Consider the following 55,860-nt stretch of genomic DNA (forward strand, 5'->3'; position numbering starts at 1 on the left):
GGGAACGGGAACGGGAACGGGTTCGGTAACGGTAACGGGAACGGCCGCGGGGACGGCCGTGGAGGCGACGGCTTCGGAAACGGGAACGGAAACGGATTCGGAAACGGGAACGGGAACGGGAACGGGTTCGGCAACGGGAACGGAAACGGCCGTGGTGACGGCGGCTTCGGGAACGGGAACGGCGGCTTCGGTAACGGGAACGGGAACGGCGGCTTCGGGAACGGGAACGGGAACGGGAACGGGAACGGCGGCTTCGGGAACGGGAATGGGAACGGGAACGGCCATGGGAACGACTTCGGCCCGCGCAACATCGTCGCAACACCCGGTGTCATCGCCGCCGGGGGCCGTCTCACCGTCACCGTGAACGGCTGCCGGGGCGGCACCATGACCTCCCGGGCCTTCGGCACCGCCCCGCTGACGTCGTTCCGCGACGACACCGCGCGCGGTGTCGCCACCGTCGACCGCGACGCCCGTCCCGGCCGGTACGACATCACCGTCCGCTGCGACGGCCGCACCCTGACCCGCCCGGCGGCCTTCACCGTGATCGGCGGTGTGCAGGGCGGTATCGGCGGCAGCCGGACCAGCGGCGCGACACCCACCGACATGGCCATCGGCGGCAGCCTGGTGGCCACGGCACTGATCGGCGGCGGTGCCTTCTGGCTGCGCCGCCGACACGAGAAGCGCGTCTGAGCCCCCCGGTCCGCCGAGCCACGGGTCCGTCCCGGCGGCCGGCCGCGGCGCACATCGTCAGGCCCTCGCCCCGGTCCCTCGCGGGAGCGGGGGCGAAGGCCTGACGCGCTATCCGGTGATGTTCGGGAAGAGGTTGAGGAACGGTTCCGCGGTGACCGCGATGCCCCGGCTGTAGGGAGCGTCGAGGTCCCAGATGAGGAACAGCATGAACGCGATGGTGGCCGAGAACAGTCCGGCCAGGACCAGCTCGCGCCCGGTCCGGCGGATCTGGAGCGCGAACACCATGCCGATCGTGATCAGGCCGCCGGTGATCAGCCCCCACCACACGACCGAGGGCATGGTGGCCCCGGTGGAGTCGGCACGCGCGTTGCGCGCCTGGTCGGCCGCGGCGAGCTGGTCCAGCAGCGGCTGGTAGGTCTGGGCCTCGAAGTCGTTTCCCGGCCGGTAGTCGGTGACGTCCGCGCGGATCTTGTGCAGCAGGGCGGTGCCGCGGTCCGTCACCTGTTCGTCGTCGGCCATCGCCGTCCACTCGGTGTGCACGACGTAGCCGACGTAGGCGTCGATGTCACGGCGGATGCCGTCACGGACGTCCGGCGGGTAGACCCGGACCCGCTCCGAGATCTCGTGCAGTGCCTGGGCCTCGGACTGCACGTAGTCCTGGGCGGCGCTGCGGGCCTCCCACACGCCCGCGATGGCCAGGCCCAGGACGATGGCGTAGATGACGCCGATCCACATCGTCATGTACTCGATGACGTCGGGGGTCTCGCTGGGGTCCTCGTCCTCGGCCGCGGTCCGGTGCCGTACCAGCGTGATGACGACCACCACGGCGCAGGCCCCCAGCATCGCGAGGACGAGAACAAGCCAATCCGACAACTGGTGCCTCCACAGGGTGAGCGGGGCCGGCGCGTCAGCGCGGGCGCAGTGCCGCCACGGCGACGATCGCGGGGACGGTGATGAGCAGGACGTACGTGACGGGCGTGGTGTGGCCGTGCGCGTGGTGGCTGACGTGGTGCGGGTGGTACGCCGGGTAGCGCACGGGCGTCACCGGGGGCCGTGGCGTGGGCGTGGGCACCGGCTCGGGTGCGGGTTTTGGCCTGGGTGGCGGTGGCGGGGCGGGTGTCGGTGCGGGCGGGGGAGCTTGAGCGGGGCGGGCGGGCGGTCGTGGCCTGGGCGGTGCCGGCGTCGGCGTGGGGGCGGGCGTCGGGCGCGGACGGGGCGTCGGCTTCGGCGGGGGTGGGGGCGTCGGCGTCGGCTCGGGCGGTGGAGGCGGAGGCGGAGGCGGAGGCGGAGGTGGCGGCGGAGGTGGCGGCGGAGGCGGTGGGGGCGTCGGCGGGGGAGTGGGCGGGCACGGTGGCGGAGGCTCGGTACAGGGCGGGTCCGGCCAGTGGTGGCCGCCGGCGTGGGCGACCGCCACCGCGCCGTCCGGTCCGGTCGAGGCGGACGCGCAGGCGTCGGCCGACGCGCTGCCGACCGGGCAGCCCACCAGGGTCCAGGTCAGCGTCAAGAGAGCCAACACCCTTGTGGTGGGTGCGCATCGGGTCGCTTGGAGTCCATGCACGACGAAGATCATGGGGTGTGTGAAGCCGTCGTGCGCCGTTGTGCGCCCACAATGCTCCGAAGGGGGGACATGGTGTGATCACTGGTTTGACGGCGGGAAGAGTTCCGCCGGTGTGATGCGCACATCCGTACGACCTTCGTGGGCCGGTCGCGTCGCGGGGCCCGGAAAGAATTTCCGGCTGCCGTTGAACGCTGCGGCCCCCGGGCCGCGTACCCATGGCCGTGCGGCGGCGCGGCAGGCGCTGCGATATCAAGGCGATATTGGGGAGTTACGGATGAAGACCTCCTGGCGGACCGCCTCACTGGTGGCCACGGCAGCCTCGGTGCTGGCGCTGACGACGGCGTGCGGTCAGGACAACAGCGCCGCTCCGGCGGCGCAGGCCCAGAACGTCGGGGCCACGGCCGCGGCCGGTGACTATGGCAGCCCGGGCGCCGGGACCGCGACCGCCGCGGGCAACGGGTACGGCGCCGACGGCAGCCAGAGTTCCAGCTCCCCGACCGCGGCGACGCCCGCGGGCAAGCTGACCGTGGCCAGCAACCCCGACCTGGGCAGCGTGCTGACCGACGGCTCCGGTCTCACCCTCTACCGGTTCGACAAGGACACCGCCAACCCGCCCAGCTCGAACTGCGCAGGGGACTGCGCCACCACCTGGCCGCCGGTCCCCGCCGCCGACGCCAGTGCCGGCGCCGGCATCGACAAGGCGCTGCTCGGCGAGGTCACCCGCGCCGACGGCACCAAGCAGCTCACCGTCGGCGGCTGGCCCGCCTACCGCTATGCCAAGGACGTCAACTCCGGTGACGTCAACGGCCAGGGCGTGGGCGGCAAGTGGTTCGCGCTGGCCCCCACGGGCAAGAAGGCCAAGGTGTCGAACCTGCCGGGCCTGTCCGTCCGCAAGGACCCCAAGCTCGGTGACGTCGTCGTGGACAAGAACGGCATGACGGTCTACCGCTTCCTGAAGGACCAGGCCTGGCCGAAGTCCGTCTCCAACTGCACGGGCGCCTGCCTGGAGAAGTGGCCGGCCGTCGGTCCGGTGAACGCCGACGACACGCAGGGTGTGAAGAAGAAGGGCCTGATGCCCTTCACCCGCCCCGACGGCGTCCGTCAGATGTCGGTCAACTGCTGGCCGATCTACACCTTTTCCGGGGACAAGGCCCCGGGCGACACCAACGGTCAGGGCGTCGGCGGCACCTGGTACGCCGTCTCGCCCGACGGCAAGCCGGTCGGCGCGCCGGGCAAGTAGATCACCTCCCCAGGGTCGATCGTCCCGCCCGGCCCGGCGCTACGACCGAAGGTCCGCCCCCTCCGCACCGCACGGAGGGGGCGGACCGTTGTGCGTCGCGGCACCGGTGACGGCACCGGCAACGGTCGTGGCAACGGCCGTGCCGACGGCTGCCGTACGGCCGTCACACAGCGGAGCCGTTCGGGCACTTGCCGCAGGCCGTGACCGGGAACGGATGGTCAATTTCCGTTTCAGGTCGCTCCTTTGGCGGGCGATCAGTAGCCTCAGCTCGAACACCGGATCGCCTACACCTGTCCACGCCTTGGAGACATACATGGAGCGTCCCGCCTGGGCCCCACGGAGCATCGACATCTCGGTGCCGAGCGTCTCACGGATCTACGACTACTACCTGGGCGGTTCGCACAACTTCGAGGTCGACCGGGAAGCGGCCCGCGCGGCCATGGAGTTCCTGCCGGGTCTGCCGAAGATCATGCAGGCCAACCGGGCGTTCATGCGCCGGGCCGTGCGGTTCGCTGCCGGGGAGGGCATCACCCAGTTCCTCGACATCGGCTCCGGTATCCCGACGTTCGGCAGCGTCCACGAGGTGGCCGGGGCCGCCGCACCGGGCGCCCGCGTGGTCTACGTCGACCACGACCCGGTCGCCGTCGCCCACAGCGAGGCGGTCCTGGCGGGCCACGACGACGCCGGCGTGGTCGCCGCCGACCTGCGCAAGCCGCAGGAGATCCTCTCGGCTCCCCGGCTGGAGCGGCTGATCGACCTGAATCGGCCAGTGGCCCTCCTCCTCGTTGCCATACTGCACTTCGTGGAAGACGCGGACGACCCGTACGGTGCGGTGGCCGAGTTGCGCGACGCACTCGCGCCCGGCAGCCTGCTGATCCTCACGCACGCCTCGTACGAGGGAATCCCCGTGCCCGCCGGCCGGGCCGAGGGTGCCGTGGACGTGTACAAGGACATCCGCAACCCGCTGATCATGCGCTCGCGCGAGGAGATCGCGCGGTTCTTCGAGGGGTACGACATGGTGGAACCCGGACTGGTGCCGATGCCGCAGTGGCGCCCGGACTCGGCTCCCGAGCACGAGGATCCGTACGCCTTCTCCGGATTCGCCGGCGTGGGGCGTACGGCGTGACCGCGGAACCGGACGGGCCGGAGGACAGACTGCGCCGGCTGACGACGATCTGGAGCCGGGCGGTCTTCCCCGTCACCTCCACCTCGCTGACCCGCCCCGAGTTCGAGGAGCTACTCCTGCCGCTGGCCCGCCGGTTGAGCGGACTGCTGCGGGCCCGCGGCTTCGACGCGGACGCGGCGAAGGCCGTCGGCGCGGCCCTGGTCGGGGCGCACTGCACCGACCCCGAGACGCTCACCCGCACCCTGGACTGCCTCGACGCCTACCTGGTCCTGTACTGCGGCGAGGACGGCCCCCAGGACGAACTGCGCGTCCGTTCCTCGCGGTTGCAGCACGCGATGGCCGCCGGCTACGCCCAGGCGCTGCGGGAACGAACCCTCGCCGAGCAGGAGGCCATCGCCCAGGCCGCGTTGCAGGCCCAGGGTGTGGTGGCACAGGCGCTGCACGCCAGTGAGGCCCGCTTCCGCGCGGTCTTCGAGGGCGCCGCCATAGGGATCGGCATCGCCGCTCTCGACGGCACCGTCCTCCAGGTCAACGAGGCGCTGCTGCGCATGTTCGGGGCCTCCCCGCAGTCCCTGCGCGGCCGGCGCGTCCAGGACTGGGTGCACCCCGAGGACGCCCCGCAGACCTGGCGGCTCTACGACGAACTCGTGCGCGGCGAGCGCGAGCACTACCACATGGAGAAGGCGTTCAACCGCCCTGACGGCACGGTGTTGTGGACCAACCTGACGGTCTCCCTGCTGCGCGACGCCGACGGCAACCCGCAATACCAGCTCGCCCTGATGGAGGACACCACCGAGCGCCGGCTGCTCAACCTCCGGCTGCGCTACGAGGCCACCCACGACGCCCTCACCGGCCTGCCCAACCGCACCCTGTTCTTCGAGCGGCTGGAGAAGGCCCTGAACGCGGGCGAGGACCAGCGCTTCGGGCTGTGCTACCTCGACCTGGACGGCTTCAAGACCATCAACGACAGCCTCGGCCACGCGGCCGGCGACCGGCTGCTGGTGGAGGTCGCCGACCGGTTGCAGTCCTGCGCCACCGCGCCCGGCGAGATGGTCGCCCGGCTCGGAGGCGACGAGTTCGTGGCCCTGACCACGGGGCCCGGCACCGAACACGAGGTCGACGAACTCGCCGAGCGCATCATGAACGCGCTGGTCACCCCGGTCAGCATCGACGGCCGCGACCTGCTGGTCCGCGGCAGCCTCGGCATCGTCGAGGGCCCGGCGGGCGAACGCACCGCGGCGGAGGTCCTGCGCAGCGCCGACATCACCATGTACCGGGCCAAGTCGGCGGGCGGCAACCGCTCGGAACTCGCCGACCCCGAGGCCGACGCCCGCGCCATCACCCGGCACGGTCTGACCACGGCCCTGCCGACCGCCCTGGAACGCGGCGAGTTCTTCATCGAGTACCAGCCCCTGGTCCACCTCGGTGACGGCAGCGTGCGCGGCGCCGAGGCGCTGGTGCGCTGGCTGCATCCGCAGCACGGCGTCCTCGGCCCCGACCGGTTCATCCCGCTCGCCGAGCACACGGGTCTGATCGTGCCGCTGGGCCGCTGGGTGCTGGAGGAGTCGATCCGCCAGGCCCGCGCCTGGCGTGAGCGCCACGCCGGACAGGCCGTCGGCCCGCTGCGCATCAACGTCAACCTCTCGCCCTGCCAGCTCACCCATCCCGGGCTGGTCCAGGACACGGTCGACATCCTTGAACGCGCGGGCGTCACCCCGGACGCGCTGTGCCTGGAGGTCACCGAGTCCGCCCTGATCGGCGCCGACGACGACCTGCTCAAACCGCTGCGCCGGCTCGCCGAGATGGGTGTCGACATCGCCCTGGACGACTTCGGCACCGGCTACTCCAACCTGGCCAACCTGCGCCGCCTGCCGGTGAGTGTCCTCAAGCTGGACCGCTCCTTCACCCAGGGCATGCAGCAGTTCCCCGCCGACCCCGTCGACCTGAAGATCGTCGAGGGCATCGTCTCCCTCGCCCACAGCCTCGACCTCGCGGTCACGGTCGAGGGTGTGGAGACCGGCGCGCAGGCCGAGCAGCTGCGGATCCTGGGCTGCGACACGGCCCAGGGCTGGTACTACGCCCGCCCGGGCCCGCCCGAGCGCCTGCACGAACTAGCCCTGGTGGACGCGACGGGCTGACCGCCCCGGACTGCGCGGGGGCGCCGGGCCGGCGCCCCCGGCGACCGACCGGCCTGGCCCGCCGCGCACGGCTGACGCGCCGCCGGGCTGACGCGCCGCTCACGCCCGGCGCGCGTCCCACCGGGCTGACCGCCCCGGGGTGTGCGGCGGCGCCGGTCGGCGCGCCCACGGCGACGGCGGCCGACCGGCCCGGCACGCCGCTCACGGGGCTGACACGCCGCTCACGGCTGGCGTCGGCGAGTCCTCGGTCCTTGGTCCTGGCCGCCCCGCCCGGCCGGGCGGACGCATCTCCCACCGGTCTGGCGCGCCGGTGACCGGGCCGACCGTCCAGGGGTGTGGGGGAGCGGGGCGGCACGCCACGGCGGCCGTCCGGCCCGGCATGCCGCTGACCGGCCCGACCCGGCCGGGCCGGCGCGCGGCCGGGTTGACGAGCCGCTCATCTCTGGCGCACCCGGCCGGTCTGGCGCGCCCGTGACCGGGCCGACCGTCCAGAGGTGTGCGGGGGCGCCGGGCGGCGCGCCACGGCGACTGGACGGCCCGGCACGCCGCCTCACCCGGCCCCGCACGCCGCTGACCGGGCTGACAGCCGCTCACGCCTGGCGGGCCCGGCCGGGCGGACGCGCCGCTCATCGGGCGGACCAACTCTCACCGGACCAACTCTCACCGGGCCGGCGCGCCTCCACCGGGCCGGCGCGCCTCCCGCCCGGCGGACCCTCCCGGCCGGGCCGGCGTGCCCGGCTCCCGCGCGCCCCGCCCGGGTCAGCGTTCGAGCAGCATGCGCTGGAGTTCCCGCGCGGCCCTGGGTGGGGCCACGTCGCTGCGGTGGGCCAGGGCGATGGTCCGGTGCAGCCCCGGCCGGGCCAGCGGGGTCACCCGCAGGCCCCGCCCCGCCCGGGTGGCGACCATCCGCGGCACCACGGCGATCCCCAGCCCCGCGCGCACGAAGCCCAGGACCGCGTCCATCTCGCCCCCCTCCACGGCGAAGTCCGGCTCGAACCCGGCGGAGCGGCACGCGGCGACGGTCAGCTCCCGCAGGTCGTACCCGTGCCGGAACATGACCAGCCGCTCTCCCGCCAGCTCGGCGACCTCCAGGACCCGCCCGCCCCGGCCGGGCACCGGTGCCTCCGGGGAGGACACCACCACCAGGTCCTCCCGCAGCAGTTCCACGGTGGTCAGCGCGGGCGCGGGCGTCGGCAGCGGCAGGACCACGAGCGCCAGGTCGAGCGCGCCCCGCGCCAGCTCCCGCACCAGGTCGTGCGAGCCGCCCTCCTCGATCAGCAGGCGGATGCCCGGATACCGGTCGTGGAACGCGCGCAGCACGTCCGGCAGCAGGCCCGTGCACAGACTCGGTGTCGCCCCGAGCCGCACCCGCCCGCGCCGCAGCTGCGCCAGCTCCTGCACCTCCTGCCGGGCGGTATCCGCGTCGGCCAGGATGCGCCGGGCCAACGGCAGCAGCGCCGCGCCGGCGTCGGTGAGCGTGATGTTGCCCCGGGCGCGCAGGAACAGATCCGCGCCCAGCTCCCGCTCCAGCGCCTTGATCTGCTGGGACAGCGAGGGCTGGGCCACGTGGACCAGCTCGGCGGCCCGGGTGAAGTGCCGGGTCTCGGCGACGGCCACGAAGTACTGGAGCTGCTGGAACTGCATCCCACCAGCATAGCCACTACCTATCGAAACGAGCCGGACCATGTCTTGGACCGATCGGCTGCTCCGGGCCTAGCGTGCTGTTCCATGGCTCTGGCAACGCGGACGGACCGACGACCGTCCATGGCACGCACGCTGTGGGACTCCACCATCGGCAAGAAGACGGTGATGGCCGTCAGCGGCGTGATCATGCTGCTGTACCTGGTCGCCCACGTCATCGGCAACCTGAAGATCTTCTTCGGCCCGGCGGAGTTCAACCACTACGCCCACTGGCTGCGCACGGCCGGCGAACCCTTCATGCACTACGAGTGGACGCTCTGGCTCGTGCGGATCGTCCTCCTCGCCGCCGTGGCCGCCCACGCCACGTCCGCCTACCAGCTCAGCCGCCGCGACCTGCGGGCCCGGCCCAGCGGGTACGTGCACAAGAAGCCCAGGGCGAGCTACGCCACCCGCACCATGCGCTGGGGCGGCGTCATCCTCGGCCTGTTCATCGTCTGGCACGTGCTGGACCTGACCACCGGCACCGTGCACTCCGGCGGCTTCCAGCCGGGCCACCCGTACCAGAACGTCGTGGACACCTTCTCCACCTGGTACGGCAACGTCGTCTACATCGTCGCGATGCTCGCGCTCGGCCTGCACGTCCGGCACGGCTTCTGGAGCGCCGCCCAGACCCTCGGCGCCGGCAGCCGCACCCGCGACCGCGCCCTGAGGGCCGTCGCCGACGTCCTCGCGCTGCTGCTCACGGCCGGCTTCATCGCCGTACCCGTGGGCGTCATGACCGGAGTGGTGAGCTGACATGACCGTTTCCCCCGAGTACACCGACTACCGGACCGGCGCGCCGGTCACCGACACCAAGGCCCCCTCCGGGCCCATCCACGAACGCTGGGACAAGCGCCGCTTCGAGGCGAAGCTGGTCAATCCCGCCAACCGGCGCAAGCACACGGTCATCGTGGTGGGCACCGGTCTCGCGGGCGGCTCCGCGGGTGCCACCCTCGCCGAACAGGGCTACCACGTCGTCCAGTTCTGCTACCAGGACTCCCCGCGCCGCGCCCACTCCATCGCCGCGCAGGGCGGCATCAACGCGGCGAAGAACTACCGCAACGACGGCGACTCGATCCACCGGCTGTTCTACGACACCGTCAAGGGCGGCGACTTCCGCGCCCGGGAGTCCAACGTCCACCGGCTGGCGCAGATCTCCGTCGAGATCATCGACCAGTGCGTGGCGCAGGGCGTGCCCTTCGCCCGCGAGTACGGCGGTCTGCTCGACACCCGCTCCTTCGGCGGCGTCCAGGTCTCCCGCACGTTCTACGCCCGCGGCCAGACGGGCCAGCAGCTTCTGCTGGGCGCCTACCAGGCGCTGTCCAGGCAGATCGCCGCGGGGAACGTGGAGATGCACCCGCGCACCGAGATGCTCGACCTGATCGTCGTCGACGGCCGGGCCCGCGGGATCGTGGCGCGCGACCTCGTCACCGGCAGGATCGACACGTACTTCGCCGACGCCGTCGTCCTCGCAAGCGGCGGCTACGGCAACGTCTTCTACCTGTCCACCAACGCCATGAACTCCAACGCGACCGCCGTCTGGCGGGCGCACCGGCGCGGCGCGTACTTCGCCAACCCCTGCTTCACCCAGATCCACCCCACCTGCATCCCGCGCACCGGCGACCACCAGTCCAAGCTGACCCTGATGAGCGAGTCGCTGCGCAACGACGGGCGCATCTGGGTGCCCCGGGCCAAGGGCGACGACCGCCCGCCGCACCGGATCCCCGAGGACGAGCGCGACTACTACCTGGAGCGGATCTACCCCTCCTTCGGCAACCTCGTGCCCCGGGACATCGCCTCCCGCGCCGCGAAGAACGTCTGCGACGAGGGCAGGGGAGTGGGTCCCGGCGGCCAGGGCGTCTACCTGGACTTCGCCGACGCCGTCCGGCGGATGGGCCGGCAGGCCGTGGAGGCCAGGTACGGCAACCTCTTCGATATGTACCGGCGGATCACCGACGAGGACCCGTACGAGGTGCCGATGCGGATCTACCCGGCCGTGCACTACACGATGGGCGGACTGTGGGTCGACTACGACCTCCAGACCACCGTCCCCGGCCTGTTCGCCGTCGGCGAGGCCAACTTCTCCGACCACGGCGCCAACCGGCTCGGCGCCTCCGCGCTGATGCAGGGCCTGGCCGACGGCTACTTCGTGCTCCCGGCCACCGTCAACGACTACCTCGCCCGCACCCCGCACCAGGAACCGGTCACCGCCGCACACCCCGTCGTCCAGGAGGTGCTCGCCGAGACCGAGGACCGGCTGAACCTGCTGCTGGCCGTGGACGGCGACCGCACCCCGGACTCCTTCCACCGCGAACTCGGCGAACTGCTGTGGGAGTTCTGCGGCATGGCCCGTACGGACAGCGGACTGCGCAAGGCCCTGGAACGCATCCCGCAGATCCGCGAGGAGTTCTGGCGGCGCATCAAGGTGCCTGGCACCGGCGCGGAGTTCAACCAGTCGCTGGAGAAGGCCAACCGCGTCGTCGACTACCTCGAACTCGCCGAGCTGATGTGTCTCGACGCGCTGCACCGCACCGAGTCCTGCGGCGGCCACTTCCGCGAGGAGTCCCAGACCCCGGACGGCGAGGCGGCCCGCGACGACGACCTGTTCTCCTACGCCGCCGCCTGGGAGTTCACCGGCACCGGCCAGGCACCCGTCCTGCACCGCGAAGACCTGGTCTTCGAGTACGTCCACCCCACCCAGCGGAGCTACGCATGAAGCTCACCCTGCGCGTCTGGCGCCAGAAGAACGCCGACGCCGAAGGCGCCATGTCCACCTACGAGGTGGACGGCATCTCGCCCGACATGTCCTTCCTGGAGATGCTGGACGTCCTCAACGAACGGCTCATCCTCTCCGGCGAGGAGCCGGTCGCTTTCGACCACGACTGCCGCGAGGGCATCTGCGGCGCGTGCTCGCTCGTGATCAACGGCGACGCGCACGGGCCCGAACGCACCACCACCTGCCAGCTGCACATGCGGTCCTTCCGGGACGGCGACACGATCGACGTCGAGCCCTGGCGGGCGTCCGCCTTCCCGGTGATCAAGGACCTGGTCGTGGACCGGTCGGCTTTCGACCGGATCATCCAGGCCGGCGGATACGTCACCGTGCCCACCGGCTCCGCGCCGGACGCGCACGCCACCCCCGTGCCGAAGGCCGACGCCGACCTCGCGTTCGAACACGCGGAGTGCATCGGCTGCGGCGCCTGCGTGGCCGCGTGTCCCAACGGGGCGGCGATGCTGTTCACGTCGGCGAAGGTCAACCACCTCAACGTCCTGCCGCAGGGCGCGCCCGAGCGGGAGACGCGGGTGCTGGACATGGTGGCGCAGATGGACGCCGAGGGCTTCGGCGGGTGCACGCTGGCCGGGGAGTGCGCGACCGCGTGCCCCAAGGGCATCCCGCTCGTCTCCATCACCCGCATGAACAAGGAGTGGCTGCGGGCCACCCGGAAGGTCAGGCGGTAGCGCCGTCCGGGGCGAGGGGAGGACCGCGGCCCGGCGGACACGGGCCGTCCACGGCTCCCCGCCCCGGGACGCTCAGATGAACGTTCGCCCACATACGGGCGGGCGGGCGGGGCCGGGTAGGTGCTCACCCGGCCCCGTCTGGTTCACCCGGCGGCACACCCGGCCCGCCGGACGCGTCCGCGAGGGCGGCTGACCCCGCCGTTCAGCATCCCCACATCCACTCTCCCGGCACCCGTCACACGCACGCCAACCGGCATCGGGAGAACAGGGAAAGGCGGGCCGTACGCACCAGGGTCCGCCGCCGCTGTCGCCGACCCGGCCCGTGACCAGGAGAGTGCCATGACCGGCGTGTCCACCCTCGACCGTCCCCCGCAGCCCGCGGCACCCGCCCGCTACACCGTCACCCTCGCCCGCGACGAGGCCGGCGTGCGCGCCGCGCAGCGCCTGCGGCACGACGTCTTCGCCGGCGAGATGGGGGCCCTGCTGGCCGGCTCGGAGCCCGGCCACGACGTCGACGCCTTCGACGCGTACTGCGACCACCTGCTCGTCCACGACACCGCGACCGGGCAGGTGGTCGGCACCTACCGGCTGCTGCCGCCGGAACGGGCCGCGGTCGCCGGCCGCCTCTACTCCGAGGGCGAGTTCGACCTCGGCTCGCTCGACGCGATCCGGCCCGGCCTGGTCGAGGTCGGCCGCTCCTGCGTCCACCCCGACCACCGCGACGGCGCGGTCATCGGCCTGATCTGGGCCGGCATAGCCCGCTACATGACCGACCGGGGACACGAGTGGCTCGCGGGCTGCTGCTCCGTGCCGCTCGCCGACGGCGGCGCCCTCGCCTCCGCCACCTGGAACCGGGTCCGCGCCCGGCACCTCGCCCCCGACGAGTTCCGGGTCCGGCCCCTGCTGCCGTGGGTCCCCGACGCCGGCCTCCCGGCCGCCCGCGCCGAACTGCCCGCCCTGCTGCGCGGCTACCTCCGCCTCGGCGCCTGGGTCTGCGGCGAACCCGCGCACGACCCCGACTTCGGCGTCGCGGACCTGTACGTCCTGCTGTCGATGCGCCGGATCGACCCACGCTACCTGCGGCACTTCCTCTCCCTCGTGCCGGCCTGATGGGCGGCTGGCAGCCCGGCGCGCCCTGCACCCCGGGCGCCTGCGTGGAACGGGCCGGGACCGTCGTGGCCGTACCCAGGGCCCTGCTGCGGCTCGCCGCGCTCACGGCCCTGGTACTGGCCGGGGTCGTGCTGTCCCCGCTCGGCCGGGGCTGCCCCGGCCTGCGGGGCGGGATCCCCGCCGACTGGACCAGACGGTGGTGCCGGGCGATCGTGCGGGCCGCCGGAGTGCGCGTCGGCATCACCGGCGCCGCCCCGCCGGCCGGCGGGCTGCTGCTGGTCGCCAACCACGTCTCCTGGCTGGACATCCCGCTGCTCACCGCCGTACGCCCCGCCCGGATGCTCGCCAAGAGCGAGATCCGGCGGTGGCCCGTGGCGGGGGCGCTGGCCGGGCGCGGGGGGGCCCTGTTCATCGAACGGGACCGGCTGCGCGCCCTGCCGGAGACCGTGGACCGGATCTCCGGCGCCCTGCGGACGGGCGCGGCCGTCACCGCCTTCCCCGAGGGCAGCACCTGGTGCGGGCGCGCCCACGGCCGCTTCCACCGCGCCGTCTTCCAGGCCGCGCTGGACGCGGGGGTGCCCGTCCAGCCCGTCCGCCTGCGCTACCGGCAGCGGGACGGCGGATCCGGCACCGCGGCGGCCTTCGTCGGCGAGGACACCTTCCTCGCCTCGCTGTGGCGGGTCGCCCGCACCCGAGGCCTGGTCGCCGAGGTGGAGGTCCGGCCGGTGATCCCGCCGGGCGCCCACCCCGACCGGCGGGCCCTCGCCCACGCCGCCCAGCCGGCCGTCCCCGGACCCGCCTGGACCCACGCGACCCTGGTCGCCGGTGTCCTGCACGGGCCGTACGCCGGTGCCGGCCCGGTCACCGCTCCGGTGCCCCGGGTCCCGGCGGACCGGCCGCGGCTCAGGGCATGACCCGCGCCAGGTACGGCGCCGTCGCACTGCCCCGGTCCCGGGCCACCTGCTCCGGCGGGCCGGCCGCCACGATGCGGCCGCCCCGGTCGCCGCCGCCCGGACCGAGGTCGATCACCCAGTCGGCGCCCGCGACCACCGTCATGTCGTGTTCGACGACCACCACCGTGTGCCCGGCGTCGACCAGGCCGTGCAGCCGGTCCGTGAGCACCTCCACATCGGCCGGGTGCAGTCCGGTCGTCGGCTCGTCCAGCAGATACAGGGTGTGGCCGCGGCGCCCCCGCTGGAGTTCGCTCGCCAGCTTGATCCGCTGCGCCTCCCCGCCGGACAGCTCGGTCGCGGGCTGGCCCAGCCGCAGATAGCCGAGGCCCACGTCGAGGAGCGTGCCGAGGCTGCGCGCGGCGGCCGGGATGTCCGCGAAGAACTCCGCCGCCGACTCCACCGTCAGGTCGAGCACCTCGGCGATGGTCCGTCCCCGGTACGTCACCCGCAGGGTCTCGGGGTTGTAGCGGGCGCCGCCGCAGTCGGGGCACGGTGCGTACGTGCTCGGCAGGAACAGCAGCTCGACGCTGACGAACCCCTCGCCCTGACAGGTCTCGCAGCGTCCGCCCGGCACATTGAAGGAGAACCGCCCGACCCCGTAACCGCGCTCGCGCGCCTGGTCCGTGCCGGCGAACACCTTGCGTACGACGTCGAACAGGCCCGTGTAGGTGGCGAGGTTGGAGCGCGGGGTGCGCCCGATGGGCTTCTGGTCGACCCGCACCAGCCGCTCGACACCCGCCGGCCGCTCCGCCAGCTCGCCGACGAGCGTGGACTTCCCTGAGCCGGAGACACCCGTGACCGCGGTGAACGCGCCGAGCGGGAACTCGGCCGTCACACCGCGCAGGTTGTGCCGGGTCACCGGGCCCACGGTCAGCCAGCCGCGCGGCCGGCGCACCTCGCGCACGGGTCCGGGGGACTCGTCGAAGAGGTACGCCGCGGTGGCCGACTCCTCGACGGAGGCCAGCTCGGCCACCGGTCCGCTGTACAGCACCCGCCCGCCGTGCTCGCCCGCGCCCGGACCCACGTCCACCAGCCAGTCGGCGCCGCGCACCACCTCCAGGTGATGCTCCACCACGAACACCGAGTTACCCGCGGCCTTCAGCCGCTCCAGCACGGTGATCAGCGCCTCGGTGTCCGCCGGGTGCAGTCCGGCGGACGGCTCGTCCAGCACGTACACCACACCGAACAGTCCGGAGCGCAACTGCGTGGCCAGCCGCAGCCGTTGCAGCTCGCCGGCCGAGAGAGTGGGGGTGGCCCGGTCCAGGCTGAGATAGCCGAGGCCCAGTTCGGTCACCGGCTCGATCCGGGACCTGAGGTCCGCGGTGAGGACCCGGGCGGTCTCCGTGTCTCCTTCGGGAAGCCGGGCGAGGTCGGTCAGCGGCAGCGCGGCCAGTTCGGCGATGTTCCGGCCGGCGAAGGTCACCGCGAGCGCCTCGGGCCGCAGCCGGCTGCCTCCGCAGTCGGGGCAGGGCGCACTGATGAGGAACCGCTCCGCCTTGGCCCGCAGGGTGGGTGAGCGGGTGTCGGAGAACGTCTTCAGCACATACCGGCGGGCGCTCATGTACGTGCCCTGGTAGGGCCGTTGGATGCGGTCGGCGTCCCGGACGGGGTGGACGGTGACGACCGGCTGTTCGTCCGTGAACAGGATCCACTCGCGCTCTGCGGCGGGCAGCTCGCGCCAGGGCCGGTCCACGTCGTACCCGAGCGTGTCGAGGATGTCCCGCAGGTTCTTGCCCTGCCAGGCGCCCGGCCAGGCCGCGACGGCGCCCTCGCGGACGGACAGCGACGGATCGGGGACCAGCAGCTCCTCCGTCGTCTCGTGCACCCGCCCGAGACCGTGGCACCCGGGGCAGGCGCCGGCCGCGGTGTTCGGCGAGAACGCGTCCGAGTCGAGCCGTTCGGCACCGGGCGGATACGTCCCGGCGCGGGAGAACAGCATGCGCAGCGAGTTGGACAGGTTGGTGACCGTGCCCACCGAGGAGCGCGAGGTGGGGGCCGAGCGGCGCTGTTGCAGGGAGACCGCGGGCGGCAGCCCGCTGATCTCGCCGACCGCCGGCGCCCCGACCTGATGGATCAGCCTGCGCGCGTAGGGTGCGACCGACTCGAAGTACCGCCGCTGGGCCTCGGCGTAGATGGTGCCGAACGCCAGGGACGACTTCCCCGAGCCGGAGACGCCGGTGAACACGGCCAGCACGTCCCGGGGGATGTCCACGTCGACGCCCTTGAGGTTGTGCTCGCGGGCGCCGCGGACGCGGACGTAAGGGTCATGAGGGCTGTGCATCGGGAGGAAACTCTAACCGCCCCCGCGGGTCAGGCCTGCGGCGGGTTGCCCCGGTCGCGTGGGGTGCCGAACTCGTCCTTCAGCTTGTCCTGCCCGGTGTCGACCTGCGACCGGTACTTGTTCCCGGTCCGCTGGTCGATCTGGTCGCCGCCCTTGTCGATGCCCTTGCCGGCCATGTCCTCATGGCCCTTGAGCATGCCCTTGATCTTGTCCATGAAGGACATTGACAAGCCTCCTCGTCGTTCGGGATGTGCCCTCCCAGGGTCACCGGCCCCGGCCGGGTTCGCATCTCGGGCGCCTCACCGCCGCGCGGCGAGGAGCGAGGCGAGCCGCCGGTGGGAGTCCAGCAGGGCCGTACGGTCGTAGGTGCTGGTGGTGACCAGCACCTCCTGCGCGTCCGTCTCCTTCAGGACCGCCTCCAGCTCGTGGGCGACCTGCTCCGCGGTGCCGGCGATGTGCCCGGCGAGGGCGGACTCGTAGACGTCGCGTTCCCTCGCGGACATCGGGCGGCCCTCGACGGACCCGGCGGGGGCGAGCGGCGGGAAGGTGCCGTGCGTGCGGGAGTACGCCATCGACCAGGCCTCGGGGACCAGCAGCCGGCGCGCCTCCGCCTCGGTGCCGGCGACCGCGACCGTGCCGGAGATCACCACGTACGGCTCGGCCGCCCAGGGGGAGGGGCGGAACAGGGAGCGGTACCGGTCGATGCCGCGGAGCATCCTGTCGCGGTCGCGCAGATCCCCGATCACCATCGGCAGGCCCGCGCGGGCCGCGATCCGGGCACCCTCGCCCATCGCCAGCACGAACGGCGGCACCGACAGTCCCTCCGCCGGGCGGGCGTGCACCCCGGTGGGCGAACCGCCCGTGAACCAGTCCAGCAGTTCGCCGAGCTGCGCCCCGAAGTCCTCGGCGTCCCCCTTGTCCCGGCCCAGGGCCCGGCGCACCCCGTCCGTGAACCCCACGGAACGGCCCAGCCCCATGTCGATCCGCCCGGGGAACAGCGACTCCAGTACCCCGAACTGTTCGGCGACGACCAGCGGCCGGTGATTGGGCAGCATGACGCCGCCGGTGCCGACCCGGATGGTGCGGGTCGCCGCGGCGACCGCGGCGGCGAGCACGGTCGGCGCGGAACCGGCGACGCCCGGCACGCCGTGGTGCTCGGACACCCAGAACCGGTGGAACCCGAGGGCCTCCGCCTCCCGGGCCAGCGCGACGGTGTCCCGCAGCGCCTCGGCGGGCGCGTGCCCCTCGCGGGTGCGGGAACGGTCGAGGACGGAGAACCGGGTCCGGGCGATCAGTGAGCTGCTCACACCGGGTTCAACGCCGGGGTGGGCCCAGGATTCCCGGGGACGGCGGGACGGCGGGGCAGTCGGATCGGCGGAGCAGTCGGTCGGCGGGACGGCCGAACGGCGGAACCGTGGGGTCGGCGGGGGCAGTCGGTCGGTGGGGCGGCGTGAGGGGCGCGCTCAGCGGTCTCCGCGCGCGGATTCACGGCGAGCGGCGGTGGACGGTGCGCGGTGCGCCGGGGCCGCCGCGTCCCCGGGGTTGCCGAGGCTGCCGGGGCCGCCGGGGTCGCCGCGTCCCCCCGGGGTTGCCGGGGCGCCGGGGGCTGCCGGGGACGGTCGGCTGGCTAGGGTGGCCGGTGTGACCGACAGCAGCCGTCGCCCGCTCGCCGTGTTCGACCTCGACAACACGCTCGCCGACACCGCTCACCGCCAGCACTTCCTGGCCGCCCGCCCGCGCGACTGGGACGCGTTCTTCGCCGCCGCGCCCGAGGACCCGCCGCTCGCCGAGGGTGTGGCGCTGGCCGTGGAGAGCGCCCGCGCGTGCGAGGTCGTCTACCTCACGGGCCGTCCCGAGCGGTGCCGCCGGGACACCCTGGAGTGGCTCGCGGCCCACGGACTGCCCGAGGGGCACGTGCACATGCGGAGCGACACCGACCGCAGGCCCGCCCGGTTCACCAAACTGCGCATCCTGCGCCGGCTGGCCCGGGACCGTGAGGTGCGCTTCCTGGTGGACGACGACGAGCTGGTCTGCGACGACGCCGAGCGCGCCGGGTTCACCGTCGTGCGGGCCCGCTGGGCCGCGAAGTCGGCCGCACTGGAGGAGGCGCAGGAGCGGGACGGCCGCACCTGACACCGGGACGGCCGCACCCGACGCCGGCCGGGCCGGGACCGCCGGGAGGGCCGCGGCGCGCGTCGGCGAGCCTCAGGAGCCGCCCTCGTCCTCGATCCGGAAGCCGACCTTCATGCCCACCTGGTAGTGCTCGATGCGGCCGTTCTCGATCTGGCCGCGGACCTGGGTCACCTCGAACCAGTCCAGGTTGCGCAGCGTCTGGTCGGCGCGGGCGATGCCGTTGCGGATGGCCTGGTCGACGCCCTCGTGCGAGGTGCCGACGATCTCGGTGACCCGGTAGGTGTGGTTCGACATGCGGGTGCTCCTCTCGTCTCACGCGTACTCCACCGTGCCGTATCCGCGCCCCGCCCGCACGCGCGTCGCGGGCGTACCGCCCGGTAGCCCTTGACCTCCGTATTGGTCCATACCAAAATCCAGCACACCCGTACGAGCATCCGCGCTCGTCCCCCCACGTCGGGCCCCCACCCCTGTCCGCAGTACCGTGCCAGACAGAACAGGACCCCCCGTGAGACGTCGTCTGATCGCCCTTCTCTGTGTCACCGGCTCCCTCGTCAGCGGCTGCGGGATGCTCCCCGGCGGCCACGACCGGAAGACCGTCACGGTGTGGCTGATGAAGGACAGCGCGTCCAAGGAGTTCCTGCACCGGTTCACCGAGGACTTCGAACGCACCCACGGCGACCTGCGGTTGGACATCCGCATCCAGGAGTGGACCGGCATCGTGGAGAAGGTCCGCGCCGCGCTGAAACCCGGTGTCGACGACGGACCGGACGTCATCGAGGTGGGCAACACCCAGGTGCCGCTGTACGCGGACGACGGCCGACTCGTGGACCTCACGCTGGAGTCGATGCGGGACTGGGGCAAGGAGAAGTGGCTGCCCGGTCTCGCCCAGCCCGGCAGGGACGGCAACAAGCAGTACGGCATCCCCTGGTACGCGGCCAACCGGGTCGTCATCTACCGCAAGGACGCGTTCGAGCGGGCCGGCATCACCCGCCCGCCGAGGACCCGCGACGAGTGGCTCGCCGACACCGAAACGCTCGACTCGGGCGGTACACAGGGCATCTACCTCGCCGGGCAGGACTGGTACACCCTCTCCGGCTTCATCTGGGACGAGGGCGGTGAACTCGCCCGGGAGAAGGACTACGAGTGGCAGGGCACCCTGGACACGCCCGCCGCGCTGCGCGGCATGGACTTCTACCGGCGCCTCCAGGCACTGGGCGCGGGCCCCGTGGACGCCGACGAGGAACACCCGCCCCAGGCAGGGGTGTTCGCCGGAGGCAAGGTCGCGCAGATCATCGCCGTACCCGGCCTCGCCCAGTCCATCGTGCGGCAGAACCCGGACCTGAAGGGCAAGCTCGGCTACTTCCCGGTGCCCGGGAGGACCGCCGGCCGGCCCGGCACCGTCTTCACCGGCGGCTCCGACCTCGTCGTCCCGCAGAACACCGATGACCAGTTCGCCGCCACCACCGTCGTCGGGGCGCTCACCGGCGCCAAGTGGGACACCGAACTCGCCCGCACCATGAACTACGTGCCCAACAAGACCTCGCTGGCCGGCGCGGTCGCCGACGAGGACGGGGTCGCCGCCATGGCCGCGGGCGCGGCGCACGGCCGGGCGACCCCGAACACCCCTCAGTGGGCCGACGTCGAGGCCGACAACCCGATCAAGGAGTACATGACCCGGGTGCTGAACGGGGCCGACCCGGCGACACAGGCCCGCAAGGCCTCCCGCGCGATCACCGGGAAACTCGCCCCGGACCTCGGCTGACTCACCGCGCCACGCTCAGCGACAGCGCGAACCGGCCCGGCTCGTCCGTCCACCAGTGGGTCAGCTCCAGCCCAGCGGCGGCCAGTTCGGCCGCCACCCCCTCCTTCTCGAACTTCGCCGACACCTCCGTGCGCAGTTCCTCACCCGCCGCGAAGTCCACGACGAGGCCCAGCGCGGGGACCTTCACCGTCTGCGCGGTACGGGAGCGCAGCCGCATCTCGATCCACTGCCGCTCGGGGTCCCACAGGGCCACGTGGTCGAAGGCGTCCGGATCGAAGTCGGCGCCCAGCTCCCGGTCGATGACGGCCAGCACGTTCTTGTTGAACGCGGCCGTCACCCCGGCCGCGTCGTCGTACGCCCGGACCAGCACCCGCTCGTCCTTGACCAGGTCGGTGCCGAGCAGCAGCCCGTCACCCGGGGCGAGCAGGGCCCGCACGGAGGCCAGGAAGGCGGCGCGTTCGGCCGGCAACAGGTTGCCGACCGTGCCGCCCAGGAAGGCCACCAGGCGGGGCCCGGGCGTGGCCGGCAGCGCGAGCGGGGCGGTGAAGTCGGCGATCAGCGCGTGCACGTCGAGGTCCGGGCGCTCCTCGACGAGGGCCTGCCCCGCCTGGCTGAGGGCGCTCTCGCTGACGTCCACCGGGACGTACGCCGACAGGGGCAGCGCCTCGATCAGATAGCGGGTCTTCTCCGAGGAGCCAGAACCCAGCTCGATCAGCGTACGGGCACCGCTCGCGGCGGCGATCTCAGCCGACCGGGCCGCGAGGATCTCCCGCTCGGCACGGGTGGGGTAGTACTCGGGCAGTTCGGTGATCTGCTCGAACAGCTCGCTGCCACGGGCGTCGTAGAACCATTTGGGCGGCAGCCGCTTGGGGGTGGAGGTGAGACCGTGCAGCACGTCGGCGCGCAGCGCGGCGCCCGTCGTGTCCTCGGGGAGGGTGCGGGTGATGTGCAGGGGACTCAACGGCAGGGCTCCTTCGGTGATACGGACGCCGGATCCTCCAGCGGGGCGAGCAGCACGCCGGCACGGCTCGCGGTGAGTACGGTCCGGTCGGGAACCTCCTGCCAGAGCGGGTCGTCGTCGTACGGTTCGGACGCGACGACCGTGCTCAGGCCGGGCTCCGTGCGGTACCAGAGCGAGTCGCCCCAGGTGGTGGCGGCGATCGTGGCGCCGTCCGTGAGCAGGAGGTTCAAGCGGGAGGCGGGGGCCGCCTCGGCGAGGGCGCGGACGGTCTCGCCGAGGGCCCGGGCGGGTTCGTCGCCGGTCCGCAGCCGGTGCAGCACCAGCGCCCACACGAACGCCGAGTCGGTACGGGCCTGGAGGGACAGCAGGTCGACCGGGGGCAGCGCGGACACCAGCGGCGCCGCCGCGTCCGGCCAGCCGGCGATGGCGCCGTTGTGGCTGAACAGCCACCGCCCGGCCGCGAACGGCGCCGCCGCGGCTTCTGCGTCCGCGCCGGCGAGGGTCGCGTCCCGGACGGCCGCGAGCACGGCGCCGGAGCGCACCACCCGCGCCAGATCGGCGAAGGACAGGTCCGCCCAGATGGGCCCGGCCCGCCGGTAGCGCGCCGGCACGGGGTCCCCGGGGGCGTACCAGCCCACTCCGAACCCGTCGGCGTTCACCGTGCCGTACCGCTGCCGTCGCGGTGCCCAGGACTGGCGCAGCAGGCTGTGCGCGGGCTCGGCCAGTACCCGGCCCAGCGGCTCCTCGGTTCCCAGGTAGGCGAGATGGCGGCACATCAGACGGTTTCCGAGCGCGCGGTGCGGAATCCGGAGAAGATCTGCCGCCGGACGGGGTGGTCCCAGTTGCGGAAGGTGCCCCGGCAGGCCACCGGGTCCACGGCGAACGAACCGCCGCGCAGCACCTTCTGGCCGGAGCCGAAGAACACCTTGGAGTACTCCTCGTAGGGGAAGGCCCGGAAGCCCGGGTACGGCAGGAAGTCGCTCGCCGTCCACTCCCACACGTCCCCGATCAACTGCCGTACCCCGAGCGGTGACTCACCGGCCGGGTAGCTGCCTGTGGGGGCGGGGCCGAGGTGGCGCTGGCCGAGGTTGGCGTGTTCGGGCGCGGGGTCGGCGTCGCCCCACGGGTAGCGCATCGAGCGGCCCGTGGCCGGGTCGAAGCGGGCGGCCTTCTCCCACTCCGTCTCGGTGGGCAGCCGTCGCCCGGCCCAGCGGGCGTAGGCGTCGGCCTCGTACCAGCACACGTGCAGCACCGGCTCGTCCGGCGGGACCACCTCCGTGACCCCGAACCGGCGCCGCAGCCACTGGCCGCCGTCCCGCCGCCAGAACAGCGGGGCGGTGATGCCGTGCGCCCTGATGTGCGCCCAGCCCTCCGGCGACCACCAGCGTTCGGTGTCGTAGCCGCCGTCCTCGACGAACGCCCGGTACGCCGCGTTGGTCACCGGTGTCGTGTCGATCCAGAACGGCGCCACCTGACGCGGATGCGCCGGGCGTTCGTTGTCGAGCGCCCAGGGTTCGGTGGAGGTGCCCATGGTGAACGGGCCGCCGGGCACCAGGACTTCGGCCGGACCGGTGAACGGCGGGGCCGGCTCCGGGTCCGGGGCGGTCAGGGCCCGCGGTCCCCGCCGGAGCTGATGGGTGATCAGCATCGTCTCGTCGTGCTGCTGTTCGTGCTGGGCGACCATCCCGAAGGCGAAACCGGCCTCGGTCAGCCGGGAGCCGTCGAAGTCCGCCCCCGCCAGCAGGTCCAGCGCCCGGCCGCGTACATCGGCCGCGTACCGGCGGGCCTCGGCGGGCGGCAGCAGCGGCAGCGAGGGGCGTTCCGCGCGCGGATGCTCGAAGGCGTCGTACAGGGTGTCGATGTCGGGCCGCATCGCCTCCCGGCCGCCGACCGCCCGCAGCAGCCACAGCTCCTCCTGGTTGCCGATGTGCGCCAGATCCCACACCAGGGGCGACATCAGCGGGGAGTGCTGGGCGGTGAGGTCCGGCTCGTCGACGCACGTCGTCAGCAGGGTCGTGCGGTCACGGGCGGTGGTGAGGGAGGCCAGCGCCCGCTGCCGCAGGGCCTCGCTGTCCGTCTCGGTGGTCATGTCGGTCTCCGGGGCGGTCATGCGCGGATGTCCTTCCTCCCGTGCGCGGTGGGCGTGCCTCCGGCCGGTCCGGGCCCGGACCGGGGCGGCCCGGCGGGCAGCCGGTCCAGCAGGTCGTCGGCCGGGCAGCGGCCACGGGCGACATGGCGGTCCCGGTACGCGGCCACGGCCTCGGTGACCCGGGTGGTCGCCCCGAGCCGGGGCAGCGCCTCCAGGGCCGCCTCGAAACAGACGGCGGCGGCGTCGCGCAGTTCCGGGTCGGCGAGCCCCCGCCGGGCGGCGTCGACCCACAGCGGGTTGTGCGGGGCCGGCCGGTTCAGGGTCCGCTCGGTGAACGGCTTCACGGTCCGGTAGGCGGTCTCGGCGGCCTGCGGATCGTCGAACAGCGCCGCCGTCACCGCGAGCGGCACCATCCAGCCGTGCTCGCCGGGCTGCGCGTCGATCATCCGCAGTTCCAGGTGGCCACGCGGCCGGACCGGCGGGAACAGCGTCGTCAGGTGGTAGTCGAGGTCCGCCCGGGTGGGCGGCCGGGGCGAGCGGGTCCACTCCCGGAAGGTCAGCCCCTCGGGCACCTCCCACGGACCGCCGTCCCGGCGGACGCACATCACCGGGGAGTCCAGCACGTGCCGGGCCCAGGCGGCCCGGGGCTCGGCGTCCAGCGGGGGAGCGCCGGCCCGGCCGGGACCGATCTCCGTCCACCACAGCTGCCGGGTGGACATCCAGCCCGTGGGCCGCTGCCCGGCCAGCGGGGAGTTGGCGAACGCGGCGACCAGCACCGGGCCCAGCTGGTGCGCCAGCCACCAGCGCCGGATGTATCCCAGCGGGCCGGGCTCCTCGTGGCCGGCGTCCACGCAGACCTGGACGGAGGCCGAGGTGCACATCATGTGCCGGCCGGCCGGACCGCTGCGGTCCAGGCACGCCTCCATCGCGTCGTAGCGCGGCTCCCGCAGGAACCTGCGGGGTGGGTGCCACGGGTCGTGGCCGATGCCGGCGAGAGCGAGACCGTCCTCGGCCAGCACGGCCCGGACGGCGTCCAGGTCGGCGGCGACGGTGTCGATGCACTCCATCAGGGAGGCGGCGGGCGGCGAACTGAGTTCCAGCTGGCCGCCGGGTTCGACGGTGAGCGCCGAGCCCAGGGGTACGGCCCGCAGGGCGGCGTAGGCAGCTTCGAGCCGTTCGGATGTGACGGGGAGCTGTGGTCGCCCCCGCTCGTGGACGAGCCACTCCAGCTCGACCCCGAGCGTGCGGGGCGGTCCGGTCTTGAAGCAGATGCCCTTGACCAGGGCCTCCACCTCGGCTTCGGTGACGGCGGTACGGTGCTCCGTACAGTCACCACCGTCGTTCTTCGATTCGGACATGTCGGGATCCTCCTGAGATTCCACCATGTCACCGGCCTCGGTCTGCCCTGGGGGCGGGGCCGGTACTCGTTCCACCCAAGACCCTTGAGCCGATTCGCACAAGGGCGCCCGGCAGGACGTTCCGGATCGGTCACTTCCGTTTCCTGCCGCGGCCGACGGAGCGCTCCCCGGGCGGGAAACTCCGTTGCACCGCTCACCAGCATCACCCAGGATGCGTCCGTGAGCACGACGGGGGAGACCCCGCAGGCGGCGGTCGCGGCACCCACGGGGGTGGCGCCGGGGGCGCGGCCTGCGCGGGCTCGCCGCGCAGGCCGCGTAAGGATGCGCAGGTCCGGGCCGGGCCGAGCGCCGCGCCGGCCGCTGCCCGCACTGCGTCTCGGCCCGGCGTCCGGCCGGGCGTGCCCCGATGGCCTACAGGCCCCGGGACAGGCGACCGGTGGGGCTTGCGCGCCGCGCACCTGCCCGCCCGCGGTCCGGACCTCCGCGACGCCGCCGCGCGGGCTCGCTGCCGACCGTCACCCCGTCGCCGGGGAGCGGGACGATCAGGTCCAGCCGTAGCGCTCGTGCAGCCGTCGCCGGACCAGGTCGAACCGCATCCGGTCCAGCGCGCACGCCTCCCGGCGCATGCCCTCCTCGTGCAGCCGCAGCACACGGTCCACGGCCACCCACGAGTCCCGGCCCGACCGGTCCCACGGCCCGTCGCCGATCGGCACCCACTCCCGGTCACCGTCGTGCCGCTTGCTGGACAGCCGTACGGCGAGGAGGGTGCCCGCCGTCTCCCGGGCCACGACCAGCACCGGGCGGTCCTTGCCCCGGCCGTCGTTCTCCTCGAACGGCACCCAGGTCCACACGATCTCCCCGGGGTCCGGGTCGCCGTCGTGGGCCGGGGAGTACTCGGTGCGCACCCGGCCGACCTCGCGCGGGTCGGCCTCGGTGGTGGCGTGGGGGCCTTGCCGGCCGGGGATGTTCTCTTCGGTGGAGGTACTCACGCGGGCACCCTAGTGGTCCGCTCCCGGGAGGCGAGGGGCGCCCGTCGCCTGCCGCGTCACTCCGGTGCGGGGTCCGTGCCCGGAGCGGGTGCGCCGCCGATCCACATGCCGGGGCGCCGGCGGTGCACGGTCAGATACGTCAGGCCGTCCGCACCCGCGGCGATGCCGCGCGAGGCGCCGTGCGGCAGCCAGACCAGGGCGCCCTCGGTGAGCGACTCCTCCTCGGCCGACGGGCCTCTGCCGAGGACGCCGTCGCCGGCGACGACCAGGAGCAGCACGTCCAGCTGTGCCTCGGTGTGGACGGTGATCCGCCCGTCCGGGGCGAGCCGGACCACGTTCGCGTCGAGCTGGCGTCCGCTCTCGGCCAGCTTCCACAGCGCGCCGGCCGGCACCGGCGGTGCCTCGGCCAGCGCACGCGTGTCGCACAGGACACGCGGGTCCGCCGGCGTGCGGCCGGCCGACGCGGTGTCCATCGCGGACGGCGACGTCATGGGGTTCCCCTCGGCTCTCGCGTTCTCGTCTGCCCGCTGGGGGCCCCGCCCAGCCTACAATTAATCCATGTAGGGTTCGTGAAAAAGGGGCGGCAGGCAGGAAGAGGTGTCCGGGCGTGACCACGCGGGAGAGCCCACGGCGCCGGGAGGTACTGGACGTACTGCGCGCCGCTCCCTCACCGCTCGGCGTCGCGGAGACGGCCGAGCGGATGGGCCTGCACCCCAACACCGTCCGCTTCCACCTCGACGCTCTGGTGGCCGACGGCCTGGTCGAACGGCGTACGGAGGCATCCGTCGGGCCCGGCCGGCCCCGCACCGTGCACACCGCACGCCCCGGCATGGACCGTGGCGGCCCGCGCGACTACCGGCTCCTCGCCCGCATGCTGCTCAGCCGGTGGGCCGCCGCCGACCCGGCGCAGGCGCGGGCGGAGGCGTTGGAGACGGGCCGCGTCTGGGGCCGCTCCCTGGTGGACCCACCGCCCCCGCACGAGCCGCCGGCCCCCGGGCGTCCGGTGACCCGGCTGCTCGCCCTGCTGGACGGCCTGGGCTTCGCGCCGCAGCCGGAAGGGGGCGGCGAGCCGGACCTGCCGCCCCGGCGGATCCGCCTGCGGCACTGCCCCTTCCTCGAACTCGCCGAGGAACGCAGCGACTTGGTGTGTCCGCTGCATCTGGGTCTGATGCAGGGCGCGTTGGCGGAGCTGGGCGCGCCGCTGACGGCCACCGCGCTGGAGCCGTTCGCCGAACCGGAGTCCTGCGTGGCCCACCTGGCCCCGGCATCCCCGGTCTGAACCGACCGTCCTCATCCTGCCGGCGGGCCTCCGCGAGATCCGACCGCTCACCCGTCCGCTCACCCGTCCGCACCTGCCGGCCCCGGCGGAGAAAGGCCCCACACCGATGAACGCCACGTCCGCCGCCACCGCGAGCGCGGTCACCTTCGTCTGGCTCGGGATGGTGCTGGCGATCTCCTTCCTGGAGGCGCCGCTGAAGTTCCGCGCCCCGGGGGTGACGATCCCCGTCGGCCTGGGCATCGGCCGGCTGGTGTTCCGCGCGCTGAACGCCGTCGAGGCGGTCCTCGCGGTCGCCGTCCTCGCCCCGGTCGCCGTGGGGGACGCTCCCACCGAGGTCCTCGTGCCGGCCGTGGCGGCTGCGCTGCTGCTCCTCGCCCAGGTGGCCGCCGTCCGGCCCCGCCTGAACCGCAGGTCCGACCGGGTCCTCGCCGGGGAGGAACTGCCCCGCTCGCGCAGCCACTTGTGGTACGTGGCCCTGGAGGTCCTGAAGGCCGTGACCCTGGTGGTCCTGGGCGTCGCCCTGCTCACGGTGTGATCCCGCGGCCGGGGCCCCTGGTGGCGCCCCGCGGGGCCCCGGGGCCGGGCGCCCGGTGAGGGACCCGGCCGCACGGACCACCGCCGTCTCAGCCCTCCTGCTCCACGGGCACCTTCTGCACCTTGTGCGAGGCCGGCGTCACCACGCCGTTGTGCGCGGGGGAAACCCCGTTCTCCGGCTGCCCGTTGTCGCCCGTCGAGGCGAGCAGCCTGCGGGCGAGACCCAGGCCCGTGCCGCCCATGGTGAGGGCCTTGGCGAACAACTCGCCCATGCCCTCCGCGCCGTTGAGCAGCACCATGTTGTCCACGTTGCCGAACGCGGACGCGCCCGCCTGGACGATCTCCGGCCACCTCTCGGCGAGTTGCTGGGCGACGACCGCCTCCTGGTTCTCCGCGAGGGCAGCCGCCCGGGCCTTGATGGCCTCCGCCTCCGCCAGTCCCTGGGCCCGGATCGCCTCGGCGTCCGCCAGGCCCTTCGCCTGCGCGGCGGCGGCCTCCGCCTCACCGGTGGCCCGGGTGGTGGCGGCGCTCGCCGCACCCCGGGTCTTGACCGACTCGGCCTCGGCCGCCGCGGCGGCCTTCACCCGGGTCGCCTCGGCGGCCGCCGCCAGCTCGGTCTCCTTCGCCTTGGCCTGCGCCGCCGAGATACGCGCGTCCCGGTCGGCCTCGGCCAGGGTCCGCTTCTCGTACGCCGTGGCGTCCGCCGGCTTGCGGACGTCCGCCTGGAGCTGCTGCTCCCGCCGGTGCGCCTCCAGTTCGGCGACCCGCGTCTCCTGGACGACGACCTCCTGCCGGGACGCCGCCGCGGCGAGCGGGCCGGCCTGCTGGGCCTTCGCCGCCGCCTTGTCCCGCTCGGCCTGGTAGCCGGCCTGGAGGATCTCGCTGTCACGGGTGGCCTCCGCCATCCGCGCCAGCGACTGCTGCTCGGCCTCGGTGGCGAGCCGGTTCGCCTCGGCCTGCGCGATGCGCGCGTCCCGCTGGACGGCCGCCGCGTGCGGCATCGCCAGGTTCTGGATGTACCCGGTCGGGTCCTCGATCTCGTGGATCTGCAACGAGTCCACGATCAGGCCCAGCTTCTCCATCTCCGTACCGCAGGCCGCCCGGGTCTGCCCGGTCAGCTTCTCGCGGTCACGGATCATGTCCTCGACCGTCAACCCGCCCACGATGGAGCGCAGATGGCCGGCGAAGACGTTGTGCACCCGCTCCGCCATCAGCTTCTGCTGGTCCAGGAAGCGGCGGGCCGCGTTCGCGATCGACACGAAGTCGTCGCCCACCTTGAAGATGACCACGCCCCGCACCTTCAGCGGGATGCCCTGATGGGTCACGCAGTCCACGTGCAGCTCGGTCTCGTTCAGGTCCAGCGAGAGCTTGCGCACCGCCTGCACCCCGGGCACCACCATCGTGCCGCGCCCGGTGACGATGCGGAATCCCATGCCCGCCTCGAGCCCCTCGGTGCGGTGTGTCGAACCGGAGATGACGAGTGCCTCGTTGGGCTCGGCGACCCGCCACATCATCTTGAACAGACCGATCAGGACGAGGACGGCAGCCACGACCGCCCCCGCAACGACGCCGACCATCATCGGCATACGCCCCCTTCGCATGGTGCCCGTCCGGCACCGGTCGAAGGGAGTGTGCGCCCGCCCCGGGGCCCCGGAGAAGGCACCGGCGGAACCTTGTCACCATCTTGACGCCGAATGTCCCGGCCGGGGGCTGAGCAGGCTCAACCGCCGTACGCGGCCGTGACGTAGACGGTTCTCGGCGGCAGGTACTCCACCACCATCACCACCGTGCCCGGCGTGAGCCGGCCCGTGCCGTCGGCCGGATGGGCGAGGAAGTGCTCCGCGCCGCCGCGCACCCGCACGATCACCTCGCCGACCAGACCGGGCCCGACCGTCCCCGTCACCCGACCCATCAGCCCGACCATCGACGCGTCGCCCATGGCCCTCAGCGTACGGCGCGAACGCCGTCACAGGGCCGGCCGGTCCGCGTCCGCCCGTGGTGGCGGCCACCGCTCGTGCCAGCGCAGCTCCGCCTCCAACCGGGCGGCCAGCGACACCAGAAGGGGCTCGCTGTGCGCCGGGCCGAGCAGCTGCGCACCCACCGGCAGCCCGGGCCCCGCGAAGCCGGCGGGCACGTTCACGCCCGGCCAGCCCAGCACGTTCCACGGCCACGCGTAGGGGCAGGCGGCGATCATCGCGCGGTCGGTGGCCAGCCCGCCGAGCCCGGCCAGGGCGCCGATCGCGGGCGGGGGAGAGGCCGTCGTCGGCGCGAGAATCACGTCGTACGACCGGAAGAACGCGCCGATCCGCCGGTGCAGCACCGCCTCGGCGCGCCGGGCCACCCGCAGCGGCGCCCCGGCGAGCAGCCGCCCGAGCCGGGCCGTGCCCCGGGTGCGCGGGTCGAGCAGTGCGGGGTCGGGGGCCTCGCGGACCCGCTCGGCGATCCCGGCGGTGGCCCGCGGCAGGAAGGTCAGCCCGATCTGCCCGTACGGCGGATCTGCCTCCTCGACCTCGTGTCCCAAGTCGGCGAGCTTCCCGGCCAGTTCCACGACCCGGGCGCGGATCTGCGGGTGCAGCCGGGCCGGTACGGTGGTGAACGGCGGCTTCAGGGAGAGGGCGACGCGCAGCCGGCCGGGGTCCCGGCCGACCGCGTCCGCCACGGTCAGTGGGGGCGGCCGGTGCGGGTCCCGTTCGTGGTTGCCGCTCGCCGCGTCCAGCAGCAGGGCCGCGTCGGCGACCGTGCGGGCGAGGGTGCCGTGGACCGTGATGCCGTGGAAGGAGTCGCCGCGCGGCCAGGTCGAGATACGGCCGCGCTGCGGCTTGATGCCGATGAGGTGGGTCCAGGAGGCCGGGATCCGGACCGAGCCCGCGCCGTCGGAGCCGAGCGCGGCCGGGACGAGCCCCGCGGCCACCGCGGCGGCGGAACCGCCGGAGGACCCGCCGGGCGTGTGCCCGGTGTGCCACGGGTTGCGGGTGTCACCGAACGCCGGGCCCTCGGTGAACGGCCACTGCCCCAGCTCACATGTGTTGGTCTTGCCGACGATCACCGCGCCGGCCGCGCGCAGCCGACGTACCGCCTCTCCGTCCGCCGCCGCCGGCGGGAAGTCGCCCCGGCAGCCGAACGCGGTCGGTTCGCCGGCCACGTCCATGTCGTCCTTCACCGCCACCGGCACGCCGAGCAGCGGGCGCCGCGCTCCGGCCGCCAGCTCGCGGTCGGCGGCGTCCGCCTCGGCGAGGGCGGCCTCGGCGCGCACGATCCGGAAGGCGTTCAGCGACGGCTGCGTGGCCTCGATCCTGGCCAGGGTCCGCTCCACCAGCGTGCGGGAGGACACCTCCCCGTCGGCGAGGGCGCGTCGGGTGTCCGCGAGACCCGCGGCACGGTCGGGCGTCATGGGGGAGCACCTCCGGGAGGCTCCGGGCACGATGTCTACCGCACGGTAACGTCGAAACGGCGGCCGGTGTACCGATTGCGCCCGGAAGTCGCGCCACACAAGCCCCCCGGCCCACGCCCGCCACCCGGGCGGACCGGGATTCGGGTTCGGGGGCCGCCCCGGGGATGCTTGAACGGTACAGTTTCCGCTGTGGGCCACGTCACAGCAGCGGCGGACGGGCTGGTGGTGGCCCATGTCCACGCGTAGCCGCAGCAGTCTGGGGGGATTGATCGTGCGTGAGATGACGAAGGGTTCGAACGCGACACTGCCGACTCTGAGTGAGCATGTCGCATCGGTGATCGTCAGCCTCCGCTGGGCGAGCCCGAGCGGCGAGGGCGACGCGGACGTGTCGGTCCTGCTGCTGGGCCCGGACGGCCGAGTCCGCAGCGATGCCGACTTCTACTTCTACAACAACCCCGTCGCCGCGGACGGAAGCGTGCAGCTGCTGGGCAAGGTCGCCGCGGAGCAGGGCGACGAGGACCGGATCGGGTTCGACCTGACGGCGGTGCCCGACGACGTCCACCGGATGGTGGTGGCCGCCAGCCGGTACGAAGGCGCGTCCTTCGGTGAACTGGAGGACGTGACGCTCACGTTGTCCGACGGGACCGGTGAGGGACTGCTCCGGTTCGCGGTCGACGACGTGGCATCGGTGAGCGCGCTGATCTTCGGCGAACTGTACCGCCGTGAGGGCGTGTGGAAGTTCCGTGCCGTCGGGCAGGGGTACGCCGAGGGGCTGGCCGCCCTGGCGACGGACTTCGGGGTCGACATAGACGACGACGCGGCGCCGGAGCACATCCTGGACGAGGGCCCGGCCGACGGGGAGGGCCCGGCGGCGGACATGGGCGCAGGCACCCCGGACGGCACGACGGCGCTCGCCGCCGTTCCCTCGCCGCGCCGGTCCGAGGAGGTGACCCGGGCGCCCAGGGCGACGGCACGGCCCCGTACGGCCAAGAAGAAGATCACGCTGCCCCGGGCGGCAGCACCGTCGCTCGCCGGGAACGAGTCCTGGCGCCGGGCCAGGCTGTTCCCCGTCTCCGTGCTCAAGAGCGACCGGGACCGGGAGACCCGGGCCACCTCCGTCCTGCTGTCGGTGATGGCCCAGGTGCCGGAGTTCGGCAGAAGGCTCATGGCGGCGTTCGGCGCGCCGGCGGGCCGCATGGAGACGTTCGCGGAGGTCTCCCTGCCGCACGGGGACACACCGCGGCGTCCGGACGGCGTCGTCCGTGTCGAGCGGGCGGGCAAACTGTGGACCGCCCTCGTCGAGACGAAGACCAACGGCAACGCGCTCAAGAGCGACCAGGTGCAGGCGTACATGGACATCGCCGCGCGCCGGGGCTACGAGGCCGTGATCACCCTGTCGAACGACGTCGCCCTGGAGGGGAGCCCGCTGGTCGACGTCAAGGTCGACGGCCGGCGCAAGCACAAGGTCGGGCTGTGGCACCTGTCCTGGGCGGAGGTCGCCTACCAGGCGCAGGTACTGATCCGCCACGAGGGCGTCGGCAACGCCGCGCACGCCTGGCTGCTCCAGGAACTGCTGCACTACCTCCAGCACGAGAACTCCGGCTGCCACGGATTCCAGAACATGGGCCCCGCCTGGGTCCCGGTCCGCAACGGCATCGACGACGAGACCCTGTGCCACGGCGACCCGAGGACACTGGAGGTCGTGGAGAGCTGGGAGCGGCTCATCCGCCAGGTGTCCCTGGGGCTCGGAGGCGAACTCGGTCGCAAGGTGCTCCCGGTGCAGCGGGGCAGGCGCGGCGGCGATCCCCGCGAACGACGGCAGGCGCAGGCCGACCGGCTCTGCCTGGAGGGCCGGCTCCAGGCGGAACTCCGCATCGACGGGGCGCCCGGTGTGCTCTCGGTGGGCGCGGACCTGCGCACCGGGAAGCTCCGCGTCTCCACGGACCTCCCCGCGCCCGAGCAGGGCTATCCCCTCACCTGGGTGAAGCGGCTCGTCCGGCGGCTGGCGGAGGCGCCCGCCGATCTGCACGTGGAGACTCTGGTCGACGGTGACGCCGTAGGCCCGCGGGGCACGCTGGAGCGGCTGCGCCCCGAGCCGGCGGACCTGCTGCCCCGGGCCGACGGTGCCCGGATCACCGGCTTCCGCCTCTCCCTGTTCAAGGGCATGGGCAGTGGCCGGGGCAGCGCCGAGACCGGCTTCATCCGCAGCGTCGACCAGGCCGTGCAGCACTTCCTCAGCACCGTGGTGGTGCACCTCGACCACGCGCCGGCGCGCCGGGTGGCCGGGAGGGAGGCGCTGGTGTCCGGCTGAGTGCCGGTCCCGCGAGCAGCCCCGGGGTCGTCGGCCGGACAGGCTGCGGGCCGTCCGGAGGCGCGGTCGTCGGCTCAGTCCGCCAGCAGGCGCCGCAGCCAGCCGATCCGGGCCGTGCGGGCCGCCCGGGACAGGGCCGCCTCGGGGGCCAGGGCGTCGAAGCCGTGGCAGCCGCCCGGCCAGACGTGGAGTTCGGCCTCGCCGCCGGCCTGCCAGATCCGGGACGCGTAGGCGACCACCTCGTCCCGGAAGGTCTCCGCCGAGCCCACGTCGAGAAAGGCCGGGGGGAGGCCGGAGAGGTCGGTGGCGCGGGCCGGGGCGGCGTACGGGGAGACGTCCGGGCCGCCGCACCGGTCGCCCAGCAGTGCCGTCCAGGCGGTGTCGTTGGCGGTACGGTCCCAGACGCCCAGCCCGGCCATCTGCCGGCTGGACCCGCTGTCGTTGCGGTCGTCCAGCATCGGGCCCATCAGCAGCTGGCCGAGCGGGCGCGGGCCCCGGCGGTCCCGGGTGAGCAGGGCGAGCGCCGCGGTCAGGCCGCCGCCCGCGCTGGCGCCCGCGACGACGATCCGGTCCGGGTCGCCGCCGATCTCCTTCGCGTGCCGCGCGGTCCACAGCAGCCCGGCGTACACGTCCTCGACCGGCGCGGGGTGCGGGTGTTCGGGCGCGAGCCGGTACTCCACCGACACGACCACCGCGCCCAGTTCGTCGGCCCACGCCAGGGCTTCGGTCACGCCGGCCCGGTTGGAGCCGGCCACCAGGCCGCCGCCGTGCACGTGGTAGATCACCGGCAGGGCCGCCGTGGCGGCGGCGGACGCGGGACGGCACACGAGGAGGGAGACGTCGGGGGCGCCGGCGGGGCCGGGCGCCGTACGGTCCTCCGTCTCGAAGGCGCCGTCCAGGGTGGGGTCGACCAGCTCGACGGCCGCGCTCCGCCGGGCGCCGTCGAGGTCGTCCAGGGTGAAACCGGGCGACAGCACGTCCCGGTACCGCTCCAGTACGGCGGCGAGTTCCGGGTCGAACGGCGGCGGAACCAGGGGCATGCCTCTTCCTCCCGTGAGACGTCCGGCGGCCGGCGGTCCGGTGCGGCCGCGTGACCGGTCGTACGGCGGCCCCCGGCACCCCCTGGAGCGGCGGTGCCGGAACCCGGCCGGCGGACGCGGTCACGACCCGCCTACCCCGCCGGGGCCGGGTCACCTGCGTCACAGGCACCTCACCGTGCCGCCCGGGGACGGCGAAGGGCCGGAGCCGTGGCGGGCTCCGGCCCTTTCGCGGGTCGCACGGTCAGGCCGCGGCGGCCTCGCCCACGTTGCTGTGCAGACGGGCGACGACCTCGGTCAGCTGGGCGGCGACCTCGGCGTCGTCGGACGGGTGGGTCGCGGCGAAGCGGGTCACGGAGCCCGGGATGGAGAGCTTGATGTCCTCGATCACCTTGCCGCCTGCGATGCCCACGGCCTTGCGGGTGTCGTCCTGCGCCCACACGCCGCCGTACTGGCCGAAGGCGGTGCCGATCACGGCGACGGGCTTGCCGCCGAAGGCGCCGGCGCCGTAGGGGCGGGACAGCCAGTCGATGGCGTTCTTCAGGACGGCCGGGATGGTGCCGTTGTACTCGGGGGAGAAGAACAGGAAGGCGTCGGCGGCCTGGGCGGCCTCGCGGAGCTTCGCGGCGGCGGCCGGCACGTCGCCCTCGACGTCGATGTCCTCGTTGTAGAAGGGGACGTCGGCCAGACCCTCGAACAGTTCGACCTCCGCGCCCTCGGGCGCGAGCTTGACGGCCGCCTCGGCGAGCTGGCGGTTGTGCGAACCGGCGCGCAGGCTGCCGACGAGCGCGAGGATGCGGACGGACATGAGAACTCCAAGGGGCTGAAACATTGCTGTCACGAATCCGGACCGAGGTCCGTTTACGTTTCTATCACCCTAAGCGGACCGCGGTCCAGTTTTCTTCCCGATGCTTTACGCTGTCTTCATGTCCCGCGCGCTGCCGCCTTTCCCGAACCCTCAGGAGCCCCTCGGCGAACCCAGGTTGCTGGAGGTCGGTGCCGGCCCCGACGAGCCGTGCCTGCGGGCCGACGCCGCCCGCAACCGGGCCCGGCTGCTGGAGGCCGCGGCCCGGCTGATCGCGGAGCACGGGGTCGCCGGGGTCACGATGGAGGCGGTCGCCGCCGCGGCCCAGGTCGGCAAGGGCACCGTCTTCCGGCGCTTCGGCGACCGCACCGGACTGCTCATGGCCCTGCTCGACCACTCCGCCCGGCAGCTACAGGCCGACTTCGTGGGCGGCCCCCCGCCGCTCGGGCCCGGCGCGCCGCCCCTGGAGCGGCTGCGGGCGTTCGGCGTGGCGGTGCTCTACCGCTCGGCCGAGCAGTTGGACCTGCAACTCGCCGCCCAAGCCGAGCCGGCCCGCCGGTTCGCCCACCCCGCGGTCGAGGCGCTGCGTGTCCACGTCGCGATGCTGCTCCGCCAGATCGTGCCGGACGGCGACTGCGACCTGCTCGCCCAGACCTTGATGGCCTCACTGGACCCGGCCCTGATCCACCACCTGACCCGGCAGTGCGGCATGCCCATGGAACGCCTCGAGAGCGGCTGGACCGACCTGGTCGCCCGGGTGACCCGCACCGGCCCGTATCGCTAGGCCGTCGCGGCGGACGTCGGTGCGCGCCCGGTGCGCGGCGCGCGGCGGCGACTCCGCCCGTCGGCGTACCGGTGCCGGTTCTGTGCAACGGTGAACCACCTTGCCCCGGCTGCTCCCGGTGCCCGGGGCTCTGCCAGGATGCGGTCTGTCATGGTGCAGATACCGAACACGCCCACGAGTGCCGACGTGGCCCGCCTGGCGGGCGTCTCCCGCGCGACCGTCTCCTACGTCCTCAACGACACCGGCGCGGTACGCATCAGCGAGCCGACGCGCCGGCGCGTGCGTGAGGCCGCCCACGAACTGGGGTACGTGCCGCACGCCGCCGCCCGCAGTCTGCGCGCCGGGCACAGCCGCATGGTCCTCATGCCCGCCCCTGCCGTCCCGGCCGGGCCCCTCTACAGCGCGTTCCTCAGCGAGCTCCAGTGGGCGCTCGGCCGTCTGGACTACACCGTCGTGCAGTACGGCAGCGTCGGGCTGGAGGGCGACGAAGCCGCCCGCGCCTGGGCGGAACTGCGGCCGGTCGCCGTCCTGGTGCCCGGCACCGGCCTCGGCCCGCAGGGTGTCGCCGTCCTCAAACGGTCCGGAGCCCGGGCCGTCGTCACCCTCGGCCCCGTGCGCGTCGACGGCGCCCACGCCCTGCTGATGGATCACGACGCCGTCGGCCGCTGCGCCGCGACCCACCTGTACGCCCGTGGCCGGCGCCGGATCGGTGTGGTCGTACCGGCGGAATCCGGGCTGGAGGCGTACTCGCGTCCCCGGCTCGCCGGCGTCCGCGAGGCACTGCGCGGCACGGACGCGACCGTGACCGAGCTGCCGCTCGCCCACACCGAGGAGGCCGCCGCCGAACTCGCCGTCCGCTGGCCCGGGTCGGGCCTGGACGCGGTGTTCGCCTACAACGACGAGTACGCGATGCTGCTGATGCGCGCCTTGCAGGACGAGGGCGTACGCATCCCCGAGGACGTCGCCGTGATCGGCGCCGACGACCTGATGCTGGGCCGGCTGCTGCGACCGCGGCTCAGCACGGTCCACATCGAGCTGCCCTCGGGCCGCGACCTCGCCGGCCTGGTCGACCGAGCCGTACGCGATCCCGGCCGCGAGCCCGAGGTGCACCCCGTGCTGGGGGCCTCGGTGGTGCGGCGCGAGTCGAGCTGACCCGGAACCGAGGCCCCGTACGGGTTACTTCTGCGTCTCGCCCTGCTGGGCGGCGATGCTCTTGCGGACCTCGTCCATGTCGAGGCCGCGGGCCTGGCCGATGAGGTCCGTGAGGACCGGCGCGGGCAGGGCGCCCGGCTGGGAGAAGACCGCCACCTGGTCGCGGACGATCATCAGCGTCGGGATCGACTGGATCTCGAAGGCCGCGGCCAGCTCGGGCTGCGCCTCCGTGTCCACCTTGCCGAACACCAGATCGGGATTCTCCGCCGCCGCCTTCTCGTAGACGGGGGCGAACTGCCGGCACGGGGGGCACCAGGGCGCCCAGAAGTCGATGAGAACGAACGCGTTCTCGCTCATCGTCTGGTCGAAGTTCTCCTTGGTCAGCTCCACGGTGCTGCTCATGGCGTGATTCCCTCTTCCTGGTGTAGGGGTGTGCCGACGGCGGAAACACGGCCGCCGGTCCGCCTATTCCACGCGCGCACGCCTGTGTTCCGCGCGCGTACCCCTGTGGCCACGGCGCACACCACCCACCAGACTGAGCTCATGACGGAAACGGAATCCATCGCCTACGACGTCGTGGTGCTCGGCGGCGGCCCGGTCGGCGAGAACGTCGCCGACCGCACCCGCGCGGCCGGCCTCACCACCGCGGTCGTGGAGAGCGAACTGCTCGGCGGCGAGTGCTCGTACTGGGCCTGCATGCCCAGCAAAGCCCTGCTCAGGCCGGTCATCGCCTACGCCGACGCCCGCCGCCTGGCCGGGCTCCGCCAGGCCGTGAGGGGCCCGCTCGACACACCGGCCGTGCTGGCCCACCGGGACGAGTACGCCTCCCACTGGAAGGACGACGGCCAGGTCGCCTGGCTGGAGGGCACGGGCGCCGACCTCTACCGCGGCCACGGCCGGCTGGCCGGGCCCCGTACCGTCGCCGTCACCGGACCCGACGGCACGGTCACCACCCTCACCGCCCGGCACGCCGTGGCCGTCTGCACCGGCACCCGCGCCCAGCTGCCCGACCTGCCGGGACTGGCCGAGGTCAGGCCGTGGACGAGCCGCGAGGCCACCAGCGCGAAGGCGGCTCCCGGCCGGCTGATCGTCGTCGGCGGCGGTGTCGTCGCCACCGAGATGGCCACCGCCTGGCAGGCCCTCGGCTCCCGGGTCACCCTGCTGGTCCGCGGCAAGGGCCTGTTGAACCGGATGGAGCCGTTCGCCGGCGAGCTGGTCGCCGACGCGCTCGCCGAGGCGGGCACCGACATCCGCACCGGCACCTCCGTCGAGTCCGTCACCCGCGAGAACGGCACCGTCGTGGCCGTCACCTCCGCGGGCGACCGCGTCGAGGCCGACGAGATCCTCTTCGCCACCGGCCGCCTCCCGCAGACCGACGACCTCGGCCTGGACAGCATCGGCCTGAGGCCCGGCTCCTGGCTGGACGTCGACGACAGTCTGCGGGTCACCGGCACCGACTGGCTGTACGCGGTCGGTGACGTCAACCACCGCGCCCTCCTCACCCACCAGGGCAAGTACCAGGCCCGTGCCGCCGGCGCCGCCATCGCCGCCCGCGCCGCAGGCAGCCCCGTGCTGGACGAGCCCTGGGGGGCGCACGCGGCCACCGCCGACCACGACGCCGTACCCCAGGTCGTCTTCACCGACCCCGAGGCCGCCGCGGTCGGCCTCTCCCTCGCCGAGGCGGAACAGGCCGGCCACCGCGTCCGCGCCGTCGACGTCGAGTTCTCCTCCGTCGCCGGGGCGGGCCTGTACGGCGACGGCTACAAGGGCCGCGCCCGCATGGTCGTGGACCTGGAGGACGAGATCCTGCGCGGCGTCACCTTCGTCGGCCCCGGCGTCGGCGAACTCATCCACTCGGCCACCGTCGCGGTCGCCGGCCGCGTCCCGCTCAGCCGGCTGTGGCACGCGGTGCCGTCCTACCCGACCCTGAGCGAGGTGTGGCTGCGGCTGCTGGAGGCGTACCGGGACAACTGAGCGCCGGCTACGGGAGGCGGAAGCCGAGGGCCTCGGCGGCCGCCTCCGGGGACGGCTGCGCCCACAGGGCCGCTACCGCCTCGTCGGTCGACAGGGACCGGATCTCGGCGCGGTCCAGGTACAGCGTGCCGTCGAGGTGGTCCGTCTCGTGCTGGACGATCCGGGCGGGCCAGCCGGTGAACACCTCGTCCAGGGCGCGGCCCCGCTCGTCCTCGCCGCGCAGCCGGACCTCCGCGTGCCGGGCCACCACCGCCTGCCAGCCCGGCACGCTCAGGCAGCCCTCGAAGAACGCGGCCCGGGCGCTGCCGGCCGGCTCGTACACCGGGTTGACCAGGACCCGGAACGGCTGCGGGACCCGGCCCCGGACCACGGCTACCTCCCGCGGCACCGGCGCCGGATCCTCGATCACCGCGATCCGCAGCGGTACGCCGACCTGCGGCGCGGCCAGTCCCACGCCGGGCGCCGCGCGCATGGTGACGCGCAGGGCCTCGATGAACCGGGCCAGCAGGGCGGGGCCGAGCTGGCCGTCGTACGGCTCGGTGCCGCGCCGCAGCACCGGCCGTCCGGCCGCGACGAGGGGCAGGGGGCCGCCGGCGGCGAGGAGTTCCTCGACCCGCTCGGCGAGCGGTGCGTGTTCACGGGGAGGTGCCATCGCGTCAGGATGCCATGCCCGGGCACCGCTCCCCGTGGCGCGGGTCACCGGCCGGCCGGGGGACCCCGCTCCTGCCGGACCCGGCAGCCGGGCCTCGCCCCCGGCCGGCCGGGTCCGCTCGCCTCAGCGCTCCGGGAAGTCTCCCGCGAGCGCCGAGGCGATCCGCAGGTGCCGGCCGGCCTCCTCGTGCCGGCCCTGCCGCTGGAGGGTGCGGCCCAGCATCAGCCGGGCGTAGTGCTCCACCGGCTCTTGCTCCACGACGGTCCGCAACTCCGCCTCGGCGCGCCGCAGCTGCGCCGAGTGGTAGTAGGCGCGGGCCAGCAGCAGCCGGGGCCCGGTCTGCTCCGGCGCCTCCTCGACCAGCCCGGCCAGCACCCGCGCCGCACCCGCGTAGTCCCTGGCGGCGAAGAACAGCCGCGCGCGCTCCCACCGGTCGGCGGCGGTGCCGTGGTCGTAGTACGTGGTCTCCACTTGCGTCTCCACTCCGGGCCTCCTCGTCCGTCCTTGACGCGGCCATAACGGAGTGCAGTTGTTTAATATTCCACTACTTCGGCCGGGTGGCCCGACCGAGGCCGCGGCAGCACGTGGCGTTCGGGGCGCCAGGTGGCGACGAGGGCCGCCGCCAGCAGGAGTTCGGCGATGTCACCGCCGTAGTACATGATCATCGCGCCGCCCTGGACCTGCGGGACGGGGGCGTGGATGTCCACCCAGAAACCGCCGTACATCAGCTGTGCGACGACCGCGTGCACCGCGATGGCGCACCCCAGGTACACCAGCCGGGTGCGCACACCGGGGCGGGCCGGAGCCGGGTCGGGGCCGGCGACGGCGTACGCGAACAGGCAGCCCGAGGCCAGGAAGTGGGCGTGCAGCAGCCAGTGCCCGGCCGGGTGGGCCGTGGCGGTGCCGTAGAGCGGGGTGAAGTACAGGACCACGAGGCTGCCCGTGGACAGCAGCAGACCGGCCGCCGGATGGGCGAGCAGGCGGGCCGGGCCGCTGTGCAGGAACGCGGTGAGACGCCGGGCACGCGCTGCGGGCAGGGCGCGCAGCAGGAGCGTGACCGGCGCGCCGAGCACCAGGGCGAGCGGCGCGTACATGCCGATGAGCATGTGCTGGGTCATGTGACCGCGGAAGTCACGGTGGGCGAGGCCGGCGACGGGCGGCAGCAGCGCCGCCGCCAGCAGCACCAGGCCGGTGCCGAAGGCGGCGGTGCGCCAGGGGTTCCAGCCCCGCACCGGGTTGCGGCGGCGTGCCCGGCGCACCAGCAGCAGATATCCGCCCGCGCACACCAGCAGGGCCAGCGCGGGCAGTACGGTCTCCAGCGGGCCGCCGCCCTCGTGGTGGTGCGGGTGACTCATGCCGGGATGCGGCTGGAGCATCCCGGGGTGCGGAGGGAGGGTGCCGTGGTCCATCAGACGGTGCGGTCCTCTCGGCCCGCGCGGGAGGCCGCCGGGTCGACGGGCCGTGCACCGCGTCGCAGAAGCAGGCCGCCGGCCAGCAGCAGCGCGCCGAGGGCCAGGAAGCCGATGTCCCACCAGACCTGGTACGGCCCGCCGTGCACGTGGTGGATGCCCAGGATCTGGTGATCCAGGAGGCCCTCGACCAGGTTGAACAGCCCCCAGCCGGCCAGGATCCAGCCCCACAGCACCCGTGAGGCCCACACCTGGCGCCGTCCGGTGGTCACCCGGGCGTACAGGACCGAGAGGCCGCTGAGGACGGCGAGCCAGCACACGGTGTGGAAGACGCCGTCCCACACGGTGTTCATCCGCAGCCCGGAGACGGTGTGCGGATCGTAGTACTTGACACCTATGTGATCGTGGTCGGTGCTGGTGAGCATGTGGTGCCATTGCAGCAGCTGGTGCAGCAGGATGCCGTCGACGAATCCGCCGAGCCCCACCCCCAGCAGGATCCCCGGCAGTCGAAGGCCGGGCGGCGCGGTCTCGGTCCTGCTCTCGCGCACGGTGGTCGCCATCGCTCCTCGTCTCGGTCGGTTTCCGGGTTCGTTCCCCGGGGGCCGGTTCCCCCGTATCGGCTGTCCTACCGACAGCTACCAGTTCCCGGGCTCCACCGCTGCGGCACGCTCGGCCATCTGTGGGCGGCCGGCGGCGCGGCCCGGCCGGACCGGGCGGTCGCGCCGGTCCGGCCGGGGAGCGTCTCCCTCAGGCCGTCCGCCCGGCGAAGAAGTCGCCCAGCGCGGACGCGAGCTCCTCGGGCGCCTGTTCGGCCACGTGGTGCCCGGAGTCGATGCCGTGGCCGCGCACGTCCTTCGCCCACCGACGCCAGATCCGCAAGGGGTCCCCGTGGAGGTCCTCCAGATCGTCCCTGAGCGACCACAGCACCAGCGCCGGGCACCGGATCAGGTTCCCGGCGGCCCGGTCGGCCTCCTCGTGCCGCAGGTCGACGGTCAGCCCGGCCCGGTAGTCCTCCAGCATCGCCCGCACCACCTCGGGGTTCCTGGTGGCCTCCCGCCACTCGTCGTGGTTCTCCCGCCCCATGACCCGCGGGTCGCCGCGGTACCAGCTGTCCGGATCGGCGTTGATGACCCGCTCCGGGATGTCCGGCTGGGCGAAGAAGAACCAGTGCCACCACTGCGTGGCGAACTCGGTCGTCAGCGGCGACAGGTGCTCGCTGATCGGGAGGCAGTCCAGCAGCGCCACCCGGGAGACGGCGTCGGGGTGGTCGAGGGTCAGCCGCAGCGCCACGGCGCCCCCGCGGTCGTGCCCGGCGACCGCGAACCGGTCGTGGCCGAGCGCGCGCAGCACCTCCACCACGTCACCGGCGACGGCCCGCTTGGAGTACCCAACGTGGTCCGCCGTGGGCGCCGGACCACGCGAGCGGCCGTAGCCGCGCAGATCGGGGCAGACCACGGTGAAACCGCTGCGGACCAGCAGCGGGGCGACCCGGTGCCAGGTCGCGGACGTGCGCGGATGGCCGTGCAGCAGCACCACCGGCGGACCCTCGCCGCCGTGGCGTACGAAGACCGACGCACCGTCCGTCCGTACCGTGCTGACCTCGAAATTCTCGAACACGGACCACCCCTCCGCTCGTCCCGCCGCCGCGTCGCGGAACGGCTCCGGCCGGCTCGCCGGGGCTGTTCCGCCCGGCAGGGGTACCCGGCCGCCGACGGGAAGAACCCGGCGCGCCCGCGGTACCGCGCGGGCGTGCCCCGGCTCGGACGGAAGGCGGCTGATCACATGCCCGGGACCACGGACGGCCTCACCGACGACACGGTCGACCTCCACTTCATCGGCAACGCGACCGTGCTGCTGCGCTACGGCCCGCTGACCCTGCTCACCGACCCGAACTTCCTGCACCGGGGCCAGTACGCCTACCTCGGCTACGGACTGCTGACCCGGCGCCTGACCGAGCCCGCCGTGCAGCCCTGGGACCTGCCCCGCCTCGACGGGATCGTGCTCTCGCACCTGCACGGGGACCACTGGGACCGCCGCGCCCGACGGCACCTGGACCACGCGGTACCGGTCATCAGCACCCCGCACGCCGCCCGCCGGCTGAAAGTCCTGCACGGGTTCGAGCGGACCGCGGGACTGCGGACCTGGCAGGGACTCACCCTCCGGCAGGGCCGGGCGCAGGCCACGATCACGGCACTGCCCGGCCGGCACGCCAGACAGCCGGTGCTGAGCGGGCTGCTGCCGCCGGTGATGGGCAGCATGATCGAGTTCGGGCCGGTGGGCGGGCCGCCGCGGCTCCGGCTGTACGTCTCCGGCGACACCATGCCCTTCGACGGCCTGGACGAGATCACCCGCCGTTTCCCCGTCGCCGACCTGGCCGTCCTGCATCTGGGCGGCACCCGCCTGCCCGGCGGGTTCGTGGTCACCATGGACGGCGCGCAGGGTGCGGAGCTGGCCCGGCGCCTGGACCCCCGGGCCGTCCTGCCCGTGCACTACGGCGACTACACGGTGATGCGCTCGCCGCTGTCCGCCTTCCTCGCCGAGGCCGGCCGGCTCGGCCTCGGCGAGCGCGTCGTCCACTGCCCGCACGGCAGCCGCGCCCGCCTCTCCGCTGAGCACGGGGCGGCCCCCGTCGTCACCTGACCGGCCCCGGTGCAGTCCCGGGCCGTCCCGGGCCGTCCCGGGCCGTCCCGGACGGAAGCCGGGACGGCCCGGGACGGCCCGCCGGCGAGCGGGTCCTGACGGTGTTTCACCGTCCTGACGGCTCCCGCACGGCCCGTAGCGCCGCCGCGCGTGTGCTCAGCGGGTCACCACATGGCGCTGGTCGGGCACGCAATGCGTCATGGTGAGGCCCTCCACGTCCCGCGGCGGGTTCTTGCCGAGGTTCGCCAGCCGCTCCTTGTCCTCCCCGGTGAGGTCCTGGCCGGCCAGCGGCTCCAGGTCCGCGACGTCCTCCGGGCGGATGCCGAGGCCCTCACCGACCCGCAGCCCGAGGTCGTTCTCCACCAGCAGGAAGTGCCACACCATCCGTTCCTGGACGGGCCGGTCGCACCGCGAGAGCTGGCCCACCATGTTGCGCACCAGGTCGTCGCGCTCCCACTGCTCCATGAGCAGATACCGCTGGCCGGCCTGGAGGTAGTCGTTGGTGCGGGGGATCCGCCTGCGGGTGAGCCGGCCGCGGATCTCCGGGCCCTGCTCGTCGTGCGCCGGGTACTGCGCCTCACGCAGCCCGCCACGGATCGACGGCTCGTAGTTGACGGTGGGGTTCTCCCCGCCGCCGTCGACGTGGTAGGTCATCTGCCCGTCGCGCTGGTTGGTGCGCACCTGGGCGTTCTTCGCGTGGTTGACGGGCAGCTGGAGGTAGTTCGGGCCGACCCGGTAGCGCTGGGTGTCGCTGTAGGAGAAGGTACGGCCGACGAGCATCTTGTCGTCGGAGAAGTCCAGTCCGTCGACGAGGACACCCGTGCCGAAGGAGATCTGCTCGTTCTCCGCGAAGAAGTTCTCCGGCATCCGGTCCAGCACCATCCGGCCCACCGGCTTCGGCGGGAATTCCTGCTCCGGCCAGGTCTTGGTGTCGTCCAGCGGATCGAAGTCCAGCTCGGGGTGCTCCCCGTCCTCCATGATCTGCACGAGCAGCTCCCACTCGGGGTGCTCGCCGCGCCCTACGGCCTCGTACAGGTCCTTCGTGGCGTGCCCGAGGCCATCGGCCTGCACATGGGCGGCGTCCTCCTCGGTCATGGAGCGCACGCCCTGCTTCGGCATCCAGTGGTACTTGACGAGCACGGTGTTGCCCTCGGCGTTCACCCACTTGTACGTGTTCACGCCGAAGCCCTGCATATGGCGGTAGTCGGCCGGGATACCGCGCGGGCTGAACAGGTTGACCAGCATGTGCATGGCCTCGGGCGTCTGCGACATGAAGTCGAAGATCCGGTTCGGCTTCTGCTCGAAGTCCACCGGGTCCGGCTTCAGGGCGTGGATCACGTCGGGGAACTTGATGGCGTCCCGGATGAAGAAGACGCCCAGGTTGTTGCCGACCAGATCCCAGTTGCCGTCCTCGGTGTAGAACTTGACGGCGAAACCCCGGGGATCGCGGGCGGCCTCGGAGGAGTCACGGCCGCCGATCACCGTGGAGAAGCGCACGGCGACGTCGGTGCGCTTGCCGCGCTCCTGGAACAGCTTCGCCCGCGTGTAGCGGCCGATCGGCTCGTCACCCCAGGCGCCGTACGCCTCGAAGAAGCCGTACGTCGTGACGCCGCGGGCGTGCACCACCCGCTCCGGGATGCGTTCCCGGTCGAAGTGGCTGATCTTCTCCAGGAACTGGTAGTTCTCCAGTGTCGCCGGCCCGCGGGCGCCGACGGTGCGCTGGTTCTGGTTGTCGTGGACGGGGTGGCCCTGCCGGTTGGTCAGGGTCCTGCGGTCGTCTCCGGAGGCGGGACCCGTGTTCGCTACGTCCATCATGATCGAGGGCTCCTTGGAACGGGGGAGGCGGTACGGCAAGCGTCGCCGTGGCCGGGGGCCGGGTACCCGCAGGCGCGCGGCCATGCCCGTGCGCGACCCCCGTACGGCTCTCGTGCACGGCGGTTTCACCGCGGCGACAGGTGAGCGTTCCAAGAAGTTCCGTCAGCACCGTTGACTCGGCGTATCGGCGCCCGCACATTACCTATCGGTAGTACCCGCGGTAATCCCGCGACCGGCACGTCACGGCCGTCGTCGTACGTACGCCTGCCCGGCCAGGCCCCGACGGCCGGCGCTCCCCCCGGCTCGAGCCGCCGCAATCTCGCGCACCAGCACGCGTGCGGGCACCCCAGGCCCGCACGCCCCGTGTTCCCCGCCACGAGAAGAGAGAGCACATGCCCCTGCCTGCCCCGCGCCCCGCCCTGCGCCGCCGTGTCCTCACCGCGGCCTCCGCAGTCACCGGCGCGCTGGCCCTCGGCCTCACCGCCGCCCCCACCCCCGCCCACGCCACGGCACCCCTCAAGTACGCGGCCCTCGGCGACAGTTACAGCGCAGCCTCCGGCGTCCTGCCCGTCGACCCCACCAACCTGCTCTGTCTGCGCTCCACGGCCAACTACCCGCACGTCGTCGCCGCGCACACCGGCGCCAGGCTGACGGACGTCACCTGCGGGGCCGCCCAGACCAAGGACTTCACCCACGCCCAGTACCCCGGGGTCGCTCCCCAGGCCGACGCCGTCGCCCCCGACACCGACCTCGTCACGCTCACGATCGGCGGAAACGACAACGGCACCTTCATCAACGCCGTGGTCGCCTGCGGCACCGCGGGCGTGCTCAGCGGGGGCGCGGGCAGCCCCTGCAAGGACAAGTACGGCACCTCCTTCGAGGACGCGATCGACGCGAACACGTACCCGGCGCTGAAGACCGCTCTGCGCGCGGTACGGGCCAAGGCGCCCGACGCCCGCGTGGCCGTCCTCGGTTACCCGTGGATCACCCCCGCGACCGCCGACCCGTCCTGCTTCGCGAAACTGCCTATCGCCTCCGGTGACGTGCCCTACCTGCGTTCGCTCCAGACCCACCTCAACGCCGCCGTCCGGCGCGCCGCCGAGGAGACCGGCACGACCTACGTCGACTTCGCCGAGGCGTCCGAGGGCCACGACGCGTGCGAGCCCGTCGGCACACGGTGGATCGAACCGCTGCTCTTCGGCAGCAACATCGTGCCGGTGCACCCCAACGCCCTCGGCGAGCAGCGGATGGCCGAGCGTGTCGTGAACGCCCTCGGCCTCGACTGAACGCCCGCGGCCTCGTCCTCGGTTCCGTGGGCCTCGGCCGACGGACGCCGGCCCGCTGACCTGCGGGTCTGCCAGCCGTCGGGTGGCCGGTGCGTCGGTCCGCCGGCTTCCCGGCCTTCGTGACCGCACCGCCGTCACTCGCTTGGCGGCGGCCCGGTCCTCCGTCCCCCCGGATGGCGGATCCGCCGCGCTATGCGGACGCGAACGGGGTAAGGGGACGGCGACCGGCCGACCAGTGTCTGTGACGAGGAGCGAACCATGACCGACGACGCCTATCTTTTTCTCGCGGACGACCCGGCCGACACGCTCGGCGTACCGCCGGCCGCGACGGAACCGCTCGCCTGCATGGACACATCAGCGGTGCGGGCGTGGCTCGACGCGCAGGGCGTGTCGGCGACGTCCCCGCGGCTGCGGGTGGTGCCTCCGGAGGACACCACGGCCATTCCCGCGGAGGCGGAGCGGCTGCCGGTTCCGCTGAGCGAGGAGGAATTGAGCCGGCTGCGTCACCGTACGGCTCCCGAGACCCTGGCCGCGGTCGAGACCGACCTGCTCGCCTACCGCGACTGCGCGCACGGCCGCGACGAACTGCTCGCCCGCGCGGTGGCCGCGGGTGTCGCCCCCCACCGCATCGCCGAACTCACCGGTGAGGACCCGGCTGTGGTCCGGGCGGCGGCCATCGGCTGAGCGGACGCCGCGCCGGCCGGGGGGCCCGGAACCTGCTCCGGGCACGCCTCCGGGACCGCGTTCCGCCGCCCAGCGATGTCCCTCGTGCCGGGCAAAAGACTGAGTAGCCATAACCTGTCCGGTTTCCCTTCCGTTTGCTCAGGTGCGGGTGAGTGCCCGCAACAGTGTCTGAAGGGCTGGGAACCGATGAAACGGGCTACCCGTAACAGTGTGATCGCCTTCGCCGCCGTCTCCGGTGCGATGGCAGTGGCGGGGCCGGTGTACGCCGACTCCACCGCTAACGGGGCCGCGGTCGGCTCGCCCGGGCTGATCTCCGGCAACGTCATCCAGTTGCCGGTGCACGTCCCGGTGAACGTGTGCGGGAACACCGTGAACGTGGTCGGGCTGCTCAACCCCGCGTTGGGCAACCGCTGCGCCAACGAGGGCGGCGCCAAGGAAGGTAAGGAAGGAGCCGAGTCACAGGGCGGAGCCACGGCTCATGGTGCCGCGCAGAACTCGCCGGGCGTGGTGAGCGGCAACGGCGTCCAGCTCCCGGTCGATCTGCCCGTGAACGTCAGCGGCAACAGTGCGAACGTGGTGGGCATCGGCAACCCCGTCTCCGGCAACCGTTCGGTGAACGGCCCGGCCGACCGGCCCGACGAGCCGCAGCGGAGCACGCCGCCCCGCCACGAACCGCCGGTACGCTCCGAGCCCCCGCACCGGCCGCACGGCACGCCGCCGGTCCGCTCGACGCCGAGGCCGGCTCCGGTCGTGCAGGAGCGGACGCCCGGCACCCTCGCGCACACCGGAACGGAGGGCACCTGGGCGCTGGCCGGCGCGAGCCTGGCCTCGCTGATGGGCGGAACGGTGCTGTACCGCCGCTCCCGCTCGAAGGCGTCCGGCCGGGTGGGCTGAACGCACACGCGGTGAGACGGTCCGGCCGGCCGGTCCCCGACGGGACCGGCCGGCCGGACCCGGCTCATCCGCAGGCACCGAAGCGGCCACGACCACCGGCACCCCGGGCCGTGGCCGCTTCGCGCCGCTACCGGGACCGTCACCTCGGCCGGGCTCCGAAGAGCCAGTTCAGCTGACCGGCGGACCCGACCGTCCGCGGGAGACGGCCCGACCGCTCCGGTCGTCCGTCTCCTTCCGCGCGGCGGCGGCGTCGTCCGGCTGCCGCGCGGGGGGCCGGAAGGCCAGGGTCACCAGGGTCAGGGCCGCGGTCACGAGGAACGCGGTACGCAGGCCGGAACGGTCCGCCACCGCCCCCAGCGTGGCGGGCCCGATCAGTGTTCCGATGCCGAGCGCGAGGACGGTGGCGCTGAAACCGGTTCGAGAGGCCGAAGCGGTCACGCAGGTCGGGCAGGAACAGTCCGTAGCCGTACCGTGCGAAGCCGTACGCCATCGCCTGGGCCGCCACTCCCACCCCGCCGACCTGCCAGGCCAGGGTGGGCATTGCTAATCCACGCCGTCCGCTCACGCGGTCACTCCTCGTAGTCAGGACACGTCAGGACACCTCGGTTATCCAGATCGCGTCCTCGTACCCCGGGCCCCGCCGCAGCCGGGTGTCAGCGCACCTGCCGGGCGAAGAAGTCGAGGAGAGCGGTCGCGAGTTCGGCGGGCGCGTCCTCCTGGACCAGGTGTCCGGCGCCGGCGAAGGCTGCTCCAGCGGACGTCGCCCGACGTGCTGCGGAATGTCTCGGCCAGCGGCCACTCGTCCACGGCGTGCCGTTCCTCTCGGGTGTGTCCGCCCCTGCCGGCCGACACTCCAGCGGCATCGTCGCCCGGCGGTGGCGCGCCGAACCGGTATACCCCTGGCGGACGAAGGAACCCGCGATGCACGCCGGTCGGCGCCCGACCCGGCGGCGGTGAGCGCCCGTCACATCGGCAGCGAGAACAGGCGGACCGGCCCCGGCGGCCAGCGGGCGTCGTCGCACAGGGGCGTCACCATGGTCGGCAGCGGCATGGCCACCAGGCGGGCTCTGGGCTGCTCGACGCGTACGTCCGTGTCGAGCGGGTGCCATCCGAGGCGCCGGTAGAGCGGTACGAGGGGCGGCCGGCAGAACAGGAGCGCGTGCCGGGGACCCATCGTGCGGGCGTGCTCCAGCGCGGCCGTGACGACGAGCCGCGCCAGCCCCTGACCGCGCGCGTCCGGTGCGACGGCCACCCCGCCGACGCCCACCACCTCCGTCCCGGTGCCACCGATCGCGACGGGCAGCCGCAGCAGGCCGGTGTGGGCCACGAGCCGGCCGCCGTGTCTGACGCCGAAGTGCTCTTCCTTGGGCAGCCAGGTCAGACCGGTCGAGGCGACACCGAACGGATCGTCGCCGTCGCCGAGGATCTCGTCCTGGTCCGCCCTCGTGTAACGGGGGAGCCGCACCACGGCCGGCGCCCCAGACTTTTGGGTTTCGGACATGCCCCCATAATGATCCCTCCGCCGAGCACCGGCCGAGCACCGGCCGAGCACCGGCCGGGCCCCGCCCGGCCGCCGCCCGGCCCGGACCCGTGTCCTCCCTCTGCCGGGCTCCGCGCGCGAGCGGGGTGGGGTGGTGCCAACGTGGGAGGGCAAGCAGCGGTGCCCGCACCCGCGCCCGCGTCCGCTGACGCGGGCGTGACACCCGGCCGGTTGCGTGCCCCGGGTCGTACGGACGGGACGGATCGCATGTCGGCTGGCGATGAGCCGGGAGCTCAGCCGTAGGCCGGCTCCAGCGGCCTGGCGCGACCGGGCCGCCGGCGCACCCAGAGTGCGCGCGCTCGACGGACTGCGCGGCCTGGCCGTGGCCGCGGTGCTCGCCTATCACGGCGGCTTCCCCTGGGCGTCCGGCGGCTTCCTGGGAGTCGACGCGTTCCTCGTGCTCAGCGGATATCTCATCACCACCCTGCTGCTCACCGAGTGGGCGAGAACGGGCGGCATCGCCCTCGGTGCGTTCTGGGCACGCCGGACGCGCCGGCTCCTGCCCGCCCTGACGGCGATGCTCCTCGCGGTGTGCGTGCTCGGCCCGCACCTGATGCCCGCCGAGGACCTGGCAGGCACGCGCGGGGACGCCCTGGCCGCCCTGGCGTACGTGGCCAACTGGCGGATGATCTTCCACGGCACGGACTACTTCGCGCAGACGGCGGCACCGCCGCTGTTGCAGCACACCTGGTCCCTGGGCATCGAGGAGCAGTTCTACCTCCTGTGGCCGCTGCCGGTCGCCGGGGTACTGCGGGCCTGCCGCAGCCGCCGCGCCGCGGCCAGGGTGCTCCTGCTGCTCACCACGGGCGGCGTGCTCGCGTCGGCCGCCGTGTGCCTGGCGCTGATCAGGGGGCCGGCCGGTCTTCCCCGGGTGTACTTCGGCAGCGACACGCGGGCACTGGCGCTCCTGCTCGGCTGCGCCGTCGCGGTCCTGCCGGCCCGTCTCCCGGCGTCCACGGCGCGCGGGGGGCGTCAGCGCGCCCTGGCGGGCACGGCGGTGCTGGGAGCGGTGACCCTGGGCTGGCTGTGGTCGCACGCCGACGGCGCGGACCCCCGGCTGTATCCGGCCGGGCTCCTGGCGGGTTCGCTGGCGACGGCGGCGGTGCTGACGCACACGATCAGGGCGCCCGCCTCGGTCGCCGCCCGGCTGCTGTCCCTGCCCCCGGCGGCTGCCCTGGGCCGCATCTCCTACGGCGTGTACCTCTGGCACTGGCCGCTGTTCGCCTGGATCGACGCCGAACGCACCGGGCTGCGCGGCGCCGCGCTGTTCGGCGTACGCGTCGTCGTCACCCTCGTGGTCGCGGCGGTGTCGTTCGTCGCCGTCGAACGCCCGGTGCAGCGCGGGCACCCGCGGTTCCTCCGCCGGCGGGCCCCCGCCCTGGCGGCCACCACGACGTGCATGGCCGCGGCGGCCGCCACAGCCGTCGTCACCCTGCCGTCCGGGCAGCGGCTCGCTCCGTCCACCGCCGCACCGGCAGAAGCCACCGCGCCCGCCGAACCCGGTCACCGCTCCGGTCAGGTCCCCGACCGCCCGGCCGGCCGCCACCACCGGGCAGGCATGCCCGTCTCCGCTGTGATCGTGGGCGATTCGATCGCCTGGACCCTGGTGAACCACCTGCCGCCGACACCGGACGTCACCCTTCACGACAGCACCCGGCAGGGCTGCGGTCTGGCGCTGGACAGCCCCTACCGCTACTTCGGCACCGAGCACCGCGTGTCCCAGGAGTGCCGGCACTGGCCGAGCGACCTCCGTCAGGCGGTGACCCGCCACGACCCCGACACGGTCGTCCTCCTCTTCGGCCGCTGGGAAACCATGGACCGCGTGCATGACGGGCGCTGGACCCACACCGGCGAGAAGGCCTTCGACGCGTACCTGCTCGCGCAGCTCGACCGGGCGGTCGGCATCGCGTCGGCACACGGCGCCAGGGTCCTGCTGGCCACCGAGCCCTACAACCACCGGGGAGAACGCCCTGACGGTGGCGTGTGGCCCGAGGACCAGCCGCAGCGCGTCGACCACTGGAACCAGTTGCTCCGCCAGGTCGCCGGCCGGCATCGCGGCACGGCCGACATCCTCGACCTGGGGCACCGGCTGTGTCCGCACGGCGCTTTCACCTGGCAGGTCGACGGCGTACAGGTGCGCAGCGACGGCGTTCATCTCACCCCGGAGGGCGCCCGCTCGCTGCAACCCTGGCTGGTCTCCCGGCTCGAGGCCGCGGCCCACTGAGGTCCCGCCGGGTGGGACCGCGGAAATGGGGGACACGGATACAGCGCGCCGACAGGCGTGCGGGCTCACCGGCGGGGCATACGCCTTCTAGAGCCGTTGGCTCATTCACGTTGGAGGGAAGTCATGATCGCTCTCGGCGTTGTGCTACTCATCATCGGATTCCTCTTCCACCTCTCGATCCTGTGGACGATCGGAATCATCCTTCTGGTCATCGGCGCGATCCTCTGGATTCTCGGGTCCGTGGGGCACGCCGTGGGAGGCCGGCGCCACTACTGGTGAAGCAGCCGCTGCCACGGCCGGACGGCGTTCCGGCCGTGGCAGGCCGCGCAATCCGCCTGACACACCGTCCTCGCCTCGCATCGGCGCACCGCTCGGGGCCAGCCTGTGGCGGTGCCGCCCAGCAGGCGCCGCACGGCCGTCCGGTCCACCTTCCCGTTCGCGTTGAGGGTCAGGGCGGCGACCGGGGTCAGCCGGGCCGGGACCATGTACGGCGGCAGGCGCCGGCGCAGGGCCTCGCGGAGGTCGCCGGTGGCTGAATCCGCCGTATCGTCGGCGACGGTGTGTGCGGCGGCGAGTTCCACACTGCCGTCCGGAATCGGGACGGCGAGGACGACCGCGTCGAGTGTCCCGGACAGTCCCCGCAGGGCGGCCTCGACCTCACCCGGCTCCACCCGGTGACCGTGCACCTGCACCTGCTGGTCGACCCGGCCGAGATGGACCAGGGCCGCGCCGGCGGGCAGCGGCCCGCCGGCGTCGAAGGAGCCCGGGAGGACGGTCACGTGGTCACCGGTGCGCGTAGGTCAGCGGGATCGCCGGGTCGGGAAAGGGCGGTCTCCGTAAGGTCGCCGGTCCTGGCAGCGCCTCCGGCGTGATCGGACGGGTGGCGGCTGCCCGGCCGGCAACGGTCCCGGTACGTGCACAGGGTGGACGTGTCCGGCGCCTGCCGGCCGGATCGGATGCGAGGGTCACCGCCACTGCCAGGCCGACGTGGGCCGGACGCTGAGGGAGACGCGGCATCCCGTCGCCTCCGGCGAACGCGTGGCTCGGCGCGTCGGGGCCTGGCGCAAGGCGACTGTGTCACCCACCCTCGGAGGGCGCATCTCCTGGCTGCGGCCGGCCGCTCCCGGCCGGGGAAGCGCCCCGGTCTCCGGTCGGCGCGGCGTCACGCGGCGAGGGCCCGTGCCCCGCCTCCCTCCCGCGGAAGTACGGCCTCGGCCCAGGCCTCGGCACGGTTGAGGCGCCTGAGCACGGGGAGTTCGCCCGGTGCGTGCGCCCTGTCGCGCGTGTGGGTGCCTCTACAGTGCGCCAGTACACGGCCCAGGGCCTCGCGGATCGAAGTCCCCGGCACGTCTATGCAGATGCGTTCTTCCGCGTAGGCGCGGACCAGTGCGTGCAGACGGAACCATCCGGGTTCCGTCTCCACCAGAAGATGCGTGGTGGACAGTGCGTCGAGATGCTCGCGCACGGTCTGTTCGCGTTCGCCCGCGAGGACCGCGGCGCCGGTGGTGTCCGTGCGGTGCAGCGGGTGAAGGGCGAGGAGGCGCAGCAACTTCTGCGCGCCTGCGGCGAGCCGCGCGTCGGAGGCGGCCAGCGCGCCGCGGACACCGTCCTCCAGCGCGAGGGTGATCAAGGGCTCGCGGTGATAGTCGTCCAGCGTCCATCCGGGGTGTTCCCGCATGTGGCGGCCGATGACCGTCAGGGCCAGGGGAAGGTGTCCGAGGTCGTCGGCGATCCGGCGGAGCGCGGTGGCGTCGGTGGCGAGGCGGTCGGCTCCCGCTGTGCGGAGCAGCAGCTCCACCGAGTCGGCCGGTGCCAGCGGGGGGAGGGAGAGGCGGGTGGCGTCGGGCAGCGCGCGCAGCGTACGACGGCTGGTGATCAGCGTGCGGCAGGTGGGGTCCTCGGGAAGCAGCGCCCGTACGTGCGCTTCGTCCGGCGCGTCGTCCAGGACGACCAACGCGCCCGTGCCGGTGAGGAGTTGCCGGTAAAGGGTGGCTCGGGCGGCGGCGCCGTGCGGGATGCGGTCCCCGGTGACGCCCAGCAGACGCAGGAAGGTCTCCAGCACCGCGGCGGGGTCGGCGGCCGGACCGTCCGGTGCGAAGCCGCGCAAGTTGGCGAAGAGTACGGGCGCGTCGGCTCGCTTCCGCGTGGACAGGCGGTGGGCCACGTGCAGGGCGAGTGAGGTCTTCCCGGTCCCGGCGGCGCCCTCCAGCACGACGACGCCTGCCCGGCCGCCCCCCGCGAGTGCGGCTTCGGCGTCGGACGCCGGCCGGGACCGGCCGACGAGAGAGGACGGCGCGGCGGGCAGCCGGTCGTAGGCGGTGACACGGGCGGCGGCCTCGGCTTCACCGAGGACGGTACGCAGCGCCTGCCGCCATACGGCGACGGCCGCCTCGTCGCCGCCGGCGAGTGTACGGACGACGGCCAGCAGCAGATCGGGATTGGGGCGGCGGCGGCCCAGCTGGAAGCAGTTGCCGATGGTCGAGCGGGCCGGCCATTCGCTGCGCGGGCGGCCCGCTCGCTGCCAGTCCTTGTGGACCCGGCGGGTGATCTCGGTGATCGAGGGATTGCCCGCCCACGCCTTCAGCAGCCGCAGCTCCGCGATGAACTCGTCCAACGTGCGGGCTTTCCCCGGATCCAGTACCTGCGGCACGAACATCCTCCCCCATGGGACACCTGGGCCACCATCAACTTGGAACACTCGTTTCAAGTTAGACGACGGGGGGTCTCGACTGTCAAGCGGTATACGGCCGTTGATCCTCCGCCGCAGCGCGCGTCCAGGATCATCCACGATGACTCCGGAACATCGCGTTCCGTCCCGATGCTGAGTGCCGATCTCGCCGGCCACCTCCACCGGAGCCCCCGCTCCCGTGCGCAAACACTCGCTTCCAGGACAGGAGTTGGTTCCTCACGACGCCAGAGATCGGCGTACCCCTTGCTTCCCGCCGGCGGCAGCGCGAGCCGCGCACCGCCGCCTGACCGCCACCGCGCCCGCTGTTCGCCGCGTCCCTCCCGGCGGCCGGGCACGGCCGCACCGTGCACAGCTCATTCCGTGAGGCGATCGAGGTCCGCTTCACCCAGGAGTGGCGCTGACCTTCCCACCCCCACCGGCTCTCTTCCGCACCGAAGGAGACAAGAACGTGGAAACGCACACCCCCATGCAGTCCCCGCACGACCCGGCCGTGCAGGCCTCCGCCATGCTCGACGACCCCATGCGGCACGACCCCATGCGGCACGACGCCCCCGGCGAGCCGCAGGACGGTGCCCAGCGCGTCACCATCGTCGGCGCCGGCTTCTCCGGGACGCTCACCGCCATCCGGCTGCTCCACTTCGCCGACACACCGCTGGAGATATGTCTGATGGAGCGGGAGGAGGGCTACCGCTACGGCGGTATCGCCTTCGGCGAGGCGTCCACCAACTGGGAGCACATGCTCAACATCCAGGCCGGCCGCATCACACTGCGCCGCGAGCGCCCGGAGGACTTCCTGGAGTGGGCGAACGAGGAGGCGGACCGCTCCGCATGGCCGCGGAAGTGGCGGTACCACGCCTTCGGCGTGGCCTGCGTCGTACCGCGGCGGATCTTCCGGCAGTACCTGGCCGACCGGCTGCGCGGCGCGACCGCCGACGCCCATGCCGGCGTGACGTTGCGGGAGCTGACCGGCGAGGTCATCGACGTACGCCGCCAGGGCGACGGCTACGCCGTCAAGTACGCCGACGCCGGACCGCAGGGCGGCGTGCACGAGCTGTACTCGGGCCAGGTGATCCTCGCGACCGGTCACCTCTCGCCCGTGCAGGCGCCCTTCTACCACCGCGTCAAGGACAGCGACCGCCTCATCGCCGACCCCTACGCCCCCACCGCCCAGCAGCGGTTCAAGGCGGTCGGCCCCGAGGAGACCGTCCTCGTCACGGGCTCCGCTCTGTCGGC

The 55,860-nt window shown here is 73.6% G+C and carries 54 protein-coding genes (1 of these 54 only partly in view); 24 read left to right on the forward strand and 30 right to left on the reverse strand.

What is annotated here, in order from left to right; all coding sequences use genetic code 11:
- A partial coding sequence (locus AB0F03_RS19400) for a hypothetical protein (RefSeq protein WP_361993161.1) occupies positions 1-285 on the reverse strand: 285 nt, incomplete at its 3' end.
- Positions 286-384: 99 nt separating this feature from the next.
- Between AB0F03_RS19400 and AB0F03_RS19405 the strand changes: the two genes are divergently transcribed.
- Entirely contained in the window at positions 385-690 is a 306-nt protein-coding gene (locus AB0F03_RS19405) for a hypothetical protein (RefSeq protein WP_361993164.1), read from the forward strand.
- 108 nt (positions 691-798) lie between these two features.
- On the opposite strand, the gene AB0F03_RS19410 is transcribed toward AB0F03_RS19405, so the two are convergent.
- Positions 799-1,563, reverse strand: coding sequence for a hypothetical protein (locus AB0F03_RS19410; protein ID WP_361993167.1), 765 nt, complete (start codon positions 1,561-1,563; stop codon positions 799-801).
- A 34-nt stretch (positions 1,564-1,597) separates the two neighbouring features.
- On the reverse strand, positions 1,598-1,726 hold the full coding sequence (locus tag AB0F03_RS19415; RefSeq protein ID WP_356822288.1) for a hypothetical protein: 129 nt from the start codon (positions 1,724-1,726) through the stop codon (positions 1,598-1,600).
- 796 nt (positions 1,727-2,522) lie between these two features.
- Between AB0F03_RS19415 and AB0F03_RS19420 the strand changes: the two genes are divergently transcribed.
- From AB0F03_RS19420 to AB0F03_RS19430, 3 genes are all read left to right on the forward strand, one after another.
- Positions 2,523-3,488, forward strand: coding sequence for an SCO0930 family lipoprotein (locus tag AB0F03_RS19420; RefSeq protein WP_361993171.1), 966 nt, complete (start codon positions 2,523-2,525; stop codon positions 3,486-3,488).
- A 313-nt stretch (positions 3,489-3,801) separates the two neighbouring features.
- Positions 3,802-4,614 carry an SAM-dependent methyltransferase gene (locus AB0F03_RS19425; protein ID WP_361993174.1) on the forward strand — a complete coding sequence of 271 codons (813 nt, stop codon included), beginning with the start codon at positions 3,802-3,804 and terminating at the stop codon, positions 4,612-4,614.
- Positions 4,611-6,752 (forward strand): EAL domain-containing protein, encoded by a 2,142-nt coding sequence (locus AB0F03_RS19430; RefSeq protein ID WP_361993181.1) that lies wholly within the window; start codon positions 4,611-4,613, stop codon positions 6,750-6,752. The genes AB0F03_RS19425 and AB0F03_RS19430 overlap by 4 nt, the downstream gene beginning before the upstream one ends.
- 759 nt (positions 6,753-7,511) lie before the next feature.
- On the opposite strand, the gene AB0F03_RS19435 is transcribed toward AB0F03_RS19430, so the two are convergent.
- A complete protein-coding gene (locus AB0F03_RS19435; RefSeq protein WP_361993184.1) occupies positions 7,512-8,396 on the reverse strand; it encodes a LysR substrate-binding domain-containing protein in 885 nt (294 codons plus the stop codon).
- Between the two features lie 120 nt (positions 8,397-8,516).
- Here AB0F03_RS19435 and AB0F03_RS19440 point away from each other — a divergent pair, with 120 nt between their 5' ends.
- The 5 genes from AB0F03_RS19440 to AB0F03_RS19460 all read left to right on the forward strand — a co-directional run bounded on the left by AB0F03_RS19440 (position 8,517) and on the right by AB0F03_RS19460 (position 13,915).
- Positions 8,517-9,188 carry a succinate dehydrogenase gene (locus AB0F03_RS19440; RefSeq protein ID WP_361993187.1) on the forward strand — a complete coding sequence of 224 codons (672 nt, stop codon included), beginning with the start codon at positions 8,517-8,519 and terminating at the stop codon, positions 9,186-9,188.
- A gap of 1 nt (position 9,189) precedes the next feature.
- Complete coding sequence (locus AB0F03_RS19445) at positions 9,190-11,148, forward strand: fumarate reductase/succinate dehydrogenase flavoprotein subunit (RefSeq protein WP_361993190.1); 1,959 nt, start codon at positions 9,190-9,192, stop codon at positions 11,146-11,148.
- Complete coding sequence (locus AB0F03_RS19450) at positions 11,145-11,891, forward strand: succinate dehydrogenase/fumarate reductase iron-sulfur subunit (protein ID WP_361993193.1); 747 nt, start codon at positions 11,145-11,147, stop codon at positions 11,889-11,891. The genes AB0F03_RS19445 and AB0F03_RS19450 overlap by 4 nt, the downstream gene beginning before the upstream one ends.
- 339 nt (positions 11,892-12,230) lie before the next feature.
- Positions 12,231-13,001, forward strand: a complete 771-nt coding sequence (locus tag AB0F03_RS19455; protein WP_361993196.1) for a GNAT family N-acyltransferase — start codon at positions 12,231-12,233, stop codon at positions 12,999-13,001.
- Positions 13,001-13,915 (forward strand): lysophospholipid acyltransferase family protein, encoded by a 915-nt coding sequence (locus tag AB0F03_RS19460; RefSeq protein WP_361993199.1) that lies wholly within the window; start codon positions 13,001-13,003, stop codon positions 13,913-13,915. The genes AB0F03_RS19455 and AB0F03_RS19460 overlap by 1 nt, the downstream gene beginning before the upstream one ends.
- Here the strand turns inward: AB0F03_RS19460 and AB0F03_RS19465 are convergent.
- The 3 genes from AB0F03_RS19465 to AB0F03_RS19475 form a co-directional block, all read right to left on the reverse strand.
- Positions 13,905-16,235: an excinuclease ABC subunit UvrA gene (locus tag AB0F03_RS19465; RefSeq protein WP_361993201.1), complete on the reverse strand. Its 2,331-nt coding sequence runs from the start codon at positions 16,233-16,235 to the stop codon at positions 13,905-13,907. The genes AB0F03_RS19460 and AB0F03_RS19465 overlap by 11 nt on opposite strands.
- Positions 16,236-16,264: 29 nt before the next feature.
- Positions 16,265-16,459, reverse strand: coding sequence for an antitoxin (locus AB0F03_RS19470; protein ID WP_361993204.1), 195 nt, complete (start codon positions 16,457-16,459; stop codon positions 16,265-16,267).
- 75 nt (positions 16,460-16,534) lie between these two features.
- Entirely contained in the window at positions 16,535-17,542 is a 1,008-nt protein-coding gene (locus AB0F03_RS19475) for an LLM class flavin-dependent oxidoreductase (protein ID WP_361993206.1), read from the reverse strand.
- 334 nt (positions 17,543-17,876) lie between these two features.
- Between AB0F03_RS19475 and AB0F03_RS19480 the strand changes: the two genes are divergently transcribed.
- Complete coding sequence (locus AB0F03_RS19480; protein ID WP_361993208.1) at positions 17,877-18,368, forward strand: hypothetical protein; 492 nt, start codon at positions 17,877-17,879, stop codon at positions 18,366-18,368.
- Positions 18,369-18,440: 72 nt separating this feature from the next.
- Here AB0F03_RS19480 and AB0F03_RS19485 read toward each other — a convergent pair whose 3' ends face one another.
- Positions 18,441-18,662: a dodecin gene (locus AB0F03_RS19485; RefSeq protein ID WP_121785665.1), complete on the reverse strand. Its 222-nt coding sequence runs from the start codon at positions 18,660-18,662 to the stop codon at positions 18,441-18,443.
- Positions 18,663-18,873: 211 nt separating this feature from the next.
- On the opposite strand from AB0F03_RS19485, the gene AB0F03_RS19490 reads away from it, so the two are divergent.
- Positions 18,874-20,130 (forward strand): extracellular solute-binding protein, encoded by a 1,257-nt coding sequence (locus AB0F03_RS19490; protein ID WP_361993211.1) that lies wholly within the window; start codon positions 18,874-18,876, stop codon positions 20,128-20,130.
- 1 nt (position 20,131) lies between these two features.
- Here AB0F03_RS19490 and egtD read toward each other — a convergent pair whose 3' ends face one another.
- The 6 genes from egtD to AB0F03_RS19520 all read right to left on the reverse strand — a co-directional run bounded on the left by egtD (position 20,132) and on the right by AB0F03_RS19520 (position 26,018).
- Positions 20,132-21,091 (reverse strand): L-histidine N(alpha)-methyltransferase, encoded by a 960-nt coding sequence (gene egtD, locus AB0F03_RS19495; RefSeq protein ID WP_361993214.1) that lies wholly within the window; start codon positions 21,089-21,091, stop codon positions 20,132-20,134.
- Positions 21,088-21,867: an ergothioneine biosynthesis protein EgtC gene (gene egtC / locus AB0F03_RS19500; RefSeq protein WP_361993217.1), complete on the reverse strand. Its 780-nt coding sequence runs from the start codon at positions 21,865-21,867 to the stop codon at positions 21,088-21,090. The genes egtD and egtC overlap by 4 nt, the downstream gene beginning before the upstream one ends.
- Positions 21,867-23,201: an ergothioneine biosynthesis protein EgtB gene (gene egtB / locus AB0F03_RS19505; protein WP_361993220.1), complete on the reverse strand. Its 1,335-nt coding sequence runs from the start codon at positions 23,199-23,201 to the stop codon at positions 21,867-21,869. Before egtB ends, egtC begins: the two co-directional genes overlap by 1 nt.
- Complete coding sequence (gene egtA, locus AB0F03_RS19510) at positions 23,198-24,538, reverse strand: ergothioneine biosynthesis glutamate--cysteine ligase EgtA (protein WP_361993223.1); 1,341 nt, start codon at positions 24,536-24,538, stop codon at positions 23,198-23,200. Before egtA ends, egtB begins: the two co-directional genes overlap by 4 nt.
- A gap of 542 nt (positions 24,539-25,080) precedes the next feature.
- Positions 25,081-25,527, reverse strand: a complete 447-nt coding sequence (locus tag AB0F03_RS19515; protein WP_361993226.1) for a type II toxin-antitoxin system PemK/MazF family toxin — start codon at positions 25,525-25,527, stop codon at positions 25,081-25,083.
- 56 nt (positions 25,528-25,583) lie between these two features.
- Entirely contained in the window at positions 25,584-26,018 is a 435-nt protein-coding gene (locus AB0F03_RS19520) for a hypothetical protein (RefSeq protein ID WP_361993229.1), read from the reverse strand.
- A 116-nt stretch (positions 26,019-26,134) separates the two neighbouring features.
- Here AB0F03_RS19520 and AB0F03_RS19525 point away from each other — a divergent pair, with 116 nt between their 5' ends.
- Positions 26,135-26,806 (forward strand): helix-turn-helix domain-containing protein, encoded by a 672-nt coding sequence (locus AB0F03_RS19525; RefSeq protein WP_361993233.1) that lies wholly within the window; start codon positions 26,135-26,137, stop codon positions 26,804-26,806.
- Between the two features lie 106 nt (positions 26,807-26,912).
- A complete protein-coding gene (locus AB0F03_RS19530; RefSeq protein ID WP_361993236.1) occupies positions 26,913-27,341 on the forward strand; it encodes a hypothetical protein in 429 nt (142 codons plus the stop codon).
- Between the two features lie 88 nt (positions 27,342-27,429).
- Here AB0F03_RS19530 and AB0F03_RS19535 read toward each other — a convergent pair whose 3' ends face one another.
- From AB0F03_RS19535 to AB0F03_RS19545, 3 genes are all read right to left on the reverse strand, one after another.
- A complete protein-coding gene (locus tag AB0F03_RS19535; protein WP_361993239.1) occupies positions 27,430-28,926 on the reverse strand; it encodes an SPFH domain-containing protein in 1,497 nt (498 codons plus the stop codon).
- A gap of 134 nt (positions 28,927-29,060) precedes the next feature.
- On the reverse strand, positions 29,061-29,279 hold the full coding sequence (locus AB0F03_RS19540) for a hypothetical protein (protein ID WP_361993241.1): 219 nt from the start codon (positions 29,277-29,279) through the stop codon (positions 29,061-29,063).
- 27 nt (positions 29,280-29,306) lie between these two features.
- The gene (locus AB0F03_RS19545; RefSeq protein WP_361993244.1) at positions 29,307-30,731 is read right to left on the reverse strand and encodes an amidase; all 1,425 of its coding nucleotides are present in this window, start codon (positions 30,729-30,731) and stop codon (positions 29,307-29,309) included.
- A 280-nt stretch (positions 30,732-31,011) separates the two neighbouring features.
- Here AB0F03_RS19545 and AB0F03_RS19550 point away from each other — a divergent pair, with 280 nt between their 5' ends.
- A complete protein-coding gene (locus AB0F03_RS19550) occupies positions 31,012-33,042 on the forward strand; it encodes a TerD family protein (RefSeq protein ID WP_361993247.1) in 2,031 nt (676 codons plus the stop codon).
- Positions 33,043-33,116: 74 nt separating this feature from the next.
- Here AB0F03_RS19550 and AB0F03_RS19555 read toward each other — a convergent pair whose 3' ends face one another.
- Together AB0F03_RS19555 and AB0F03_RS19560 are read right to left on the reverse strand one after the other, a co-directional pair.
- Positions 33,117-34,082 carry an alpha/beta hydrolase gene (locus AB0F03_RS19555; protein ID WP_361993250.1) on the reverse strand — a complete coding sequence of 322 codons (966 nt, stop codon included), beginning with the start codon at positions 34,080-34,082 and terminating at the stop codon, positions 33,117-33,119.
- Positions 34,083-34,323: 241 nt separating this feature from the next.
- Entirely contained in the window at positions 34,324-34,887 is a 564-nt protein-coding gene (locus tag AB0F03_RS19560; RefSeq protein WP_361993253.1) for an NAD(P)H-dependent oxidoreductase, read from the reverse strand.
- Between the two features lie 100 nt (positions 34,888-34,987).
- On the opposite strand from AB0F03_RS19560, the gene AB0F03_RS19565 reads away from it, so the two are divergent.
- Together AB0F03_RS19565 and AB0F03_RS19570 are read left to right on the forward strand one after the other, a co-directional pair.
- Positions 34,988-35,668 carry a helix-turn-helix domain-containing protein gene (locus AB0F03_RS19565; protein ID WP_361993256.1) on the forward strand — a complete coding sequence of 227 codons (681 nt, stop codon included), beginning with the start codon at positions 34,988-34,990 and terminating at the stop codon, positions 35,666-35,668.
- Between the two features lie 138 nt (positions 35,669-35,806).
- Entirely contained in the window at positions 35,807-36,820 is a 1,014-nt protein-coding gene (locus AB0F03_RS19570) for a LacI family DNA-binding transcriptional regulator (protein ID WP_361993259.1), read from the forward strand.
- A 24-nt stretch (positions 36,821-36,844) separates the two neighbouring features.
- Here the strand turns inward: AB0F03_RS19570 and AB0F03_RS19575 are convergent, their stop codons facing one another.
- Complete coding sequence (locus AB0F03_RS19575; protein WP_361993262.1) at positions 36,845-37,222, reverse strand: thioredoxin family protein; 378 nt, start codon at positions 37,220-37,222, stop codon at positions 36,845-36,847.
- Positions 37,223-37,363: 141 nt separating this feature from the next.
- On the opposite strand from AB0F03_RS19575, the gene AB0F03_RS19580 reads away from it, so the two are divergent.
- Positions 37,364-38,794: an NAD(P)/FAD-dependent oxidoreductase gene (locus AB0F03_RS19580; RefSeq protein ID WP_361993264.1), complete on the forward strand. Its 1,431-nt coding sequence runs from the start codon at positions 37,364-37,366 to the stop codon at positions 38,792-38,794.
- A gap of 7 nt (positions 38,795-38,801) precedes the next feature.
- On the opposite strand, the gene AB0F03_RS19585 is transcribed toward AB0F03_RS19580, so the two are convergent.
- The 5 genes from AB0F03_RS19585 to AB0F03_RS19605 all read right to left on the reverse strand — a co-directional run bounded on the left by AB0F03_RS19585 (position 38,802) and on the right by AB0F03_RS19605 (position 42,472).
- Positions 38,802-39,446, reverse strand: a complete 645-nt coding sequence (locus AB0F03_RS19585; protein WP_361993267.1) for a peptide deformylase — start codon at positions 39,444-39,446, stop codon at positions 38,802-38,804.
- Positions 39,447-39,569: 123 nt separating this feature from the next.
- Positions 39,570-39,917, reverse strand: coding sequence for a tetratricopeptide repeat protein (locus AB0F03_RS19590; RefSeq protein ID WP_361993315.1), 348 nt, complete (start codon positions 39,915-39,917; stop codon positions 39,570-39,572).
- A 62-nt stretch (positions 39,918-39,979) separates the two neighbouring features.
- Entirely contained in the window at positions 39,980-40,801 is an 822-nt protein-coding gene (locus AB0F03_RS19595) for a cytochrome c oxidase assembly protein (RefSeq protein ID WP_361993318.1), read from the reverse strand.
- Positions 40,802-40,854: 53 nt separating this feature from the next.
- A complete protein-coding gene (locus AB0F03_RS19600; RefSeq protein ID WP_361993270.1) occupies positions 40,855-41,415 on the reverse strand; it encodes a DUF2243 domain-containing protein in 561 nt (186 codons plus the stop codon).
- Between the two features lie 187 nt (positions 41,416-41,602).
- Positions 41,603-42,472: an alpha/beta hydrolase gene (locus AB0F03_RS19605; protein ID WP_361993271.1), complete on the reverse strand. Its 870-nt coding sequence runs from the start codon at positions 42,470-42,472 to the stop codon at positions 41,603-41,605.
- 165 nt (positions 42,473-42,637) lie between these two features.
- Between AB0F03_RS19605 and AB0F03_RS19610 the strand changes: the two genes are divergently transcribed.
- Positions 42,638-43,495: an MBL fold metallo-hydrolase gene (locus tag AB0F03_RS19610; protein ID WP_361993274.1), complete on the forward strand. Its 858-nt coding sequence runs from the start codon at positions 42,638-42,640 to the stop codon at positions 43,493-43,495.
- Positions 43,496-43,651: 156 nt separating this feature from the next.
- Here the strand turns inward: AB0F03_RS19610 and AB0F03_RS19615 are convergent, their stop codons facing one another.
- Positions 43,652-45,310, reverse strand: a complete 1,659-nt coding sequence (locus tag AB0F03_RS19615; RefSeq protein WP_361993277.1) for a catalase — start codon at positions 45,308-45,310, stop codon at positions 43,652-43,654.
- 392 nt (positions 45,311-45,702) lie between these two features.
- Between AB0F03_RS19615 and AB0F03_RS19620 the strand changes: the two genes are divergently transcribed.
- From AB0F03_RS19620 to AB0F03_RS19630, 3 genes are all read left to right on the forward strand, one after another.
- Positions 45,703-46,596, forward strand: coding sequence for an SGNH/GDSL hydrolase family protein (locus AB0F03_RS19620; RefSeq protein WP_361993280.1), 894 nt, complete (start codon positions 45,703-45,705; stop codon positions 46,594-46,596).
- A 258-nt stretch (positions 46,597-46,854) separates the two neighbouring features.
- Positions 46,855-47,280, forward strand: a complete 426-nt coding sequence (locus AB0F03_RS19625) for a DUF6003 family protein (RefSeq protein ID WP_361993283.1) — start codon at positions 46,855-46,857, stop codon at positions 47,278-47,280.
- Positions 47,281-47,490: 210 nt separating this feature from the next.
- A complete protein-coding gene (locus tag AB0F03_RS19630; RefSeq protein ID WP_361993285.1) occupies positions 47,491-48,174 on the forward strand; it encodes a chaplin family protein in 684 nt (227 codons plus the stop codon).
- Positions 48,175-48,342: 168 nt separating this feature from the next.
- Here AB0F03_RS19630 and AB0F03_RS19635 read toward each other — a convergent pair whose 3' ends face one another.
- Together AB0F03_RS19635 and AB0F03_RS19640 are read right to left on the reverse strand one after the other, a co-directional pair.
- The gene (locus AB0F03_RS19635) at positions 48,343-48,612 is read right to left on the reverse strand and encodes a hypothetical protein (protein ID WP_361993288.1); all 270 of its coding nucleotides are present in this window, start codon (positions 48,610-48,612) and stop codon (positions 48,343-48,345) included.
- Positions 48,613-49,138: 526 nt separating this feature from the next.
- Entirely contained in the window at positions 49,139-49,675 is a 537-nt protein-coding gene (locus AB0F03_RS19640; RefSeq protein ID WP_361993291.1) for a GNAT family N-acetyltransferase, read from the reverse strand.
- Positions 49,676-50,003: 328 nt separating this feature from the next.
- Here AB0F03_RS19640 and AB0F03_RS19645 point away from each other — a divergent pair, with 328 nt between their 5' ends.
- On the forward strand, positions 50,004-51,938 hold the full coding sequence (locus AB0F03_RS19645) for an acyltransferase family protein (protein ID WP_361993294.1): 1,935 nt from the start codon (positions 50,004-50,006) through the stop codon (positions 51,936-51,938).
- 123 nt (positions 51,939-52,061) lie between these two features.
- Positions 52,062-52,217: a DUF6131 family protein gene (locus AB0F03_RS19650; protein ID WP_356822229.1), complete on the forward strand. Its 156-nt coding sequence runs from the start codon at positions 52,062-52,064 to the stop codon at positions 52,215-52,217.
- On the opposite strand, the gene AB0F03_RS19655 is transcribed toward AB0F03_RS19650, so the two are convergent.
- Positions 52,208-52,717 (reverse strand): hypothetical protein, encoded by a 510-nt coding sequence (locus AB0F03_RS19655; RefSeq protein ID WP_361993297.1) that lies wholly within the window; start codon positions 52,715-52,717, stop codon positions 52,208-52,210. The genes AB0F03_RS19650 and AB0F03_RS19655 overlap by 10 nt on opposite strands.
- A gap of 383 nt (positions 52,718-53,100) precedes the next feature.
- Entirely contained in the window at positions 53,101-54,588 is a 1,488-nt protein-coding gene (locus AB0F03_RS19660) for an ATP-binding protein (protein WP_361993300.1), read from the reverse strand.
- A gap of 487 nt (positions 54,589-55,075) precedes the next feature.
- Between AB0F03_RS19660 and AB0F03_RS19665 the strand changes: the two genes are divergently transcribed.
- A protein-coding gene (locus tag AB0F03_RS19665; protein WP_361993303.1) for an FAD/NAD(P)-binding protein crosses the window boundary here: on the forward strand, positions 55,076-55,860 show its 5' portion. 1,270 nt of this gene lie beyond the right edge of the window; only the first 785 of its 2,055 coding nucleotides appear in the window; it begins with the start codon at positions 55,076-55,078; its stop codon lies beyond the right edge, outside the window.

The organism is Streptomyces sp. NPDC028722 (genome assembly GCF_040637655.1).
GTDB lineage: Bacteria > Actinomycetota > Actinomycetes > Streptomycetales > Streptomycetaceae > Streptomyces.

Bases quoted from the DNA above. Each gene is read 5' to 3' on its own strand.
- egtB (WP_361993220.1), bottom strand. From the start codon at position 23,201: ATGACCGCCCCGGAGACCGACATGACCACCGAGACGGACAGCGAGGCC.
- AB0F03_RS19600 (WP_361993270.1), bottom strand. From the start codon at position 41,415: ATGGCGACCACCGTGCGCGAGAGCAGGACCGAGACCGCGCCGCCCGGC.
- AB0F03_RS19615 (WP_361993277.1), bottom strand. From the start codon at position 45,310: ATGATGGACGTAGCGAACACGGGTCCCGCCTCCGGAGACGACCGCAGG.
- AB0F03_RS19545 (WP_361993244.1), bottom strand. From the start codon at position 30,731: ATGACGCCCGACCGTGCCGCGGGTCTCGCGGACACCCGACGCGCCCTC.
- AB0F03_RS19625 (WP_361993283.1), top strand. From the start codon at position 46,855: ATGACCGACGACGCCTATCTTTTTCTCGCGGACGACCCGGCCGACACG.
- AB0F03_RS19440 (WP_361993187.1), top strand. From the start codon at position 8,517: ATGGCACGCACGCTGTGGGACTCCACCATCGGCAAGAAGACGGTGATG.
- AB0F03_RS19585 (WP_361993267.1), bottom strand. From the start codon at position 39,446: ATGGCACCTCCCCGTGAACACGCACCGCTCGCCGAGCGGGTCGAGGAA.
- AB0F03_RS19595 (WP_361993318.1), bottom strand. From the start codon at position 40,801: ATGAGTCACCCGCACCACCACGAGGGCGGCGGCCCGCTGGAGACCGTA.
- AB0F03_RS19445 (WP_361993190.1), top strand. From the start codon at position 9,190: ATGACCGTTTCCCCCGAGTACACCGACTACCGGACCGGCGCGCCGGTC.
- AB0F03_RS19560 (WP_361993253.1), bottom strand. From the start codon at position 34,887: ATGTCCGTCCGCATCCTCGCGCTCGTCGGCAGCCTGCGCGCCGGTTCG.
- AB0F03_RS19535 (WP_361993239.1), bottom strand. From the start codon at position 28,926: ATGCCGATGATGGTCGGCGTCGTTGCGGGGGCGGTCGTGGCTGCCGTC.
- AB0F03_RS19450 (WP_361993193.1), top strand. From the start codon at position 11,145: ATGAAGCTCACCCTGCGCGTCTGGCGCCAGAAGAACGCCGACGCCGAA.
- AB0F03_RS19520 (WP_361993229.1), bottom strand. From the start codon at position 26,018: ATGACGTCGCCGTCCGCGATGGACACCGCGTCGGCCGGCCGCACGCCG.
- AB0F03_RS19420 (WP_361993171.1), top strand. From the start codon at position 2,523: ATGAAGACCTCCTGGCGGACCGCCTCACTGGTGGCCACGGCAGCCTCG.
- AB0F03_RS19470 (WP_361993204.1), bottom strand. From the start codon at position 16,459: ATGTCCTTCATGGACAAGATCAAGGGCATGCTCAAGGGCCATGAGGAC.
- AB0F03_RS19405 (WP_361993164.1), top strand. From the start codon at position 385: ATGACCTCCCGGGCCTTCGGCACCGCCCCGCTGACGTCGTTCCGCGAC.
- AB0F03_RS19425 (WP_361993174.1), top strand. From the start codon at position 3,802: ATGGAGCGTCCCGCCTGGGCCCCACGGAGCATCGACATCTCGGTGCCG.
- AB0F03_RS19640 (WP_361993291.1), bottom strand. From the start codon at position 49,675: ATGTCCGAAACCCAAAAGTCTGGGGCGCCGGCCGTGGTGCGGCTCCCC.
- AB0F03_RS19455 (WP_361993196.1), top strand. From the start codon at position 12,231: ATGACCGGCGTGTCCACCCTCGACCGTCCCCCGCAGCCCGCGGCACCC.
- AB0F03_RS19555 (WP_361993250.1), bottom strand. From the start codon at position 34,082: ATGCCCCTGGTTCCGCCGCCGTTCGACCCGGAACTCGCCGCCGTACTG.
- AB0F03_RS19465 (WP_361993201.1), bottom strand. From the start codon at position 16,235: ATGCACAGCCCTCATGACCCTTACGTCCGCGTCCGCGGCGCCCGCGAG.
- AB0F03_RS19570 (WP_361993259.1), top strand. From the start codon at position 35,807: ATGCGGTCTGTCATGGTGCAGATACCGAACACGCCCACGAGTGCCGAC.
- AB0F03_RS19540 (WP_361993241.1), bottom strand. From the start codon at position 29,279: ATGGGCGACGCGTCGATGGTCGGGCTGATGGGTCGGGTGACGGGGACG.
- egtA (WP_361993223.1), bottom strand. From the start codon at position 24,538: ATGTCCGAATCGAAGAACGACGGTGGTGACTGTACGGAGCACCGTACC.
- AB0F03_RS19485 (WP_121785665.1), bottom strand. From the start codon at position 18,662: ATGTCGAACCACACCTACCGGGTCACCGAGATCGTCGGCACCTCGCAC.
- AB0F03_RS19580 (WP_361993264.1), top strand. From the start codon at position 37,364: ATGACGGAAACGGAATCCATCGCCTACGACGTCGTGGTGCTCGGCGGC.
- AB0F03_RS19530 (WP_361993236.1), top strand. From the start codon at position 26,913: ATGAACGCCACGTCCGCCGCCACCGCGAGCGCGGTCACCTTCGTCTGG.
- AB0F03_RS19435 (WP_361993184.1), bottom strand. From the start codon at position 8,396: ATGCAGTTCCAGCAGCTCCAGTACTTCGTGGCCGTCGCCGAGACCCGG.
- AB0F03_RS19620 (WP_361993280.1), top strand. From the start codon at position 45,703: ATGCCCCTGCCTGCCCCGCGCCCCGCCCTGCGCCGCCGTGTCCTCACC.
- AB0F03_RS19550 (WP_361993247.1), top strand. From the start codon at position 31,012: ATGACGAAGGGTTCGAACGCGACACTGCCGACTCTGAGTGAGCATGTC.
- AB0F03_RS19575 (WP_361993262.1), bottom strand. From the start codon at position 37,222: ATGAGCAGCACCGTGGAGCTGACCAAGGAGAACTTCGACCAGACGATG.
- AB0F03_RS19565 (WP_361993256.1), top strand. From the start codon at position 34,988: ATGCTTTACGCTGTCTTCATGTCCCGCGCGCTGCCGCCTTTCCCGAAC.
- AB0F03_RS19650 (WP_356822229.1), top strand. From the start codon at position 52,062: ATGATCGCTCTCGGCGTTGTGCTACTCATCATCGGATTCCTCTTCCAC.
- AB0F03_RS19610 (WP_361993274.1), top strand. From the start codon at position 42,638: ATGCCCGGGACCACGGACGGCCTCACCGACGACACGGTCGACCTCCAC.
- AB0F03_RS19460 (WP_361993199.1), top strand. From the start codon at position 13,001: ATGGGCGGCTGGCAGCCCGGCGCGCCCTGCACCCCGGGCGCCTGCGTG.
- egtC (WP_361993217.1), bottom strand. From the start codon at position 21,867: ATGTGCCGCCATCTCGCCTACCTGGGAACCGAGGAGCCGCTGGGCCGG.